This is a genomic window from Halorubrum halodurans, from assembly GCF_002252985.1.
Lineage (GTDB): Archaea > Halobacteriota > Halobacteria > Halobacteriales > Haloferacaceae > Halorubrum > Halorubrum halodurans.
The window spans coordinates 1-55,627 of sequence record NZ_NHPJ01000104.1; the positions used below are offsets into that span (position 1 = coordinate 1).

Here is a 55,627-nt window from a genome sequence, read left to right on the forward strand (position 1 = left end):
GAGCGTGAGTCTTAACAACACCCGTTGTGAATTCCGGGACATGACCAGCGCCAACGACGTCCCCGTCGGGATCGTCGGCCTCGGCGGGATCGGAACCCACCACGCGAGACAGTTCCTCGAGCGGGGTGCGAACCTCGTCGGCGGCATGGACATCGACGCCGACGCGCGGCGCCGCTTTCACGAGGAGTTCGGCCTCCACGCCTACGAGGAGGCCGAGGACCTCTACGACGACTGCGAAGCCGTCCTGATCACCACGCCGAACCGGTTCCACGAGGAGTACGCGACGGCGGCGCTCGAGGCGGGCCTCGACGTGCTCTTGGAGAAGCCGCTGGCACACACCCTGGAGAGCGCGGAGCGGATCGCCGACGCGGCGGCCGACGCCGAGGGCTTCTGTATGGTTGGGTTCAACAACCGCTTCCGGAAGCCGGTCCGGGTGATCAAACACTACCAGGACGAGGGGCGGTTCGGCGAGACGACCCACGTCGAGGCGAACTACGTCCGGCGCCGGGGCGTTCCCGGCCGCGGCTCCTGGTTCACCTCGAAGGGGGTCGCCGGCGGCGGCGCGCTCATCGACATCGGCGTCCACGCGATCGACCTGGCGCTGTACTTCCTCGATCACCCCGAGATCGTCGAGGTCACCGGCGAGACGCGCTCCGAGTTCGGCGGCCGCGAGGACTACGCCTACATCGACACGTGGGGCGAGGACGAGGGGCCGGAGGGGTTCGACGTCGACGACTCCGCCTCGGCGTTCGTCCGGGGAGCCGACGGCAGCACCGTGTCGCTGGAGGTCGCGTGGGCGACGAACCGGCCGGCGACCGACGAGTTCGTGATCCGCGGCACGGAGGCGGGCGCGACGTTCGACCGTGGCCGGGACGAACTCACGATCCACGAGGCGAGCGTCGGCGGCGACCACCACCTCTCGGACACGGAGATCGAGACCCGCGACGACAACAGCCACGGGGCCGAACAGGACGTCTTCCTCGAGGCGGTCGCGGCGGGCGAGCCGCCCGCGATCAACACCGTCGAGGAGGGGTTGGCCGTCCAGCGCGTGATCGACGCGATCTATCGGTCCTCCGAGACCGGCCGCGCGGTCCGGGTGGACTGATACGGGGGACGGGTCGACGACCGGCCGGATCGCGATCCGTTTCGCGCCGGATCACGAACCTATTCGTCGCTGTAGTCCGTGGACCCGCGTACCGTGAGCGACTCTCCCGGCCCCACGCCGCCCTCCGAACGCATCGTGAGCCTCGACGCGCTCCGCGGCGTGGCCGTCCTCGGCATCCTCGTGATCAACGTCCGGGTGTTCTCGATGCCCGAGACGACCCTTCTCAACCCGACCGTCTTCGGCGACTTCTCCGGCGTGAACTACTGGGCGTGGCTCGTCGGACACGTCCTCGCCGAGCTGAAGTTCATCACCCTCTTCTCGGCGCTGTTCGGGGCGGGCATCGTTCTCTTCATCGAGAGCAAGGAGCGGAAGGGCCAGCCGGCGATGACGCTCCACTACCGCCGGACGATCTGGCTGATCGTCATCGGCCTGGCGCACGCGTACCTGCTCTGGTACGGCGACATCCTCGTCGCCTACGGCCTCTGCGGGCTGGCGCTCGTCTTCGCGCACGACTGGGACCCGCGGGCGCTCGCCGGGCTGGCGCTCGTCTTCCTGCTCGTCACGCCCTTACTGGAGGTGTTCGCGGGACTCACCGTCGGCGGGGAGGCGATCGCGAGCCAGTGGCAACCCGCCGAGTCCGTCCTCCGCGCGGAGGTCGAGACCTACCGGAGCGGCTGGGTCGCCCAGCTCGATCACCGCGTTCCCACCGCCTTCGAGCGCCAGACCGTCGGCTTCCTCGGCGGGACGTTCTGGCGGGTCGGCGGGACCGTCCTGCTCGGGATGGCGCTGTACAAGTGGGGCGTGTTGACCGGGGAGCGCTCCGCGGCGTTCTACCGTCGGCTCGTCGTCGGGGGACTCCTCGGCGTCGTCGTCGTCCTCGCCGGCGTCCGGTACGTCGAGGCCAACGACTGGAGCGCGGGCGCGGCGCTGTTCTGGCGACAGTTCAACTACGTCGGGAGCCTCCTCGTCGCCGGCGGCTACGTCGGCGTCGTCACCCTCTACGCGCGGTGGCGGCCGGACGGCCCCGCGACCCGCGCGTTCGCGGCGGTCGGCCGGACCGCGTTCACGAACTACCTGCTCCAGACGGTCGTCGCGACGACCGTCTTCTACGGGCACGGCCTCGGGCTGTTCGGCTCGGTGAGCCGGATCGAGGCGCTGGGGATGGTCGTCGCCTTCTGGGCGATACAGGTGCCGCTGTCGGTGCTGTGGCTCCGGCGGTACCGGTTCGGCCCGGTCGAGTGGCTCTGGCGGACGCTCACCTACGGCGAGCGCCAGCCGATGCGGACCTCGGGATCGGAGTGAGCCGCTATCCCTCGTCGCCCGCGACCACCCGGTTCGAGAGCGTCCCGACGCCCTCGTAGGTGATCTCCACGCGCTCGCCCGGCTCGACGAGTCCGGGGTTCGCGGGGCTCCCGAACGCGACGCAGTCGCCCGGCCGGAGGGTGAACCGCCGGGAGAGGTACGAGACGATCTCGCGGGGCGGGAACAGCATCAGGTCCGTGTTCGCCTCCTGCCGGCGCTCGCCGCCGACCGTCGTCGACATCGCCATCCCCGCGGGGTCGACGTCGGTCTCGATCCAGGGACCGAGCGGGCCGGAGCCGTCGAACGCCTTCCGCGCGGTCCGTCCCCCCTGGTCGAGCGCGTCGAGGTCGTTCATGACCGTGTAGCCGCGGACCGCGTCCGGCACGGCCTCGGGCGCGAGGTCGCGACAGCGCTCGTCGATCACGGCGACGAGCTCGCCGGCGTACGTCAGCTCGTCGGTCCACTCCGGATAGCGGACGGGCTGCCCGTGCGCGAGGAGGCTCGCCGGCGGCTTGATGAAGAAGTCCGGCTCCTCGGGCCGCTCGTACTCCATCTGGTCGAGCGTCTCCGCGTAGTTGCGGCCGACGCAGTAGAGCGCGCTGGGCTCGCACGGCGGGAGGAGCCGGCCGTCGCGGCCGACCTCGTACCGGCCGTCGTCGGCGACGACGGCTCCGTCCTCGTATCGGCCGGCGACCGGTCCCTCGGGCGTCAGCAGGCGGGCGAGTCGCATGCCGAACGCCTCTCGAGCGGACGAGAAAGGTCCGTCGGTACGGGCGGTCTCACTCCCCGCTCCCGTCGACGCCGATCACGACCGCCGACCGGATCTCCAGGGCGGTCTCGAACTCCGCGCGGCGGCCGGTGGTCGACCCCCAGCGCTCGACCGCGGTCTCGTGTGCGCGGGCGACCGCGTCGCGCTCGCGGTCGGCGAGGTCGAGCCGCCTCCCGATCGCCTCCCAGTGGTCGGGCTCGACGAGGAACGTCTCGCGGTCCGGCGCGGCCTCGATCCGCTCGTACCGGCGGCGGTACTCGTCGAGCCGCGGGGCGAGGTCGGCCTGAACGCGGGCGAGAAGCGACGGCAGCCGGTCGGCCGGGACGCTCGCGAGCGCCGCGGTCTTCACGAGCGCGGTCCCGTCGATCGGGTGGTTCGCCTCCCCCTCCCCGCCGGATCCCGCGCCCATCAGCCGCCCGCGCGCATGGCCTTTCGCTTGAACTTCGGGAGGAGGTCCTCGAGGACCGCCTCCTCGCCCGCGAACGACACGGTCACCTCGGTGAGCGTGATCGACGCGGCCGCCGTCACCTCCGCCGCGGCCAGCGTCGCCCGCCACCCCTCGCCGTCGACGCGCGTCGCGTCCGCGGGGTCGTCCGTCCCGACGAGGTCGCCGCCGAGGTTCTCCAGGTAGTGTGCGGCGAGCCGCCGGGAGATGCCCCGATAGGACACCTCGCGGCGGACCCATCCGGGTTCGGCGGGCGGTTCGTCTGCGGGGGAGTCGGCGTCCGCGTCGCCGTTGTCGCCGTTCCCGTCGCCGTCGCCGTCGGCGGCGGCCCCCGCGTCGGCGGCGTCCGCGTCGGTCGCTCCGCCGGCGACGGGCGGGAAGACCGAGAGCCTGTCGCCGTCGGCGAGGTCGGTGTCGAGCCCCCGGAGGTGTAACACCTCGCGTCCGTTCTTCAGGACGTTGATCTGCGGGGCCAACTCGCCGTCCACGATCAGTCGGCCGTCCATCCCGTCGTACTCGTCCTCCAGGGCGCGAAGCACGTCCCCGACGTCGGAGCCGTCCGCGAACTCGCGGACGACCGTCTTTCCGCCGGCGGCCTCCCGAAACGTCGCGAAGAACCGCAACTCAAGTTCCATGTCGACCCGGTCGGTCCGCGGCGGCTTAAAAACGGGCGTCGCCGGCGGTACCGGCGGGCGCGATCGCGGTTCCTCCGCGGGGGACGAGCCGGGACCCCCTCGTCGATCGGCGTCCGCGCTGCTCGCGGCGGCGTGGAAGTGGTGGCTCGGTGGAAACCCGTCGTCACAAGGGGCTCAGTGGGGGTAACACGTCGTCACGGCCACCGTGTCGGGTTTGTGGAGAGGGCGTGATAAACCTCTCGCGGCCGCGCCGGGGCAAGGTTCAAGATCCTCGTCCGTGAGCGTGACGTATGGTATCATTGCCCGAGTACGGCGTGACGGTCCGCCACGACGTGACGGTGGAGACGCGCGACGGAACCGCCCTCGCGACCGACGTGTATCGTCCGACCGACCCGGAGACCGGCGAGCCGATCGACGAGCCGAAGCCGGCGCTGCTCGTCCGCACCCCCTACGACAAGCGCGCCCGCGAGCGCGTCGAGCAGGCGGGCAACTGGTACGCCGAGCGCGGCTACGTGGTCGCGCTACAGGACGTGCGCGGCCGGTACGCGAGCGACGGCGAGTTCTACCTCCTCGTCAACGAGGCCGAGGACGGCGCGGACACGGTCGAGTGGCTGGCCGACCGCCCGTACTGCGACGGCCAGGTCGGGACGATGGGCACCTCCTACATGGCGTGGGTCCAGAACGCGCTGGCGACCCAGCGGCCGCGGGGGCTGGCGGCGATGTTCGTCAACCAGGGCGCGGCGAACGCGTGGAAGGCGACGCTGCGACACCACGGGGCCTTCGAGCTGCGCTGGCTCACGTGGTCGTTGACGATCGGCGGCGGCTTCGCGAAGCGCGTCCTCGAGGACGAGGACCTCCGCCGGCGGATCGCCGACGTCGACACGCGCGACATGCTCGCGAACGAGCCGGTGCTCCCCGGCCAGTCGCCCCTCTCACACCTCCCGAACTACGAGGAGTACGTCTTCGACTTCGCGCGGACGCCCGGCGACGACGCGTTCTGGGAGGACCCGAGCATCAACTTCGAGGCGCACTACGAGGAGAGCGCCGACGTGCCGACCGTCTACGCCGGCTCGTGGTACGACTCCTACGCGAAGGCGACGTGTGACAACTTCGAGGCGCTCTCGGACCGCAAGGCGAGCGACCACTTCCTGCTCATGGGCGCGTGGACTCACGGCGGCCAGTCGACCTGGACGAAACCGTACTCGGGCGAGACCGCCTTCGGCGACGCGATGACCCGCGACTACCGCGAGACGAAGCTGCGCTTCTTCGATCGCTACCTCAAGGGGCGGGACACGTGGGACGAACCGCGGGTCCAGTACTTCCGGATGGGTGCCGGCGACGGCACCGCGACCGGGGACGGGAAGCTCCGCCACGGCGGCGAGTGGAAGGCGGGGAGCGACTGGCCGCTGCCGGACGCCGACGTCACCGCCTACTACGCGCACGGCGACGGCACGCTCGCGACCGACCCGCCGGAGGCCGTCGGCGCGTCGACGACCTACGAGTTCGACCCGCGGGACCCGGTGCCGACGCTCGGCGGGAACTGCTCGTCGTACTACACCTTCGAGCCCCGCGAGGAGCGGATCGAGGACCTCCCGCTCGCGGACCGGCCGACGGTGAGCATCACGGGCCGCGGCGGCTACGACCAGCGGACGCGCCCGGAGACGTTCGGGGCCGACCCGCCCTACGGCCCGCTGGAGGAGCGGAACGACGTCGTGGTCTTCCGGACGCCGCCGCTCGAGGAGGCCGTCGAGGTCGCGGGGCCGATCCGCGTTCGCCTCCACGCGTCGACCGACGGCCCGGACACGGACTTCACCGCGAAGCTGATCGACGAGTACCCGGCGAGCGAGGCGTTCCCCTCCGGCTTCGCGCTCAACCTCACCGACGCGATCTGTCGGGGGCGTTACCGGAACTACCGGAGGGAGCCGGACCTGCTCGAGCCCGGCGAGACGTACGAGTTCGAGCTGGAGCTGTATCCGACCGCGAACGTGTTCGAGCCGGGCCACCGGATCCGGCTCGACGTCTCCTCGTCGAACTACCCGCGGTACGACGTCAACCACAACACGGGCGGCGACCTCTACGGCGACCGCGAGTACCGGACCGCCACGAACACGATCCACCACAGCGCGGAGCGACCGACGCACGTGGAACTGCCGGTCCGGTCGGGGTGATCGGATGGCCGCCGACGGCGACGGCGATCGAGGCGGCGGGGAGCGACGCGACGTCGACCGACGCACTGACCAACGCGCGGACCGGGACGGCGAGATGACGCTCGTCTTCACGCTCTCGGCCGCCCGGTCGCTCGCGGACCCGGCCGCCGCGTTCGCGGACGCGCGCCGGTGGAGCGCGCACGTGGGGATCGTCGCCAACGACGCGGGCGCGGTCGAGGCCTTCTGTGAGCGCCACGACCTCGAGAACGACTACGCGCTCCGCGACTGGGACAAGTGGGGGACGCTGGCCGACGTCCGGGAGGCGACCGACACCCCCCGGCACGTCTTCGTCGGGACCGGGCCGGAGGACCGTCGACTGGCCGACACCGTCGGGCTGGAGTTCCGTTCCGTCGACGAGGCGGCCGGGAAGGCCGGGTGGCCGCTCGGCGACCCCGACTCGTCCGCCCGCGAGGCCGACGCGGGCCTCGTCGCGCGGCTCCGGCGGACCGTGACCGACGGGCCGTGGTGGCCGTTCTGATCGCCGACACATATCAGATCGGAAATTATAGTTGGCTACCACGAGATCCGTCGCGCATGTCCCTCCCGCTCCGCCGCCGTGGCGTCCGCATCGTCGTCGCTCTCCTGGTCGTCGGGCTCCTCCTCCCGCCCGCGACGNNGGTGCCGGATCGTTCGAGCTGACCGACAGCGGGCGCGTCGACGGGTCGATCGACGTCGGCGCGGGATCGATCGTCGTCGACGGCGCGGTCGGGGGCGACGTCCGCGCGGCCGGCGACTCGGTCGTCGTCGGGCCGAACGCGGACGTCGGCGGCGAGTTCCGGTACGACGCCGGGGAGTTCGCGCGGAGCCCCGACGCGAGCGTCGCGGGCGGCGTCGTCGAGGACGCGAGCCTCGGCGGCGACGCCGGCGTCGGGTTCGGCATGGACGTCGTTCCCTCCTGGGTCGGCGCCGCCTACGCCGTCGCGGCCAACCTCGTTCTCGGCGCGGTGTTGCTCCTCGCGTTTCCCCGCTTCTCGCGTGACGTGGCGGCCCGCGTCGAGGCCGACCCGCTCGCGAGCGGCGGCATCGGGCTCGCGCTCCTCGTCGGAGTCCCGCTCGCGCTCCTCCTCGTGACGGCCACGGTCGTCGGGATCCCGCTCGCGCTCCTCGGGGTCGCCGCCTACGTCGCCGCGGTCTGGATCGCGACCGTGTACGGACGGTACGCGGCGGGCGCGTGGCTCCTGGGGCGGCTGGGCCGCGAGAGCCGGTGGCTCGCGCTCGTCGTCGGTCTCCTCGGGTTCGCGGTCCTCGGCGCGCTCCCACTCATCGGCGGGCTCGTCGAGCTCCTCGCGCTGCTGGTCGGGCTCGGCGCGCTCGCCGCCGGGCTCCGCGACCGGTATCGCGGCGGGGAGCGGGCGGTTCCCGCGGCGGACCGTTCCGATTCGGCGTAGCCGACCGGGCGGGAGAAACTCGTTTCGGTTTCGTCAGTTCCGAGCGTGACGCGTTCCGATTACCGACAACGCTCAAGTCCGTCTACCGGATTGGTCGGATCGGATGGGGTATTTCCGCGGAACGTCGGCTCGTCGACGGCTCGATCTCGACCGGGGAGAGCTCACCGGCGCGATAGGGGATTCGGTTACGGTCGTCCCGCTGGTCGTCGCCTTGGCGCTGTTGACGGAGGTGTCGCTTCCGCACGTGCTCGTCGGATTCGGCGTCTTCCAGGTGGTCTGGGGGGTCGCCTACGGGCTCCCGGTGTCGGTGGAGCCGATGAAGGCGCTCGCGGCGCTCGCGATCGCCGGGGCGCTCACCTACGCGGAGCTGGCGCTCGCCGGACTCGCGCTGGCCGTCGTCCTGCTCGCGATCGGCCTCTCGGGCACGCTCGCGGCCGTCGAACGCTGGATCGGCGACCCGGTGATCCGGGGGATCCAGTTCGCCGTCGGGCTGATACTGCTCGAGACGGGGATCCGGCTCGCGCTCGAGGACCCGCTGTTCGGCGCCGCGGGGGTCGCGATCGCGGGGCTCGCCGTCGCCGCCGGGCGACCGAGGGCCAGCGGGATCGCCGTCGTCGCCGCCTGCGTGGCGGTGGCGGCGTGGACCGCCGGGGTGCCGACGCCGACGCTTCCGGGGACGCCGCCCCTGCCGGACCTCGGGGCCGCGGTCGGCTGGAACGTCGCGGAGGGCGCGTTCGCCCAGCTCGCGATGACGGTCGGCAACGCCGCGCTCGCGACCTCGCTGCTGTTCGCCGACCGCTTCGACGCGGAGGTCCCCGCGGACGACCTCTCGACGAGCATGGGCGTGACGAACCTGCTCGCCGTCCCCATGGGCGCGATCCCGATGTGTCACGGCTGTGACGGCGTCGCGGGCAAACACGCCTTCGGCGCGCGGACCGGCGGCGCGAACGTCCTGATCGGCGCCGGCTACCTGGGGGCCGCGCTCGTCGCCACGCCGGCGCTGCTCGCGGCGTTCCCGCTCTCGATGGTCGGCGCGGTGCTCGCGGTCGTCGCCGTCTCGCTCGGCCGTGCCGTCGAGGCGTCCTCGAACCTCCCGCTCTCGGTCGGCATCGGCGCTCTCGCGCTGGTCACGAACCTCGGCGTCGCCTTCCTCCTCGGGGTCGCCGCCGACCTCGCGTGGGAGCGAACGGGACGCTGACCGGGACGGGGGGAGCCGGGTGCCGACCGGGACGGGGCGCGGGGTCGGCCGGGACGGGGGAGCGACGGATCGGCCGAGGCCGGCGACCCCGTGGTTTTTCCCATCTCGCCCGATCGATGATGATCGTATGAGTCGCGAGATCGCTCCCGGCATCCACTGGATCTACGAGGCCGGGCCGGACCGAACCGAGTCGTGGGACCTCGCCGACCGGAACCCGGAGTGGTACGAGGCCGGACGGGAGGCGTACGTCCCGCAGTGTGCGTACCTGGTCGACGGCGGCGAGGAGACGCTGCTCTTCGACACGCTGTCGCCGGCGAGCACCGACGAGATACTGGCCGCGATCGACGAGCTGGTGGGCGATCGCGGGCTCGACTACCTCGTCGTCTCGCATCCGGACGTGCCCCACGCCGGGAACACGCTCGCGATCCTGGAGGCGCACCCGGAGACGACGCTCGTCGCCCCCGGCTACGGCAACGACCACGAGCTGTACCACCTCGACGACGGGATCCACGTCACCGAGGGCGACGAGATCGACCTGGGCGACCGGGTCGTCGAGTTCCACGAGGCGACGTTCCTCGACGCGCCCGTCTCCGTGTGGATGACCGAACGGGAGACGGAGACGTTGTTCCCGGTCGACTGGATGGGCTTCATCCACCTCGACGAGGAGAAGCTGGCCTTCGTCGACGAGCTGGACGGCGAGTTCGACCCCAGCCGCCTCGTCGAGTTCCACGGGCGGGTGCTGTTCTGGTACCAGTACATTGACGTCGAGAAGACCAACGCCGAGATCGACAGGCTCGTCGAGAAGTTCGACCCCGAGATCGTCGCGCCCGCACACGGGCTCGTGATACGCGAGGACGCCACCGACTACATGGAGACGATGAAGGACGTGACCCGCACCATCGACGGCCAGGATCGGATCGGGACGCTCGGGTGAGCCATGGCGGGAACACACGCCGCAGCCGGGCCGACGACCGGAACGCGCGCCGAAGACGGGCCGACGACCGGGACACGGGCTCGCGGGGCGGACCGATGACGGTCCCCGTCACGCCGACCGTCGAGTGGATCAACCAGTGTTACGACCACGAGGGGCGACACGAGCACGTCTCGCTGTACCTGCTCCGCGCGCCGGAGGGGACGGTGCTCGTCGACTCCGGCTCCTTCTACCACCGCGAGGAGATCACCGCCGCCGTCGACGAGGCGACCGGCGGCGACGGCCCAGACGCGATCGTGCTCTCGCACTCCGATTACCCCCACGCCGCGAACGTCTCGCCGCTCGGCGGGGACACGGAGGACGTCGAGCTCGTCGCCTCCTCGGCGTCGCCGGCCCAGCAGGGGCTCCCGGACGCCCGCAAGTGCGACATCGGCGGCTCGCTCACGATCCGGGGCCGGGAGTTCAGCTTCATCGACCCGCCGTTAGCGGATCGATCACACACGACGTGGATCTACGACCACGGCGACGGGGTGTTGTTCACGGCCGACGGCTTCGGGAACTATCACGACCCCGGACAGTGTGACCATCTCTCGGGGGACTTCCCCGACGGCACGCCCGCCGAGGCCGTCTACGAGTACCACCGCGACAACCTGGTGTGGCTGCGGTACGTCGCGCCCGAGAAGGTCGAGCGCACGCTCGACGACATCTTCGCCGAGTTCGACGTGCGCGCCGTCGCGCCGATCCACGGCAACCCGATCGAGGCCGCGGACCTGGACGGCTATCGCGACAGACTCGGCGAGGCGATGCGCCGGATCGCGGACGAGTACGCCGTGGCCTGATCACCGGATCCCGGCCGCCTCGGCGCGCTCGACCAGCGTCCGGGCGCGCTCGACCAGCGGCGGGTCGATCATCTGCCCGTCGACGGTGAACGCGCCCGCGCCCTCCTCGCTCGCGCGTTCCTGCCCGGCGAGCACCCTCTCCGCCCACTCGAGCTCCTCCTCGTCCGGCGTGAACGCCCCGTGTATCACCGGGACCTGGTCGGGGTGGATCGCGAGCTTCCCGTCGAAGCCGAGCTCGCCCACGAACTCGGCCTGCTCGCGGAGCCCGTCGAGGTCCCGGACGTCGGTGTGGACGGTGTCGAACGCGTCGACGCCGGCCGCGGCCGCCGCGACGACCACCCGCTCGCGTGCGTACAGCGACTCGGTCTTCTCGTCGGTCACCGTCGCGCCGACGTCGGCGGTGAAGTCCTGGTCGCCGAACGCCACCGCGTCGACGCCGGCCGCCGCCGCGATCGCCTCGGCCGCCACGACGCCCGCGGCCGTCTCGATCAGGGGTACGACGCCGACCGGCTCGCCCGCGAGTCGCTCCAGATCCTCGACCAGCGCGTCGACGGTTTCGGGCGACTCCACCTTCGGGAGCACGACGCTCTCGGGCGGGGCGTCGGCCTCGCCGACGACGGCCTCGACGTCCGCCTCGCCGGACCGGCCGTACGGGTTGATCCGGACGCTGACGTGCGGATCCGGCTCCTCGAGCGCGTCGAGCATCGCTCGGACGGTCCCGCGGGCTCCGGCCGTCTCGTCGGGGGCGACGGCGTCCTCGAGGTCGAAGATCACCGCGTCCGCTCCCGTCTCCACGGCCGTCTCCATCATCTCCCGGTCGTCGCCGGGACAGTACAGAAGCGATCGACGGACCATGCGGGCCACACGATCCCGCTCGTGGAAAAACCAGGGGCCGAGGGGACGTCCCCGCCCGGACCGACCGGAACGGCTTTGCTCGGGGCGCCGGACGGAGTGGACATGCCCGACGCGAGCGACCGGAAGCGCTCCGCGGCGTCGCACTTCGGCGAGCACGCCGCCGCGTACCTCGACAGCGACGTCCACCGCGCCGGCGAGGACCTGGACCGGCTCGCGGACTGGTGTGCGTCGGCCGAGCGCGCGCTCGACGTCGCCACCGGCGCGGGCCACGCCGCGGGCGCGCTCCTCGACGCCGGCGTCGATCGGGTCGTCGCGACCGACGCGGCGCCCGCCATGGTGGCCACGGCGACGGCCGCGTTTCCCGGCCTCGAGGGCGCGGTCTGTGACGCCGAGCGGCTCCCGTTCGCCGCCGCGAGCTTCGACGCGGCGACCTGTCGCATCGCCGCCCACCACTTCCCGGAGCCGACCGCGTTCATCGACGAGGTCGCGCGCGTCCTCGAGCCGGGCGGGACGTTCGCCTTCGAGGACAACGTCGCGCCCGCGGACGACGCCCTCGACGACTTCCTCAACCGGATCGAGCGGCTCCGCGACCCGACCCACGTCCGGTCACACGCCGTCGCCGACTGGGTCGGGTGGCTCGGGGCGGCCGGCTTCGACGTCGAGACGACCCGCGTGATCACCAAACGTCTCGACTACGACGAGTGGATCGCGAACGTCGACGCGCCGGCCGACCGCCGCGATCGGGTCGCCGCCGCGTTCGCGGACGCGCCGCCGGCGGCGGCGGAGGCGTTCGATCTGACCCACGAGGACGGGACGATCGCCTCGTTCGTCAACCACAAACTGCTGGTCCGGGCGACCCGGTGATCCCCCGCGGAACGGACCGCCCCCGAGCGGCCGGCTCCGGGATCAGTCGTCGTCGGCCGTCTCGCCGATCCGGGCGGGCTCGCCGACCGCCGACTCCTCCGTCGGGTGGAAACACGCCGCCGAGTGGCCGGGTTCCGTCCAGGCGTCGAGCTCCGGCTCCGACTCGCGACAGCGGTCGGTCGCCTTCGGACATCGGGGCGCGAACCGACATCCCTCGGACGGCCCCTCCGGGTCGGCCGGCTCCCCCGCGAGCACGACCCGTTTCCGGTCCCCGCGCGGGTCGGTCTCCGGGACCGCCGCGAGCAACGCCTCCGTGTAGGGGTGTTTGGGGTCGGTCACGACCCGCTCCGTCGGTCCCGTCTCCACGAACCGGCCGAGGTACATGATGGCGATCCGGTCGGCGATCTGCGTGAGGCTCGCGAGGTCGTGGGAGATGTACAACACGCCGATCTCCTCCGTATTGGCCAGCGACCGGAGGAGGTTGAGCACCTCCGCCTGGAGCGAGACGTCGAGCATCGACGCCGGCTCGTCACAGATGAGGAACTCCGGGTCGATGACGAGCGCCCGCGCGATCGCGACCCGCTGTCGCTGGCCGCCGGAGAGCTCGTTCGGGTACTTGTCCAGATAGCGCTCGGCGGGAGCCATTCCGACCCGTTCGAGCGTCTCCCGTACCGCCGCGTCGCGCTCGTCGATCCGGTAGCCGTGGATCGTGAGCGGCTCCTTCACGAGCGTCTCGACGGTCAGCCGCGGGTTCAGCGACTCGTAGGGGTTCTGAAAGACGATCTGGAGGTTCTGTCTGAGCGACTGAAGGTTGCCGTCGAGGTAGTGTTCGTGTGACCGTCCGTCGAAGGCGAAGCCGCCGGCCGTCGGCTCCTCGAGCAGCGCGAGCGTCTGTCCGAGCGTGGACTTCCCGCAGCCGGACTCCCCGACGACGCCCAGGATCTCGCCGCGCGAGACCGACAGGGACACCCCGTCGACGGCGCGGACGTGCGACCCGCCGCCGCCGATCGCCTCCCGGAGGATCTCGCCGCGGCGCTCGTACCACCGCCTGAGGCTGTTCGTGAAGCCGGTCACCGTCGGCGAGACGCCGCCCACGGGAAGCCGACCGAGGAGCGACTCCGAGCGCTCGTACCACGTGTGCAACCCCTCGGCCTCGAGGACGACGTCGTCCGAGACGGCGCGTGACCCCTCCGCGCCGCCGCCCCACGTGGCGGCGGCCTCGGCCTCCCGGCGCATTCGAACCGCCCGGTCCGCGTTGTGACACGCGACGTGCTGGTCCCGGTAGGGGAGCTCCCGGAGCTCGGGCGTCGTCGTCGCGCACTCCTCCGTCGCGAACGGGCAGCGGGGTTCGAAGACGCAGCCCGTCGGCTTCTCGTCCAGTCGCGGCGGCTTTCCGGGGACCGACACCAGCCCGTCGGGGTCGTCGTCCAGCGCGGGAAACGCGTTCTTCAGCCCCATCGTGTAGGGGTTCGACGGGTTGAGAAGCAGGTTGTCGACGCGCCCCTGTTCCATCACCGTGCCGCCGTACAGCACCGACATCTCGTCGCAGGTCTCGGCGATGACGCTCAGGTCGTGGGTGATCAGGAGCAGCGAGCTGTCGGTCTCCTCCTGGATCTGGAGGATGTTGTCGATGATCTTGTCCTGGACGATGACGTCCAGTCCCGTCGTGGGCTCGTCCGCGATGACGAGCTTCGGATCGAGCGCGAGCGCCATCGCGATGACGACCCGCTGGCGCATCCCGTCCGAGAACTGGTGCGGGTAGTCGCCGACGCGGCCGGGATCGAGCCCGACGGTCTCGAACAGCTCGCGGGCGCGCCGGCGGGCGTTCCGCTCCGAGATCTCCCGGTGCGTCTGGATCGCCTGCCGGATCTGTGCCCCGACGGACATCACCGGATCGAGCGCGTCGATCGCCGTCTGGGGGATGAACGCGATCTCCTCCCAGAGCAGGTCCTGCCGCTCCGACGGCGTCAGCGCCAGCAGGTCCCGTCCCTCGAACTCGACCTCCCCCGACTCGATCTCCGCGTGGTCGGGGAGCAACCCGAGGATCGCCTTCGCCGTCGTCGACTTCCCGGAGGCCGACTCCCCCGACAGCGCGTAGTTGATCCCGTCGTCGATGTCGAACGACACGCCGTTCACGCTGTGGAGCGCCCCGTCGCGCGCGTCGTACCGAACCCGCAGGTCGTCCACGTCGAGAAGCGTCATTCGGCCGCCCCTCCGGACGGGTCGACGGCGTTCACGCTCGGCCGGGCGACGTCGTCGATCGGGGCGTCGGCGCCCCCGCGCTCGTGCCGAACCATCACGGACTATCATCGGTCATCACCGTTATGAACCCTGGGGTCATACCGCTCGCCACGATGGTAGACGACCGAGCGCCGTCCGTTCGTCCGATCGCTTCGCGGAGCGGCCGTCGTTCGATCGGCCGCTCGGGGGCCGACGCCGCGCCCGGCGGTCGGGAGCGGGGGTGGTGACGCGGCGTGGGACGGTCGCCGGTCGGTCGGCTGGGGCGGTTCGACGCGATCGTCCTCACGTCGACGCTGTGGTTCCTGGGGAAGTTCGTCCGCTTCGCGTTCCCGCCGCTCTTCGAGCGGATCGCCGGCGTGTACGAGGTGTCGACGGCGGTGCTCGGCACCGCGTTCAGCGGACTTCTCCTGGTGTACGCCGTGCTCCAGTTCCCGTCCGGGCTGCTCGCGGACCGGTTCAGCTCGGTGGCCGTCATCGGCTCCGGAGCGGCGCTCGCGGCGCTCGGCGCGCTCGCGCTGGCCGTCGACGGCCCCTTCGTCGTCCTCGTCGGAGCCATGCTGACGATCGGGGCCGGAACGGGCACGCTCAAGACGGTCGGCGTCCGGCTGCTCTCGCGGGCGTATCCGCACCGAACCGGGCGGACGCTCGGCGTGTTCGACACGTTCGGCACCTTCGGCGGCGTCGCGGCCCCCGCGGCGGTGGTCGCCTTCTCGGGGCTTCCCGGCGTTCTCGGGGCCGGCTGGCGAACGACGTACCTCGCGGCCGGGATCGTCGGGATCGCCGTGACCGCCGCGTTCGTCGCTCGGGTCCCCGACCGGGTCTCGGACGTCGACGTCGGCGGGACCGGCACCGGGGAGGGCGTGCCGGTCCGGGAGTACGCCGCGCTGTTTCGGAACCCGCGGTTCTCGGCGTTCGTCTCGGTGACGGTCCTGTTCTCGTTCGCGTACAACGCCGCGATCGCCTTCCTCCCGCTGTACCTCACGCGGGAGGCCGGGCTCGGCTCGGCCACGGCGAGCCTGCTCTTCAGCGCGCTGTTCGCGGTGAGCCTCGTCCAACTGTTCACCGGCGAGATGAGCGACCGGACGGGAGAGCTCCCCGTGATCGCGGTCACGCTCGGGCTCGCGACGGTCGGCCTCGGCTCCGTCGTCCTGTTGACCGGCGTCGGCGGGGCGCTCCCGATCGGCGCGGCGATCGTCTGTCTCGGCCTCGGCTCCCACGGCTACCGGCCGGTCCGCAGCGCGTACCTGATGTCCGTCATCCCCGCGTCCGTCGCGGGCGGGAGTCTCGGGGCGGTGCGGACGCTTCTGATGATCGCCGGAGCCTCCTCTCCCGCCCTCGTCGGGTACCTCTCGGAGACGGCGGGGTTCAAGCCGGCGTTCTGGCTCCTCACCGCGGCGCTGGCTCTCGGAACCGTCGTCTCGGTCGCCCTCTGGCTGTTCGAGTGACGCCCGAGCGGCCGCCCCCCCGTAGCGGCGCCCCGGTTCGGCCGGTTCCGCGGACCGACCCGACGGTGTCACTTGGCTGACCTCTTTTCAAAGGGTTCAACACCGCCCGGTCGGATGCGTGGGCCATGGACGCCTACGAGATCGCCGTGATCCCTGGCGACGGTATCGGGCCGGAAGTCGTCGACGCGGCGCTCCCGATCGTCGCGGACGCGGCCGAGAACGCCGGATTCTCCTTCGAGACGACGCGGTTCGACTGGGGGACGGAACGCTACCTCGACCGGGATGAGATGATGCCCGACGACGGCCTCGACCGGCTCTCGGGGTTCGACTCGATCTTCCTCGGCGCCGTCGGCCACCCGGAGGTCCCCGACCACGTGACGCTCCACGGGCTCCTGTTGCCGATCCGCAAGGGGTTCGACCAGTACGTCTGTAAGCGCCCGAACGTCCTCTTCGAGGGGATCGAGAGCCCGCTCCGCGGGTACGGGGCCGGCGACGTCGACTTCGTGGTGTACCGCGAGAACACGGAAGGCGAGTACGCCAGCGTCGGCGGGCGCGAACACCGCGGGTTCGACCACGAGACGGCGGTCCAGTCGGCGCTCTTCACCCGCCGCGGCACGGAGCGGATCGTCCGCGCCGCGTTCGAGGCGGCGGCGGAACGGGAGGGGCGTCTCACCAGCATCACGAAGTCGAACGCGCAGGCCCACAGCATGGTGTTCTGGGACGACGTGGTCGAGGACGTGGCGGCGGAGTTCCCGTCGGTGGAGGTCGAGCGGCTCCTCGTCGACGCGGCGGCGATGGACCTCATCCGACGGCCACACGAGTTCGACGTGCTGGTCGCCTCGAACCTCTTCGGCGACATCCTCACCGACGTCGGCGCGCAGATCACCGGGAGCATGGGGCTCGCGCCCTCCGGCAACGTCCACCCCGGCGAGTCGTACCCCTCGATGTTTGAGCCGGTCCACGGGAGCGCGCCCGACATCGTCGGCGAGGGCGTCGCGAACCCGCTCGCGACGGTGCTCTCCTGGTCGATGCTGTTCGAGGAGCTCGGAGAGATCGGAGCCGCGGACGCGCTCTGGAACGCCGTCACGGACCAGCTCGCCGACGAGGACGCCCCGCGGACGCCCGACATCGGGGGGACCGCGGGCACCGGGGCCGTCGTCGCCGACCTCCGCTCGCGGCTGTGACGGCGGTCGGGACCGCGTCGGGTCGCCGGACCGTCCGCCCCGGAGGGTCGGGAACCGCCCCGCCCGTCCCGGAGACGTGATAAAAGCCGATGAGCATTGGTCGCGTTCGGGGGTACGTTGAGGCGGGTTCCGCCGGAACGAGCCCGCATGTCAGGACACGACGCCTCGGTCGTCCCGTCCGAAGCCGACGCGACCGCCGCCGTCCCGGAGCTGGATCCGCTCTTCGATCCGACGTCGGTCGCGGTCGTGGGGGCGAGCCCCGACTCCTTCTACTCGGGGAACCTCGTGAACAACCTCCTCGAGTACGGCTTCGACGGGACGCTCTACCCCGTCAACCCGAACCGGGAGGAGGTGTGGGGGCGCCGCTGTTACGACGACGTCGACGAGGTTCCCGAAACCGTCGACCTCGTCGTCGTGAGCGTCCCGCGGGAGTACGTCGTCGACGTCGTCGCCGCGGCCGGCGACCGGGGGGTGCCGGTCGCGCTCGTGCTCACCGCCGGCTTCTCCGAGGCCGACGACGAGGGCGCCGAACTCGAGACGCGGCTGGCCGAGACCGCCGCGGACGCCGGGATCCGCGTCGTCGGGCCGAACTGTATCGGCGTGATGGCCGCCCGCGGCGCGACGCTCACCTCGACGTGCTCGCGGAACCCCGAGCCGGGCCGGATCGGGCTCGTCAGCCAGTCCGGCGCGCTGGCGTTCACGACGTTCTTCGAGCGGGCGGCCGACCGGGACCTCCACTTCAGCCACGTCGTCTCGACGGGCAACGAGGCGGACCTGACGCTCACGGACTACGTCGCGTACCTGGCGGAGCGGGAGACCGTCGACGTGGTGTGTACCTACGTCGAGGGCATCGAGGAGCCGGGGCGGTTCATGCGCGTCGCGGAGCGGGCGACGGGGAACGGGACGCCGGTGTTGACGGTGAAGATCGGCCGGTCCGACCTCGCGGAGGAGGCGACGCTCTCGCACACGGGGTCGCTCACCGGCAGCGACGCGGCCTGGGAGGCGGCGTTCGACCAGACCGGCGTCCAGCGGGTGCCGGACATCCCGGACCTGCTCTCGCGGGCGACCGCCCACACCGCGTACGGGACGCCCGACGGCGACCGGGTCTGTATCGCCTCGACCAGCGGCGGCCTCGCGAGTCTGCTCGCGGACATGGCCGCCGAGCGCGACCTGTCGCTGCCCGACGTCGACGGGGAGACCGAGGAGACGCTGCTCGGGATCGACGAACTGCTCACCTACGGCGGGTTCAACAACCCCGCCGACATCCGGGGGTACGGCGCCGAGGTGCTCCCCGAGATCGCCGACGCGGTCCTCGCCGACGACGCCTTCGATGCCTACGTGTTCGCGATCGGGCTGCCGGGCGTCGACGACCGCGCGGCGACGATCGCGGCGGACCTCGAGGCGATCGCCGCCGACGCCGACGACCCGGTGTACGTCCTCTGGACGGGGCGAAAGGAGCCGGACGACCCGACCGAGACGCCGCCGTACGCCCGCCTCCGGGAGTCGGTCCCGGTGTACGAGGACCCCGGACGCTGTCTGGACGCGGTCGCCTCGACCGTCGCGTACGCCGCCGACCGCGACCGCGCCGTCGGCGAGCCCTCGCGGGCCGATCTCGCGAGCGCGCTCGACGCATCGGACGGCGACGCCGACCGCGTCGACGCGGCCGCCCTCGACCTCCCGCAGGGCCGCGTCCTGACGTGGACGGAGGCCGAACCGCTGCTCGACGCGTACGACGTCCCCGTCGTCGAAACGCGGGTCGCGACCGACGCCGACGAGGCGGTCGCCGCCGCCCGCGAGGTCGGGTTCCCGGTCGTCTGTAAGGTGGACTCGCCGGCGCTTCCCCACCGGAGCGACGCCGGCGCGGTCGAACTCGGCCTCGACTCGCCCGCGGCCGTCCGCGAGGCGTACGAGGCCGTGACCGACGCCGCGCTGGACCGGGTCGACGCCGACGCGATCGCGGGCGTGCTCGTCCAGCCGATGGCCGACGACGGCGTCGAGGCCATCCTCGGCGTCGCGCCCGGCGACGTCTTCGGCTCGCTGGTCACGGTCGGTCCCGGCGGGGTGCTGGTGGAGGCGCTCGACGAGACCGCGACGCTCGTCCCGCCGTTCTCGCGGGCCGACGCGCGCCGCGCCGTCGAGAGGACGGCGCTCGCGGACCTGCTGACCGACCGGCGCGGGGACGAGCCGCTTCCGGTTGAGCCCCTCGTCGACCTGCTCGTGAACGTCGGGAGCCTGGCGGCCGCCGATGCGGTGGCCGAACTCGACCTCAACCCGGTCGTCGTCACCGCGGACGGTCCCCTGGCCGTCGACGCGCTGGTACGGACGCGCGACTGACGGACGGCTAGGCGCGAAACACGGCGGAAACGGCGGGTCGTCGGCGGGCGAGCCGACGGACTACAGCGTCAGTTCGCTCTCGACGATCTCCCCGACCTCCTCCTCGCGCGCCGCCGCGTACCGCTCCAACAGCTCGCTTTCGACGTCCTCCACGGGGTGGTAGCAGGCGGCCTCGTGGTCGTCGTCCGCGAACGTCGCCCGCGCCGGCTCCTCGCCGCGGCACGTCTCGTCGGCCTTCGGACACCGCGGGGCGAAGTTACACCCCTCGGGGAGGTTGACCGGGTTCGGCGGCTCGCCCGGCAACAGCACCCGCTGTCTGTCGACGTCGGGGTCGGTCTTCGGGGAAGCCGACAGAAGCGACGCCGTGTACGGGTGTTTCGGCGCCGTGACCACGTCCTCCGTCGCCCCGATCTCGGCGATCCGACCGAGGTACATCACGGCCAGCCGGTCGGCGATCTGCGTGAGGCTCGCGAGGTCGTGGGAGATGTAGACGATCCCGATGTCGCGCTCGTCGGCCTTCTCCCGGAGGATGTTGAGGATGTTGGCCTTGAGCGAGACGTCGAGCATCGACGCCGGCTCGTCACAGATCAGGAGCGTCGGCTCGAGCACGAGCGCCTGCGCGATCGCGACGCGCTGGCGCTCCCCGCCCGACAGCTGGGTCGGGAGCTGGTCGAGGTACTTCTCCGCCGGCTTCAGCCCGACGTCCTCGATCGTCTCCCTGACGCGCCGGTCGATCGTCTCCGGGTCGTGCCCCTGGATCTTCAGCGGCTCGCCCACCGCCGCGCGGACCCGCTGGCGGGGGTTCAACGAGTCGAACGGGTCCTGGAAGATGAACTGGACCCGCGAGCGGAACTCCTTCGTGCTCTCGCCGAGGAGGTCGTCGACGGGCGTGCCCTCGATCAGGATCTCGCCGCCGGTGCGCTCCTGGAGCGCCGCGATCACCTCCGCGAGGGTCGACTTCCCGCAGCCGGACTCGCCGGCGACGCCGACGATCTCCCCCTCGTGGACGGAGAGGTCGACGCTGTTGACCGCCTTGACGTAGTCGGGCTCCGCCCCGCGCAGGTCCTCGAGGATGCCCTGGGGCTGTTTGAACCACTTCTCGAGGCCCCTGGTCTCGAGGATCGTGTCGCCGACGCCGCCCGACCGGTCGCGCTCGTCGCGGACGTCGATCCCCCACGTCGCGGGGTCCGCGGCCTCCTCGCGCAGCTCGTCCGCCCGGTCGGTGTAGTAGCAGGCGGACAGCTGTCCGCCCGCCTCGTCGAGCGGCGGGTGGCCGTCCTCGCACCGCTCCGTCGCGAACGGACAGCGGTTGCGGAACACACAGCCCGTCGGCTCCTCGGTGAGGTCCGGGAGCGACCCTGGAATCGAGATGGCCTGCTCGTCGAACTCGTCCACCTCCGGGAAGGCGTTCTTCAGTCCGATCGTGTACGGGTTCGTCGGCGACCGGAAGATGCGGTCCGTCTCGCCCTGTTCCATCACCTTCCCGCCGTACAGCACCGACATCTCGTCGCAGGTCTCGGCGACGACGCCCACGTCGTGGGTGATCATGAGAAGCGAGCTGTCGATCTCCTCCTGGATCTCGATGAGCTTGTCCATGATCTTGTCCTGGACGATGACGTCCAGTCCCGTCGTGGGCTCGTCCGCGATGAGGAGGTCGGGATCGAGCGCGAGCGCCATCGCGATGGTGACGCGCTGGCGCATCCCGCCGGAGAACTGGTGGGGGTAATCCCCCGTCCGGTCGGGGTCGAGCCCGACCATCTCGAACACCTCGGCGACGCGCTCGTTCGCCGCCGCCTTCGAGACGTCCCGGTGTTTGCGGATCGCCTGGCGGATCTGCGCGCCGACGGTCATCACCGGGTCGAGCGAGTCCATCGCGCTCTGTGGTATGTAGGCGATGTCCTCCCAGCGGACCGACTGCCAGTCCCGCTCTGACAGCTCGAGCAGCTCCCGGCCGTCGAACTCGATGCTCCCCTCGCGGACCTCGCCGTTGTCGTCGAGCAGCCCGAGGACGGACTTCGCCAGGGTCGACTTGCCGCAGCCGGACTCGCCGACGAGCCCGTAGTTGTCCCCCTCGTCGATCGAGAAGGAGACGTCGTTGACGGCGTGGACGTCGTCGCCCGGCATCCGATACGCGATCTTCACGTCGTTGACTTCGAGTAGACTCATTCTTGCTCCGTCTGTAGGTCGGGGTTGACTATCTCCTCGAACGCGCGTCCGACCAGGAAGACGCCCGTCGTGACGGCGCCGATGCCGACCGCCGGCGGGAGCACCCACCACCACGCGGTGCGGATCGCGCCGGAGCGGAACACCTGCTGGAGCATCCGCCCCCACGACGTCGTCGTCGGGTCGCCGAAGCCGAGGAACGCGAGCGACGCCCCGGCGACGATCGACCAGCCGACGGCGTAGGCGGTGTAGAGGAAGCCGATCCCGAGGACGTTCGGCGCGACGTGGAGGAACATCGTCCGGGTGTGGCCGGCCCCCCTGGCGCGGGCCGACTTGACGAAGGTTCGCTCCTTGACGGTCATCACCTCCGAGCGGATGACGCGCGCCGGCATCTTCCATAGGAAGACGACGAGGACGGCGGTGATGAGCCAGACGTTCGGCGTCACGAACGAGAGGATCACGAGCGCCATCGGCAGGAACGGCAGCGCGAACGTGAGGTCGGTCAGCCGCATCAGGAACTCGTCGACGCGGCCGCCGAAGTAGCCGCTCGTGAGCCCGACGAGGAAGCCGAGGATCCCGGTCCCGACGCCGCCGAACAGGCCGACGATCAGGGTCGGCCGCGCGCCGGCGAGGAACTGGCTCAACACGTCCTTGCCGAACGACGTGGTGCCGAGCAGCGCCTTCCCGCCGGGCGACTGGAGTCGCATCATCGATCCGCCCTGCTGGAGCGTGTCCTCGATCGGATGATACGGGGCGAGGTACGGACCGAAGACGCCCAGGAACCCGAACGTGACGATGACCGCGAATCCGGCCTTCGCCGCGTTGTCCTTCAGCACGAACCGCAGCGTGCGTCCCGCCCGACCGAGTTCGGAGCGGAGCCGTTCCTTCGCCGTCTCGGTGTCGAAGCTGTATCCTGACATTAGACGTCACCTGCCTCGACCGTCGGGTCCAGTTTCGCGTACGCCAGGTCGGCGGTGAGGTTCATCACGATGACCGCGAGCGCCATGATGAACACCGCCGCCTGGACGGTCGGGTAGTCCTGATTGAGGATCGCCTGGACGAGCGCGCGGCCGATCCCCGGCCACGCGAAGACGACCTCCAGGGTGATCACTCCCTGGAACAGCATCCCCGTCCGGAGCGCGAAGTAGGTGACGAGCGGCAGCAGCGAGTTGCGCCCGGCGCGCCCGAGCTGTTCCATCTCCGAGAGCCCCTTCGCGCGGTGGAGCATGAGGAACTCCGACCCCTTCCGCTCGACGACCGAGTTGCGCGCGAGCATCAGGAAGTCGCCGCTGTAGAACAGCACCGTCGCGGTGAACGGGAGGATGTAGTGTTTCAGGAAGTCCACGGAGGCGAACGTCGCGACGTAGCCCTGCGGGTTCGCGAGCGGACTGCGCATCCCGAACGCGGGCAGCCACCCCAGCCCGTACGAGAAGATGATGAGGAGGAAGATCCCGGTCACGAAGATCGGGACCGCACGGAAGACGGTGGTCACCACGATGCTCGACTGCTCGAACCACGACCCCCGGTTCCAGCCGGCGTACATCCCGGCGAGCGAGCTGACGATCGCCGTCACGACGAGCGCCGGCAACAGGAGCACGAGCGTGTTGACCAACGCGGGAACGATGATCTCGCCGACCGGGCGCTGCTGGGTGAGCGAGATCCCGAACTCGAAGGTGAACAGGTTCTGGATGTACCTGAAGTACTGGACGTATATCGGGTCGTCGAGCCCGTACATCGCCCGTATCTGTTCGACCTCCGCGGGCGTCAACGACCCCGACGCCACGAGCGCGCTGAACGGGTCGGCGGGGAGCAGCCGCAGCGTGGCGAAGATGACGCTGACGGCGATGAGCGTCAGCAACGCCGCGATGGCGGTCCGTTTTATCAAAAATCGGCGAAAGCTCATGTGGCTGGATGCTCTCTATGAGAAGTCGGCCTGATCGAGATCGGTGCGAGAGGCGTGGCCGTTCTCGACGCGCTCGGCGAAGGCCTCCCAGGCGTCACCCTCGGGCCAGACGAGGTTGTCGTTGCCGTCGAAGGTGTACCCCGCCTGCTGGAGCATCGTTCGCGCGCCCTCGACGTCGTACTCGTACGGCTCGGTCTCGCCGTGATAGGGCGTCAGCAGCGGCGTGATCAGGTTCTGTCCCTCGATCGCCTCGCCGCGGCCGCCGAGCGTGTTCTCGACGAACCCCTGCTTGTCGAAGGCGTGCGAGAGCGCGACGCGGAACGTCTTGTCCCGGAACAGCGGGACGAGGTGGCTGAGGTGGACGTCCGTGGGGACGTAGTTCCGCGCCGTCTGTTTCTCGACCCCGCTGGCGTTCGCCGCGCGGTCGGCCTGCTGGTTCGAGACCGTCGTCCCGATGGCGTCGATGTCGCCGGACTGCATCGCCCCGATGAGCGTGGAGACGTTCCCGACGTTGGCGTGGACCATCTCGTCGATCCCGTCGCCGGGGACGAAGTACTCCCCGAGCAGCTCCTCGCGGACGTCGTCGTCCCACATCCAGTTGTTCTCGTGTTTCTCCAAGCGGAGCTCGGACCCCTGCTCCCAGTTGACGAACGAGAACGGCCCGGTGCCGACCGGGTTGTCGGGGTTGTACTCGCTGGGGCTGTCGACGTCCGACCAGCGGTGCTCCGGGATGATGGCGCTGCGGACGACCCGCTGGGTGAGGAACGCGGCGTCCGGCTCCGTGAGGTTGAAGCGAACCCGGCCGCCGCCGCTCTCCGAGAGCACCTCCACGGTGTCGATCGTCCGGATGAACGCGGCCTGCTGGGGCGCGTTGTTCTCCTGGTAGAACTCGACGCTGAACTTGACGTCGCTCGGGCCGAACGACTCGCCGTCGTGCCACTCGACGCCCTCGCGGAGGTCCATCTCGACGGTGGTGTCGTCGACCACGTCGGCGTTCGTCGCCAGCGCGGGCACGATCTCGAGCTGCGGCGAGGCGTCGAAGAGCCCGTCGTAGACGTTGAGGAGACGTTTCTCCTCCTGTCCGCCGCTGGAGAACGGGAGGTTCGTCCCCTGCATCCCGGACGTGACGCCCTTCACCCACGTCGACGAGTCGCCCTGCGGCTGGAGGTTCACCTGCGACCAGATGAACGAGTCGCGGGTCGTCCCGTTGCCGGGCGTGGGGACGTACCCCTCCCAGTCGGCGGTGTTGGCCACCGTGATGACCTCCGGGAAGTTCGCCGCGATGAGGTAGGCGTCCTCGTTGAGCAGCTGGGCGATCTCGTGACAGATCTCGGCGCGCGCCTCGGGATCCCCGATCGTCTGTGCCTGCTCGTCGAGCAGCTCAGTGATCTCGTCGTTCTTGTAGTTGTAGTAGTTCCCGCCCGTCTCCGGATGCGCGCGCATCAGGAACGGGTTCGGGTCGAGCCCGCGCTGCGGGTCCGGCCCGTGGAGGTTCATCGTGATCGGCACCGGGTGGCCGATGTCGGCCCGCCAGAACTCGCCGTACCGGGTGCTCGGCTGGACGTTGATGAGGTTCACCGGGACGCCGATGTCGTTCAGCGACTGTTGGACGTGGAGCGCGAACTCGCGCATCCACGGCGTCTCCGCCTGCGCGAAGTGGGTGTCCACCTCGGGGACGTTCTCGCCCTCGACGGCGGTGTACTCGAACTGGATCGCCTCGTCGTTGACGTCGACGCCCTTCGTCTCGACCGGCCACTCCTCCCAGAACCGCGTCTCGATCGAGGCGGCGTCGCCGCCACCGCCGCCGTCACCGCCGCTGCCCCCGTCGCCGCCGTCGCCACCACCGCCGCCGTCGCCGCCGCTGCCCCCGTCGCCGCTCTGTCCCCCACAACCGGCCAGCCCCGCGATCCCGGTCGCGCCCGCGATCTGGATGAACCGTCGTCGTGGTGTGCTTCCCCGTTCGATGTCGAAGCCGTTGTCTTGCGACATTCCATCCGTACATACCCCCGTAATCGGATTGTAGCTACCCCCGATACCCCTCAATAGTCATCATTCTTTATTAGGGATCGCCGATCCGCCGCCGATCGCGCCGGGTCCGACGCAATCGCGTGCGGTTGTGCGTCCGCCGTCCGTAATTCGCTCGTCGTTTCGCTCGGCGACCGCGCGGTGCCGACGTTCAGCCGTCGGCCGCGTCCTCGGACGAGGCCCCGTCGGGGGTCGAGAAGACGAGGTCGAACAGCCGTTTCTCTGCGACCCGCAGGCGCTCGCTGAGCGTCGACTGGGCGATGTCGAGTTCCGTCGCGATGTCGTCGGCCGACGCCCGCCGCGGGACGTCGAAGTACCCCATCCGGTGAGCGGTCCGCAGGACGGTCAGCTGCTCGGCGGACAGCTCGTTACGGAGGACCCGTCCGAGCTGTCCGCTCCCGAGCGGCTCCCCGGTCGTCTCGACCTGGTTCACGCTCAGGAGTTCGAACCGCCCGAACTGCTCCTGGATCCGGTCCGCGAGCGTCCGGAACGTCTCCCACTCGTCGACGGTGACGACCCCGTGTAGGTGGTCGGTTCGGAGTTCCAGACGGTTGGGGATCGCGTTCTCACGCAGGATGACGCCGAGGAGGAACGGATACGGCTCGTGAGCGACGATCGTTAGCCGGTAGGTCGGCGCGGTCGACCCGTCCACCACCTGCTCCTGGTGGAACAGCTCGACCCGAGAGAGCGTCGACAGCACCGATTCGGGGTCGAACGGCGACCGCGACGTGACGAGAAGCGACTCGATCCAGTTGCCCTCGTCCGCGTAGAACGCGTTCTCGAACTCGATCGTTCGCGCCTCCGGAACCCGGTCGGCTATCTCGCTTACGACCCCCGAGAGGGCGGTCTGGAACTCGATACGAAGGATGCTGGATCACCTATGCGGCCATCGCTTCCGTTTCCGGGTAGTATATATAACGCTTTGCTTGTCGGCTCGACCGTCCGATCCGGCCGCGCGGACGGCGGCGTTCCGGACTCAGCTGCCGTTCGCGATCCGGCGCGCGACGCGGTCGCGGTCCTCGCGGATCCGGTCGACGAGCGTCGCGATCGACGCCAACACCGGGTGGTCGGGACCGTCCATCGACCCGTAGAGGTACTCGTAGAACCCCGTCCCGCCCCCGCCGGCGACCCGATCCGACGACAGCGGCGGGTCCCGAAGCCTCGACTGTCTGTCGGCCGCGGCCGTCTCACACTCCGACTCGAGGTCGCCGAGCCGCTCCCAGACGTCGATCGCGGCGTCGGCCCGGCCGCCGGCCGGGATCCCGTCGAGGTGCTGGTTCAGCCGAACGCGGCGCCGGTCGATCCGCTCCGCGGTCGCGCCGGCCTCGTCGAGCGCGTCTATCTCGACGTCGATGGCGTCCGCGAGCGACCGCCTCGCCGCGGCCGCCCGTCTGCTCCGGTCGACGAGCGCCGACTGTAACCCCGGCGAGAGCGTCCCGTTCGACGCCAGCGAGACGGTCGTGTCCGGCCCCAACTCCGCCGCGAGGCTCTCGGCGACGCTCTCGTCGTACTCCTCCGTGTAGTGTGGAAGCGACATCACCGTGTCCTGGTAGGTGTCGAGAACGCGCCTGAGACGCACGTCGCCGACCGCGCCGTCGCCCCGACGCGTGCCGACCAGCTGGGCGGCGGTCGTGGAGGGCTCCGTCGTCGCCGCCGGACACGGATCGAGCGCGGCGACGCGGTCGGCGAACTCCTCGAAGGCGTCGTGTTCGTCCGTGACGCGGCGGCGCTCGCGGCGACAGGCCGTCCGGGCGTCGCGGACGTACGCGAACGTGAGCAGCGCGAGCAGTCCCGCGATCGCGACGGCGGTGACGACGCCGGGCTCGGTCGCCGCCGCCGACAGCTCACACGAGAGGCTCGTACACTCGGGTTCCAGGGCGGGCTCGCTGGGGATCCGAAAGGCGACGTCGCCGCCCCGGTTCACGCTCATAATTTCGGTAACACATCGCACACTCAAAACCGTTTTGGCAGGTGTCACGCCGCGAACACCGGACCTCCGGCGGGGATCGAACCGTCCGCGCCGTCACGCGGCCGCGGCGTGTGAGCGACGGCGACATCGGTGAACGACGGCCGACACCGATTTGATCCCTCGCGTCGAACCGTCGAGCGTGACCACCCAGACGCCCGGCGTCCACCACGTGACGGGGATCGTCGGCGACGCCCAGGCCAGCGTCGACTTCTACGCGGGGACGCTCGGACTCCGGCTGCTCCGGACGACGGTGAACTACGAGGACCGTCTCCAACACCACCTCTACTTCGGGGCCGGCGACGGTCGTCCCGGCTCGGTCCTCACGGTCTTTCCCGACCCGATGGGCGCGCCGGGGCGACCCGGCAAGCCGGGATACGAGTCGATCTCGCTCGCCGTCCCGCCCGGCTCGCTCGACCACTGGCGAGACCGCCTGGCGGAGCGCGGGGTCGACGCGGACCGACTCCGCCCCGGCGAGCGCTTCGGCGACCGCGGACTCCACGTTTCCGACCCCGCGGGAACCGCGGTGGAACTCGTCGCGACCGACGACGCGGGCGACCCGTGGACCGGGGGGCCGGTCCCCGAGCGGGCCGCTATCCGGGGGTTGTACGGCGCGACGGCGACGCCGACGGACCCGTACGGCGCCGCGAGCGTCCTCGAGACGCTCGGCTTCGAGTACGAGGCCGAGACGGGAGACGAAGCCGCCGCGGGCGACCGGATCCGGTACCGCGCGCCGGGCGAGCGGGCGACCGCCGTCGACCTCCTCGTCCGGGACGCGCCCTACCTCCGCGAGGGTCCCGGAACGATCCACCACGTCGCGGTGCGGATGCCGGACCGCGAGGCGCTCCTCGACTGGCACGACCTGTTCCGCGAGCGCGGATACGAGGTCTCCCGCGTGAAGGATCGACACTTCTTCCACTCGCTGTACGTCCGCGGGCCCGGCGGGCTCCTCGTGGAGCTCGCGACGGAGGCCCCGACCCCTGACGGCCCGCGGGGACCGGGCCTCGCCGACCCCGACGCGGCCGGCCACGCGACCGACCTCTCCCTCCCGGACCGGTTCGCTGACGACCGGGACCTGATCGAGGGGCAGCTGCCGCGGATCGAGCCGCCGAGTCGACGATGACCCGAGGGCCGTCGGCATGACCCGGACGCTCCCCGACGTGGAGGGCCCGCACGCCGACGCCCGGCTCGTCGTCGGGGGCGCGCCGGCCGCGGCCGCCGAGGTCGCGGTCGTCCTCCTCCACGGGCGCGGCGGGACCGCGGAGGGGATCGTCCGGCTGGCGGACGGGTTCTACCGGCCGGGCGTGACGCTTCTCGCCCCCGCGGCACGGCGGTCGACCTGGTTCCCGGCGGGCCACGACGCGCCGCTCGCGGCCAACGAGCCCGCGCTGTCCTCGGCGGTCGACTGCGTCGCCGGCGCGGTCGCGGCCGCGGGCGACGTGGGGATCTCCCCGGAGCGGACGCTCCTCGTCGGGGTCTCACAGGGCGGCTGCGTCCTCGCGGAGTTCCTGTGTCGTCGCCCGCGGCGGTTCGGCGGGGCGGTCGTCGCCTCGGCGTCGCTGCCGGGCGAGGACCTCGGAACGCGGCGGGTCGCGGGCGTCGACGACGAGAGCGACGCCGCCACCCCGCTCGCCGAAACGCCGGTGTCGCTCGACTCGAGCGAGGCGGACCCGCACGTCCCGGCCGATCGAGTGCGCGAGACGGGTCGGCTCCTCGAGGCGGGCGGCGCGGCCGTCGACGTCCGGATCGACCCCGGATCGGCTCACGGGCTCTCGGACGCGACGATCGGGCGGATCCGCGACCGGATCGACGCGTTCACTCCCTGACGCCGTCGTCCGTGATCACGGTGTCGATCATCCCGACGGGGGTCGCGTCGTAGCTCGGGTTCTCGATCGTCACGCCCTCGACCGGCTCGCGCATCACCTCCACCGCGTCGCGGAACTCGTTCTCGAACCGGAACTCCTCGATGGTCTTCGCGCCGGAGCCGACCGCGGTGACGGGGACGCCGAGCTCGCGGGCGGTCACGACGAGCGGGAAGGTGCCGACGCGGTTGTAGTAGGTGCCGCCGGTGATACACGTGATACCGAGCAGGACGCGGTCGCAGTCGCGGAGGGCGTACCCCATCGCGCCGTCGACGACCATGTGGGCGTCGACGCGGTCCATCCCGGCGAGCGCCCGCGCCGTCTTCCGGCCGAGCGTCCGCGGGCGCGCCTCGGTCACGTACACCGTCAGATGTGCCCCCTCCCTGGCGGCGGTCTCGATTGACTCGAGGACGGTCGTGGAGTAGTCGTGGACGAGAAGCGTGTCGCCGTCGACGATCCGCTCCGCCGCGTTGGCCGCGGCGGCCGCCTTCGAGGTCTCGATGTCCTCGACGACGCGGTCGATCACGTCCTCTAAGAGCTGTTTCGCCCCCTCGACCGTGGTCGGCTCGCCGACGATCGACCGCTCGACCTCGCGCATCGCGTTGTGGAGCGCGGCGTGGGAGGGGTTCGACCGGCGCAACACGCCCGCGTTGTGCTCGAGGTCGCGCTCGAACTCGTCGACGGTGACGTACTCGCGGTCGAGCAGCTCCGCGAGCGACTCGGTCGCCTTCACGGCCACCGCGGAGGTGCTGTGGGTCCGCATCGCCCGGATCTCGGCGACCGTCTCGTCGATCATGTCCGGAGAGTCGACGCCGCGGTTAAAAGGGGTTGCGGGGTTTCGTTCCCCCGCCAGCAGGCTTATATCGGTGAACGATCGTGTGATATACGAGATGAGTGAGAGCGACGGATCCGACGGGTACGCTCGGCTCTTCGCCGATCCCGTCCGAGAAACGATGGACGGTGCTACCTACGGAACGTGGCGGGCGATCACGGCCCCCGACGCGGTGTCGCTCGCGTTCGGGTTCCCGTACCCCGACGCGCTCCCCAACGGAAAGATAGACGAGGCGGTCGACACCCTGCTGGAGGTCGACCACGACGACGCGCTCCAGTACGCCGGCGGCGACTACGCGGACGCGATCACGGAGACCGTGGTCGAGCGCACTCGCGCCCGCGGGATCGAGTGTACTCCCGAGGAGGTTCACGTGACCAACGGCGCGACGCACGCGCTCGACACGGTCGCCCAGACCTTCCTCGACCCCGACGACACCATCGCGGTCGAGGCGCCGACCTACATGGGCGCGCTGCGGCTGTTCCGCAACTACGGCGTCGACATCGAGGGGTACGCCATGGACGAGGACGGTCTCGACGTCGACGCGTTCGCCGACGACCTCGCGGCCCGCGAGGAGGCGGGCGACCCGCTGCCGAAGTTCCTGTACACGGTTCCCGACTTCCAGAACCCGACGGGCGTGACGCTGTCGACCGACCGCCGGGAGCGACTCCTCGAGCTGGCGGAGACGTACGACTTCCTGATCGTCGAGGACGACCCGTACGGTCAGCTCCGGTACGACGGCACCACGCCGCCGTCGCTCAAGTCGCTCGACGAGACGGGCCGCGTCGTCCGTGTCGACACGTTCTCGAAGACGATCGCGCCCGGCATCCGGACGGGGTGGGTCGTCGCCGACGAGGCGATCGTCCGGGAGCTCGACCGGATCAACGCGGGCGGCGAGAACGTGTTCACGCTCGGACTCATCGCCCGCTACTGTGAGGCGACCGACTTCGAGGCGGACCTCGACGATCTGCGCGCGGGCTACCGCGAGCGCCGCGACCACATGCTCGAGGCGCTCGAGTCGCGGATGCCGGAGGGCGTGGAGTGGAGCGAGCCCGAGGGCGGCTTCTTCGTCTGGGTCGAGTTCCCCGACGGGATCGACGCCGAGGAGCTGCTCGAGACCGCGGCCGACGAGGGCGTGACGTACCTCCCCGGCTCGTACTTCTTCCACGACGACCGCGGAAGCCGGTACGCCCGGCTCTCGTTCAGCTACGTCACTCCCGAGGAGATCGACGACGGGGTCGCGGCGCTCGCGCGGGCGACGCACGCGAAACTGCCGACGGTCGAGGCGTCCGACGACTGAGGCCGCGCTCCGCTCGCCCCGCCGTCGCCCCGCCGACGAGCGTATGGTCGTCGCCCCCGTATCGAACCCATGGGCTATCCCGTCACCTACCACTGTCCACGCTGTGAGACGATCGTCGAGATCGAACGCGAGGGCTACCTCGCGGACAAGGCGGTGCGGCCGTACCCCTTCGAGGGGTGGACGTACGCCGCCCCCGACGAGCCGTTCGAGGGCGACGCCGCCGACGGCGTCCGGTTCGTCTGCGGGGAGAGCGACGGCGTCGTCTGGGACCCACACGGGAACGAGGACGGAGGCGGGACCGGCGACGCGGGTGGCGACGAGGTCGACGCCGCGGGTGGCGACGGGGTCGACGACGGATCCGATGACGCGAACGGGGACGGCGGCGACGATCCCTCGTCGCCGCCGGACCGCGGCTGCGGAGAGCCCTTCTACCTCTCGTTCGTCCGCTACGAGGAAGGTCGGGAGGTCGACCCGCGTGCGGAAAGCGAGTTCGTGACGATCGACCCGAGCGCGCGGCCGTCCGGACCGAGGGGGCCGGGCGGTCCGGGCGGGGTCCGATGACGGATCGCGGCGGGAGCGGGCCGGTCCCGTCGGCGCGGCTCCGGTCTCGCGGCCGCGACCGGCAAGCCCCTTAGGTGGGGACGCGAAAGGGGGCGTATGGAGAGCATCAACCGGACCGCGATCGAGCTCGTCGACGAGGCGCTCGACTTCGCGGGCGAGCTCGACGTGGCGGGGTACGAGTTGGAGAACGGGGCGACGGTCGTCGACTTCGGCGTCGACGCCACCGGCGGCGTCGAGGCCGGGCTACTTCTGGCCGAGATCCAGACCGCCGGGCTGGCGAGCGTGAACACCCGGATGGGCGAGGTCGCCGGCGCGCCCCGCGGGTACGTCGAGCTGTCGACTGACCACCCCGCGGTCGCGTTGTTGTGCTCACAGAAGGCGGGCTGGGAGTTGGCGTTCGAGAGCGGCTTCGAGGGGCTCGGCTCCGGCCCCGCTCGCGCGCTCGTGGGCCAGGAGACGGAGTTCGAGCGCGTCGGCTACTACGACTCCTCCGAGTTCGCCACCCTCGCGGTCGAGTCGACGACGCTTCCCGACGAGGAGGTCGCCGAGCACGTCGCCGACCTCGCCGAGGTCGACCCCGAGGGCGTCTTCCTCCCGACGTACGCCACCGGCTCGACGGCCGGCTCGGTCGCGACCGCGGCCCGCGCGGCCGAGCTCGCCGTCTTCCGGCTGCTCGAGATCGGCTACGAGCCGACCGACGTGCTCCACGCCTCGGGGACCGCGCCGATCGCGCCCGTCACCCGCGACGAGGACCGCGCGATGGGCCGGACGAACGACGCGTTGGCGTACGGCGGGGAGGTCCACCTCCAGGTCGCGCGCGACGACGACCGGTTCGACGAGATCGTCTCCACCGTGCGCGACGACTACGGCACCCCGTTCCTCGAGGTGTTCGAGGACGCCGACTGGGACTTCTACGAGGTGCCGGAGAGCGTGTTCGCCCCCGCGCAGGTCACCGTCGACGTGGTCGACGGCCCCGTCTACACGGTCGGCGAGACCGACGAGGCGCTGCTCGCGGAGTCGTTCGGCTACCGCTGATGCGTATCAAGCCGGTCCCCGAGCCGCCAGCGGACCTCGCGGAACTCGCCGCGTTCCAGCGGGCGGTCCCGCTCGTGCCGGGCAGCACGGACGACTGCTGTGCACGCCTGCGCGACCGCCGTGACCTCCCGAACCGCCAGCGCGCGAACGACTGGCTCGCGTTCCTCCGGACGCTCGGACTCGTCCGGGAGACGCCGCGGGGGTTCGTTCGCGCCGACGCGGAGCCGACGCCGGAGTCGGTTCGGAGCGGGCTCCGCGAGGGCGTGCTGTTCGTCCCCGAGGCGCTCTCGCTGCTGCGCGCGGCGTCGCCGGCGGAGCCGGTGACCCCGGCGACGCTCCTCGCCGCCACCCGCGAGTCGGTCCCGCGCCACGACCGCGCGCGCGACCCGGAGTGGGAACGGTCCTGGCGCGACCGGGCCGACCGGCTCCTCCGGTGGCTCGCGCTCGTGGATCTGGCCGCGCCGGTCGAGCGTGACGGCGACGGTCCCGCGGACGGGGGACGCGAGCGAGGCTACGTCGCCGGCGACGCCCTCTCGGACGCGTAACAAACCTTTTGCCCGGAGCCGGAGACGGTCCGGTATGGGACGATTCGACGGGCGGCGGTCGCGGGAGGCGGTGTCCTACGAGCCCGCGAGCGTCAAGGAGCTCCTCGTGGAGATGAAGGACACGGCGGAGCTCCTCATCGACCTGTCGTACTCGGCGGTGCTTCACGCCAGCCCCTCCGTCGCCCGCGAGGTCGTCGAACTCGAACACCGGATGGACGTGCTCCAGATGCGCGCCCGGATGAGCCTCATGCTTGCGGCGCGCAAGCCGAGCGAGGCGGAGACGCTCGCGCCCGTGCTCGGCGTCGTCGCCGCCGCCGACAAGGTGTCCGACGCCGCGGGCGACATCGCGAAGATCGTGGTCGAGGAGATCGGGCTCCCGGAGGCGATGCGCGGCGCGCTCACCGAGGGCGTCGAGACGCTCGTCCGCGGCACCGTCGCCGACGACTCGCCGTACGACGGCCGGACCCTGAAGGAGATCGACTTGGAGTCCGAGACCGGGGTTCGGGTCATCGCCATCCGCCGCGAGGACGACTGGATCCTCAACCCCGGAGCCGAAACCCGAGTGGAGCGCGGGGACGTGACGCTGCTCCGGGGCCCGGAGAACGGCGTCGGGGAGGCGTATCCGAGGCTGACCGGCGAGCCGTTCGAGGCGGACGAACCCGTCGAACCCGCGATCGACGACCTCGAGCGCGCGGTCGACTCGATCGTGTTGATGAAGAACCTCTCCGAGCTCGCCGTCGATCTGGCGTACGGCTCCGTCCTCTTCGACAACGAGGAGCTGGCAGAGGAGGTGTACAACCTGGAGATCGAGGTCGACGCGCTCCAGTCGCGGTTCGAGGCGTGGACGCTGCGGGCGGCGAAGGAAGCCGAGGACCCGGTCTCGCTCCGCGGGCTCATCCACCTGGGCGTCGCGACCGAGGAGATCTCCGACGCCGCCCTCGAGATCACCGAGGGCGTGATGCGCGACATCGGCGTCCACCCCGTCGTCGAGATGGCCGTCAAGGAGTCCGACGAGATCATCACCCGGACCCAGGTTCGTCGGGGAAGCGATCTCGCCGGCACGCGGATCGCCGCCGGCATTCCCGCGACCGAGATCGCCACGAGCGTGCTCGCGATCCGCCGCCCGGAGGAGGGGTGGCTCGTCGGTCCCGACCTCGACACGACCGTCCGCGCCGGCGACGTGATCATCGCGAAGGGGACGCGGACCTCCGCCGGGGAGTTCGCGGAGCTGGCGACGTGACCCGGACGACCCGGCCCGTCCACGCCTACTACGAGGCGATAGACGCCGGCGACTACGACCGGCTCGCCGACCTCCTCGATCCGGGGTTCGTCCACGAGCGCCCCGACCGCACGCTCGAGGGACGCGACCGCTTCGTCGCGTTCATGCGCGACGAGCGGCCCCTGACCGACACCGAACACGTCGTCGACGCGGTCTACGAGTCGGACCCCGGCGGGGATGACAGTTCGGGCCCCGCCGAGTCTACCGGCGTGGCCGTCCGGGGGCGGCTCCTCGACGCCGACGGCGACGAGCTGTTCGCGTTCGTCGACGTCTTCGACGTCGCGGACGGCCGACTGACCGAGCTGCGGACGTACGTCCGGACGGACGGGTAGCGCCCGCGATCGACCGCGGAGCGACCGCCGGAGTGCCGGGGTGCCGTCCGCCTACTTCTCCTCGACGTGTCGCACCGCGCCGGCGACGCCGCGGGTCGACTCGACCATCTCCGGGCCGGACATCTCCGCGCGGCCGACCGCGAACGCCCTCGGCCCCTCGACGACCACCTCGTCGCCGACGCGGATCCCGTCGTCGGCGTCGATCACCCCCGGCGCGAGCACGGAACCGTGCGGCACGAACCCGTCGATCGCGACGCGCTTCGTCGGGGCGTCGCTCTCGACCCAGCGCCGCGCGCCGGCGAGGGTAAACGAGAGGGTGCCGTACTGGGGGACCATCGTCGCGAGCTGTTCGCCCGGCTCGCCCTCGCGGCCGGCGTCGGGGTCGTCGCCCCACACCTGGAGCTTGGGATAGCGGCCCGTGGTCCGGATCGCGTCGCCGGCGTCGCTCGCGCCGCCCCCGGAGCCGTCGAAGAGGTCGTCGCCCGCGCCGTCGCCGAACAGGTAGTCGGCGATCGCCTTCACCGTGTTGTGCTCGCGCTCGCGCTTACTGTAGGCGGGCTCGCCGGAGAGCGCGGCGTTCAACTCCCCGAGCGACTCGTCGGTCGTCGGATGGTCGACGCAGGTGTACTCGAAGGGGACGTCGATATCGGGGTCGGCCTTGACGCGCTCGCATACCTCGCGGTAGCCGTGATCCGGGACGTGCGCGATCACGCGGGAGTACTCGTTACGCGTCAGGTACCGCCGGAGCACCTCGGCGACGAACCCGATCTCGTCCTCGCTCCAGTCGCCGGTGACCACCGAATCGTAGTGTTGGGCCGGGTACGTCGTCTCCAGCTCCTGGGGCACGACGCCGATCGGCGAGGTCATCGAGACGGTGTGGCCGCGCCACTTCACCGCGTCGTGGAACTGCCGGTGGCTCTGGGAGTCGCTGTACGGCTTCGTCGCCGAGCAGGGGACCAGAACCAGCGGCTGGTCCGTGAATCGATTGCGGTAGCGGCTCGTGACGCGGTCCGCGAAGCGCCGGATCTCGACGCGGTCGAGCGTCTCGGCGGTCGCGGCCGTCACCTCGGCGTCGCGCATCAGGGGCGTCCGTTCCTCGAGGTAGCCCCACTGGTCGTCGAACTCGCGGAAGGCGGCGGTGAGCCACTGCTCGTGGCGAGCCTGCCCCTCGACGTAGTCCCGCAGGCGACCGGCCCGGATCCGCTCGCGGACGCGGCGGAGTTCGGCCTCGAGCGCGTTCACGTTGTGCTCGGCGCAGTCGGCACGGGAGAACTCCGCGCGCGGCGTCGCGCAGGCCGGACAGGCGCAGGGCAGCTCCTCGAGGTCCTCGAGGAAGTGCTCGGCGTCGGCGGTGAGGTACCGGCCCTGCGTCCCCTTCGTCCGCGCGAGCGAGGCGTCGACGAGGTCGACGCCGGCGTACGCGAGGAGGGCGACGTTCAGGGGCGTGGCGACGCCCGAGAGGTACAGCGCGGTGTCGGCCGGCAGCGCCGATTTCGCGGACAGGATCGCGTCGCGGAACGCCTCGCCGTGGCCGACGAACCCCGAGGCGTCCGCGAGGAGGTACGCGTCGGCTCCCACGTCACGCGGCGTCTCGGCGTCGACCACCGCGGCGGTCGGCGCGTCGATCGCGGGGTGATCCACCCGGAACGACTCCCGGACCTCCTCGCGGGTGCCCGCCGGGAACGATCGGTGCGGCAACACGGTGAGCGCCGCCTCGTCGCCGTCGGGCACCTCGCGGTCCGCGGTCCAGAGGCTGCCGGCGTCGGCGAGGAAGGGGTCCGCGAGCGCCGGCGTAGTCACCGGGTCGGCGAGCCGGAGCTCCCCGATCCGGGCCGCGCCGTCGCGTTCGTGGACCTCGAAGTGGTCGGTCATACGTCCCCTCGCCGGGGGACGCTCAACTCTCTTGTGTTCCGCGTTCGGACGCCGCCCTCGCCGTCGACGCCGTCCGTCCCGGTCGGGTCCCGGCGATCGGGAGGGGTCGTGAACCGCTCTGTTCGGTCCCGCGGGACCGCTATCCGCGCCAGTCGCTCGGGACGTACTGCCCGAACGCCGGGTCGGGCGAGCGCGCGAGCGGACGGAACGCGCGTTCGCCGGCCAGCCGGAAGGTCTCGATCCGTGACTGTCCCGGTCCGGTGAGGTATCCGACGTAGGACATCGCGAGCGGGTAGGTGACGTCGTGGCGGGCGGGGTTGACCGGAATGACGGCGTACTCGTTCCGGAGCAGCGGCGGCGGGTCGTCGATCCCCGAGTCGACGTGTCGAGCGAGATCGCCGTCGGTGGCCACGGCGAGGAAGGTTCCACGGTCGGTAAGGGTGTAGGCGTTCGACCGTCCGGCGACGACCAGCGTATCGCCCATTCCCTGCCCGGTTTCGAGATACCACTCGCCGGACGGACTGATGCCCGCCTTCTTCCAGATGCGCCGCTCCCGAACGTGTGTTCCCGACCGGTCACCCCGCGACACGAACGTCGCCTCCGCCTCCGCGATCGCCCGGAACGCCGGGACGGGGTCCGTTCCAGCCACGCCTGCCGGGTCGGCCGACGGCCCGACGAGCAGGAAGTCGTTGACCATCAGCCTCCGTCGGTTGACACCGTACCCGTCCGCGAGGAACTCGTCCTCCAGCGGACGGGCGTGGACGAGCACCACGTCGCAGTCGCCGTCCCTGGCGATGCGGAGCGAGGCACCCGTCCCGCGAACGACCGTCTCGACGGCCGTCCCGAACCGCGCGGCAAACTGACGGTTCAGGACGTCCAGCAGGCCGCTGTCGTACGCCGTCGTGGCCGTGGCAAGCGTTATCGTGTCGGGGGCGGACCGGCTCTCCTCGGTTCGACCCGTGCAGCCGGCCGTCGAGCCGGCACCGCCGAGGCCGAACACCTGTATGTACCGTCGACGGCGCATACCGGACGTTGTCGAATACGGCTACATAATCCTAGCGAGTAATTTATACTAATTACGTCACGGGGCGTTCTCCCCCCGTCGATCCCGTGACGACCCTCCGATCGCTCGGGACGAGATCGGACGAGCAGGAAGCGGTCGACATCGAAGGGTGGTTCGCCGACCGTTCGTCGGCGACCGACCGGAGCGGGGAGGGGCCGGCCGGTACGCGGGCGACGGAACGACGCCGATCCGGACCGTCTCAGTACCCGCGCGTGATGAGGTAGTCCGCGAGGTCCTCCAACAGCGCCCGCGAGTCGCTCTCGGGTAACACCTGGAGATGCTCCTTCGAACGGGCGGTGAGTTCCTCGGCCGTCTCGCGGGCGTACTCGATCGAGCCCGCCTCCTCGAGGACGGCCACCGCCTCGTCGACCTCGTCCTCCGTCACCTCGGCGGGCGTCTCGGCGTCGACGAGGCCGTCGACGTCGACGCCCTCCCGGCGGGCGTGAAGCGTGATCAGCGTCTCCTTGCCCTCGACGAGGTCCGACCCGCGCTGTTTGCCCAGGTCCTCGGAGGGAACGGTGAGATCGAGCACGTCGTCCTGGATCTGGAACGCGCGACCGGAGTCGATCCCGTACTGATACAGGGCGTCGGAGACCTCGTCGCCGGCGCCGAGCAGGACCGCCGCGGTCGAGGCGGCGGCCCCGTACAACACGGCGGTCTTCAACTCGACCATCTCGAGGTACTCCTCGGGGAGGATGTCGTCGCGGGACTCGAAGGCGACGTCGAGCGCCTGCCCCTCGCAGATCTCCGTACAGGTCGACGCGAGCAGCCGCATCGCCTCGAGCCCGTCGGCCGGGTCCGCGCCGGTCTCGCTCATGATCTCGAACGCCTTCGAGTAGAGCGTGTCGCCGGCGAGGATCGCCGTCGACACGTCGTACTGCTCGTGGACTGCGGGGACGCCGCGCCGCAGGTCGTCCTCGTCCATGATGTCGTCGTGGATCAGCGTGAACGACTGGATCACCTCGATCGAGACCGCCGCACGCATGACGTCGACGGGGTCGCCGGAGTGCGCGTCGAACTCGCGGAAGTCGACGCTCATCGGGTCGACCCCGGCCACGGCCTCCGCCGCCAGCGTCGTGACCGTCGGTCGGAGTCGTTTGCCGCCCGCCTCGAGGATGTATCGAGACGCCTCGTAGAGCCGCTCGGGGCGCTGTACGGGTAACTCCTCGTCGATAGCGGCGTTAACCAGGTCGCGCCGCTCGCGGATGGCGTCGAGCACCCGCGCCTCCGTCGTCTCGGTCGTCATTCGACGAGCTGGATGGTGTTGCCGTTCTGCGTGACGTGGAGGTCACGACCGAGCTTGTACCCCTGCGACTTCGCGAGGTCGACGTACGGCGAGCGACCCTTGAGGTCCTGGTGTGCCGGGAGGAGGTGTTGCGGCTGGAGCGTGTCCAGCATCTCGTAGTGCCCCTCCTCGCGGAGGTGGCCGGAGACGTGGATGTCGTCGAAGATGCGCGCGCCCTGCATCCGGAGCAGCTGCTCGGACTGGTAGCGCTGGCCCTCGTTGGTCGGCTCCGGGATGATGCCCGCGCTGAAGACGACCTTGTCGCCGTTCTCCAGCTCGTAGGGGGTCTCGCCGCGACCCATCCGGGTCAACATCGCGCGCGGCTCGCCCTGGTGGCCCGTCACGATGGGGAGGAAGTTGCCCTTCCCCTCCTTCATGATGCGCTTGAACGCGCGGTCGACGGACTTCCGGTGGCCGTACATGCCGACGTCGCCCTGGAAGTCGACGAAGTCGAGCCGTTCGGCGGTGCCCGAGTACTTCTCCATCGAGCGGCCGAGCAGCACGGGCTGGCGGCCGATCTCGCGGGCGAACTCGACGAGCGACTTCACGCGGGCGATGTGCGAGGAGAACGTCGTGGCGACGATCCCGCCGGAGTAGTCCTCGACCGACTTGAGGGTGTCGTGGAGGTGCTTCCGCGCGACCGACTCGGAGGGCGTGCGGCCCTTCCGGCCCGCGTTCGTACAGTCCTCGATGTAACAGAGGACGCCCTCGTCCTGGCGGCCGATCTCCGCGAACCGGTCCATGTCGATCGGGTCGCCGATGACCGGCGTGTGGTCCATCCGCTTGTCGAGCCCGTAGACGATCGCGCCCTCGGGCGTGTGGAGGACCGGGTTGATCGCGTCGATGATCGAGTGGGTGACGTTGACGAACTCCATCTCGACCTGCTCGGAGTCGCCGATGGCCATCGTGCCGCCGGCCTCCATCTTCACGAGGTCGTTGTCGACCTGGAACTTGCCCTCGTCGGAGATCTGCTGTTTGACTAACTCGATCGTGTACGGCGAGGCGACCACCGGCGCGTCGTACCGGTGGGCGAGCTTCGGGATCGCCGCGATGTGGTCGAGGTGACCGTGCGTCGGGACGATCGCCTGGACGTCGCCCTCCAGGTCGCTCATGATCCGGTCGTCCGGGATCGCGCCCATGTCGATCAAATCGAGGCTGTGCATCTTCTCGGTCTCCACGTTGTCGTGGATGAGGACCTTACTGAGGTTCAGGCCCATGTCGAAGATGACGATGTCCTCGCCCGCACGGACCGCCGTCATCTGTCGACCGACCTCTTCGTATCCGCCGATTGTCGCGATTTCGATTTCCATGGTGTGTGTCTTCGAGCGCCAGTTTCCCGGCGCTCCGTCACTGATTCCCCGCAAAGGAGCCGTCAGCCCCGGCGTCTAACCGCGTGTCGGTGAAGGCCCCGCTACGGCCGAGCCGGCGTCGGCTCACCGTGTCCCGCGGGAGTGTGGTGTTCGCCGATACACCGTGGCGTGTTAAAAACGTCCGGGTTCGGCGGCGCGGCGCGGGAACGGATCCGCCGGGAGCGTGAGAGAGACCCCCCTCGCGTTCCGCCGGAGGCGCCCGCCTCCCGGTATTTTTAATAGTACGACGGGAGGCGTACGAACGATGAGTGGACGACCCCTCGACGTGCTCGAAGCGTCGCTCGAGGACCCCGTGACGGTACACCTCAAGGACGGTACGACCTACTACGGCGTCCTTGCCGGCTACGACCAGCACATGAACGTCGTCATCGAACCCGAGGCGGGCGTGAGCGACCGCGTCGAGGACGATCTCGACGGCGAGTTCGCCGTCGCGATCGAAGACACAACGATTATACGCGGCGATAACGTCGTTTCCATCAAAGCATGACCGGCTCCGGTACGCCCTCTCAAGGGAAGAAGAACAAGACGGTTCACGTGAAGTGCCGCCGCTGTGGCGAGAAGTCCTACCACCTCACGAAGGAGCGGTGCTCCTCGTGCGGCTTCGGGGAGTCCGCGAAGCGACGCGACTACGCCTGGCAGTCGAAGGCCGGCGACAACTGAGCTTCCTCGTTTCTCCGTCTCGACCCGCGTTCCGGCAGCCGCCGGCCCGCTCTCAGCCGTCGGTCGGGGGGTTCACGAAGAGCCCCTCGAGCAGCGGCGGGACGCAGGCGACCGAGGCGCTCGCGGTGGCCCCGGTCCAGGTGTCGAACGTCAGGGCGCCGACGGCGTAGCCGCCGAGAAACAGGAGCGGCATACAGACGAGTACCAGGTCGGCTCGCGAGAGCGTCGTCGGTCCGTGGGAGCGTCCCTCCGCCATCGGCGTCACTCCATGTACCCCAGCTCCCGGAGCTTCCGGGCGATCCGTTTCGCCTCCGCGTCGCCGATCTCGTCGTCGGCCTCCATCTCTCGAACGACGACGTGTTTCACGAACTCCTTGACGGAGCCGAACGGCTCGTCCTCGATGTACGCCTCGACGTCGGCGACGAACTCCTTGCGCAGCGAGATCGTCGTGTACTCGCTCATGTGCCGGGAAGGGTCGCCCGGCCACAAAAGTCTAATTACATCTAATTACCGGCGATCGGGCCCTCCTGAGTCCTCCTGCTCCACGCGCTCGCGGGCGGCGGCGACCAGCAGCGGGAGCATCACCGTCGCGTCGCCGTAGACGGAGGCGTTGCGGGCGTCGGTCTCGAGTTTCCCCCACGAGCGCGCCTCCTCCAGGGTCGCCCCCGAGAGCCCGCCCGTCGCCTCCGGATCCATCGTGACTTGAACCGCGTAGTCGTACGCCCGCGGCGTGACGAGCATCGTCTGGAGCGTGAAGTTCTTGGGCACGCCGCCGCCGACGAGCAGACAGCCCGCGTCATCGGCGTCGAAGGCGACGTCCGTCAGCCCGGTCATGTCCGCCAGCGCGTCGAGCGTGAAGTCGGCCGTCTGGGCGTACATCCACGCCTGGAGGCCCAACACGGAGTCTTGGACGGCCGGACAGTAGACGGGGACGTCCGCCTCGTAGGCGGCGGCGGCGACGCCGGCGTCCTCGGCGACGTCCTCGCGCTCGTTCACCTCGGCGTTCGCCCGGCCGAGTTCGGCACACAGCTCCGCTATCGACACCGACCCCTCCCCGTCGAGCGCCGGAAACACCTCCTCGCGGAGGTGTCCCTCGAACTCGGCGAAGTGCTCCTGGGGCAGATAGACGTTGTAGATGCGGTCGACGCCCTCCTCGCGGAGCCCCTCGTCGTGTTCGCGCAGGCTCTTCTCTGGGTCGTGCGTGCGGCCGTGGTGGTGTTTTCCGCCGATCGCCTCGATCGTGTCGTGGGTGAGGTTCGCGCCCGTCGTCACCAGCACGTCGACGTAGCCGTCGGCGATCAGATCCGAGACGATCCGACGCATCCCGGCGGGCACCATCGCGCCCGCGAGCGAGAGGAAGACCGTACAGTCGTCGTTTCCGAACATCTCCGCAAGCACGTCGCCCGCCTCGTGGACGGCGGCCGCGCCGATCCCGGCCTCGCCGTACGTCTCGAGGAGGTCCCCGACGGTCATCCCCGAGCCGACGTGCGCGTGGCCGACCGGGTCCTCGTCGAACTCCTCGCGGTGGGGGTGGCCGTCGCCGTCCGCCTCGTGGTCGTCGCTCATGCTCGCCACTGCGACGCGGGACCGTTTGAAACGCCCGATCGGTTCGCCCGGCGGCGTCGTCGGATCGTCGGACGCCCGACTCGATCCCGTTATCCCCCGCTCACGGGCGGGAACAGCGCGAGCTCGTCGCCGGCCTCGAGGGCCGTCTCCATCCCCTCCTCGTGGTGGACGTTGCTCCCGTTGCGGAGCACGTTGATGTGGTCCGCCACCTCGCCGTCCTCGAGCACGCGGTCGCGAAGGTCCGGGTGCGCCTCGAGGAGGGCCTCGAACGCGTCTCCGACCGTGTCGCCCGGTTCGGCGTCGACCGCGACGACGCGGTCGCCGGCGATCTCCGCGAGGTCCGCGAACAGCTTCCACTCCATACCCGATCCCCGCGGGGGCGCGTCATTAGCGTTGTGTCCCGTCCCCGCCCGCCGGATCGCCCTCGGACTCCACGACGGCGCCGGCGTCGGCCGTGGAGTCCGCCCCGCCGGCATCGTGGCGTTCCTTCGCGCCTCCGCCGCGGGATTCCTCCGCGCCTCCGCCGCCCTCGACGGGCGACGCGCCCGCCTCGAACCGCCGGATCGCGTCCGGCCGCCCGACGAGGAACGCGGTGTCGCCGGCCGCGAACGCGTACGCCCGCCGCGGGATCGGCTGGACCGCCCCCTCGAGAGGACGGACCGCGGCGACGACCGCGCTCACCTCGCCGACGGTCGTGCCGACGAGGTCGGCACCGTCCTCGACGGTCACCGTCGCCATCGTCTCGTCGGCGTTCCGGAGCAGCGAGGCGAACTCCCGGTCGGCCTGCGGCTCCGTCGGCAGCGTCACCAGTCGATACCCCCCCTCGGGGGAGAGCGCCTCCGCGTCGGACTCGTCGAGCGCGACCGTGGCGACGTCCCCGGCGACGCCCCGCAGCTCGCCGGTCGCGACGCGCGCCGACGCCGGCTCCGTCCGCCAGATCTGGACCATGTCGCCGGCGGTCGCGTTGTTCGGCGGGTCCGCGGAGAGCGCGACCGCGACTCGACCGGGCGCGAGCGTCGGGCCGAGCCCGGTCACCCGCGACCCGACCGCGAAGTACTCGAGCGTCCCGTCCTCGGCGACGTCGACGTCGACGTAGCCGACCCCGTAGTCCGTCTTCACCCGCTCGACGAGGCGCTCGCGGAGCTGTTCGACCGTGAGCCCGCGACCGAATATCAGCGTCCGGTCGGCCATCTCGGCCTTCTTTTCGGGCGAGACCGGCTCGTAGGTGTCCACGTCCTCGATCTCGTCGGCGGCCGGCAGCGTGACGGGCGTCATCCGCCCCACCGTCCTGACGAACCGGCTCATCTCCCCCTCGATCCCCTTGACTCCCGACAGCGCGAAGACGTCGACGGCGAGCCGGTCGCCCGCGTACCTGCCGGCCGGCGAGACGACCGCCGCGAGCGCGAGCGCGGCCACGTTGAACACGACGGTCTCGACGGTGAGCAGCTCGGCCGTCTCCGCGCTGACGAGCGTCCCCAGCGACGTGGTGTTGAGGTACAGCGCGACGATCGAGACGCCGAGCAGGACCGCGACGCCCTCCGGGATCGCCGCCCGGAAGTACCACCGGTAGACGAGCGCGCCCGACGCCGAGACGACCGCGGCGAGGAGCGCGAACGTGACGAGCGTGATCGCCGCCGCGCGCGGGTCGCCGAAGTCGACCGCGGTCGCGGTCGCCGCGGCTCCCGCGAGGACGGCCGCCGTCACGTCGCCACCTCCCCGAACCGGTCGAGCGCCTCGCGGGTGCCGACGACGAACAGCTCGTCGCCCGCCGAGAGCGGCTGGCCGCCGCCCGGCGCGACGGTCCACTTCGCGTCGTGACGCGCCGCCAGCACCGCGACGTCGTACGCCTCCCGAACGCCGACCTCGCCGATGGTGTGGCCGTCGAGCGCCCCGCCGGCGACGACGCTCACCTTCCGGAACCGCTTGCCGGCCCGGCGGAGAAGCGTCGTCAGCTCGAACTCCCGGCGCGTTCCCCGCGAGCACACGAGGACCCGCCCGCGACCGGCCCGCAACAGCGGGCCGGCCTCCGAGCGGTCGACCGCGACGGTCACGCGACCCTCGCCCCCCGTCGTCGTCCCCGTCGTCGGAGCCGGCGCGGGGGCGGCCCCCGGTTCGCCGCCGTCGGTTCGAGGATCCCCCGCCGGCCCGCCCTCCGGACGCGACCCCGTCTCCGGGTCGTCGCCCCCCGTCGTGGCCGCGGTCGACCCGCCGGCGTCGGCGGCGGGCTTCCCGCCCGACTTCGCCGCCAGGAGCGTCCCCTCGACCGTGAGGTCCGGCGTGACGACCCGGACGACGTCCCCGCGGGCGAGCCCGGTCGGCACGAGCGCGGGAATCGACACGGCTCGTTTGCCCTTCGGGACGCGCTTCGAGAGGCCGCCCGTCGGCGGGGCCGCGGTCACCGTCGCCCGCGCCTCCTCGTCGATCCGCACGCTCACGTCGACGAGCTCGAGCTCCGTCTTCAGCCGCTCGGCGAACCGCGTCTCCAGCTCCGCGAGCGGCACGTCCGCGGGGAACGTCCACTCCCCCTCGGCGATCGCCCGCCGGGTCTCGGCGGGCAGCGGCGGGTACCCCTCCATGTCGCCGACCTCGCCCGCGACGGTGACGCGGACCTGTCCGCGCCCGCCGACGAGTTCGACCACATCGGTCGAGAGGGTACGCTCGCGGAGCTTCCGGAAGGAGACGCGCTTGGGGACGTTCGCGCCGAGCTTGTCGCCCTGGGCGTGCGCGTACAGCGAGAGCATCAACACGACGAGGATCGCCGTGAGGATCGCCGGCGCGCGGTCGGAGCTGCGGATCGTCTGGTCGTTCAACGCGAGCAGTCCGCCGTTCACGCCCGCGATCGCCAGCGCGAGCGCCACGACCCCGAGTCCGGGGATCGTCACCCCCGTGAAGTACTTGAAGATGAACCCTAACACGCCGGCGATCAGCGCGGGGATGATCCCCGTGAGGACTCCCAGGTAGATGCCGAACAGGATCTCGACGGGCAGCGCCATACTCGGACGATCCCCGGAGCGGTTAAACCAGTACCGCCGCCGGCGGGTCGTCCCGGACGCGTCCGATCGGCGCCGTCCCCGCCTCGTCACGGGGGGTTTAAGTCCCGTGTCGGCCACCGGCCGGACATGGAGCGGACTCGCGAGTGGGTCTCGGTGCGAGCCTCGGTGGCGCTGACGTTCGCCGTGGCGCTGCTCTCCATCGTCGTCGGGCTGCTCCACATCAGCGGGTTCAGCGTTCAGGGGCCGCTCTCGCCGTACATTCCCGAGATCGTTCGCCGAACCGTCGGGTTCACCGGGACGATCACCGGCTTCACGATGCTCGGGAGCGGGTTCGCGCTCAGGCGCGGCTACCGCGTCGGCTGGCGCTCCGCGGCGGTCCTGCTCCCCCTGACCGCGATACAGGGACTCCTCCAGGTGTCCGTCTTCTCCCTGCCGCTGGTCGTGCTCTCGCTCGTCTCCGCCCCCGCGCTCGTGATCAACCGGGGGCGGTTCGACCGACAGTTCAGTCCGTCCCCGACGCAGCTCGCCGCCGCGGCGGCGCTCGCGGCCGCGATCTCGTACGGCACCCTGGGATCGTACGCGCTCCGCGACGAGTTCGGCAGCGTCGACACGCTCGTCGACGCGTTCTACTTCACCGTCGTCACGGCCTCGACGGTCGGCTACGGCGACGTGACGCCGGGCACACAGATCGCCAAGCTGTTCGTGCTCTCCTCGCTCGTGATGAACGTCGCCGCCTTCGCGGTCGCGCTCGGGGTCCTCCTCACGCCCGCCATCGAGGCGCAGCTCTCCAAAGCGCTCGGAAAGATGACAGAGAAACAGTTCGACCTCCTCGACGGCCACGTCCTCGTGTTGGGAACCGGGGACCTGACGGAACCGATCCTCGAAGAACTCGCGAAACGGGACGGCGTCGAACACGCCGTCGTGACGACCGACGAGACCGCCGCACGGCGGCTCGACGAGCGGTCGGTGCCCGTGCTCACCGCCGACCCGAGCGACGTGGAGCCGCTCCATCGCGCCCACATCGAGGACGCCCGCGCCGTCGTGGTCGCGACCGACGACGACGCCCGCGACGCCCTCGCGATCCTCACCGCCCGCCAGCTCAACCCCGACGTCCGGATCGTCGCCGCCGTGACCCAACGCGAGAACATCGACAAGCTCCGCCGGGCCGGCGCGGACCAGGTGATCTCGCCGGCGACGCTCGGCGGCCACATCCTCATCGACTGTGCGTTCGGCGATAACGGCGACTCGATCGGGGAGATCGCCGACGACGCGTTCGACTCCGGGAGCGAGTAGCGGCTCAGCGGCTCCGCCGACCCTTCGTCTGCCGGTAGTCCCGGCTCAACACGTTCTCGCGCATGTGGTCCACGAACGCGTCCGCCTCCCCGTCCGACATCGCGTCCGGCTCGCGCATCGGGACGATCTCGAAGCCGCGGCCCCGGATCGTCGTCGCGTGTTCGGCCTCGACGTCGAAGGAGTCGGGCCGCCGCGTCGTGTACGCCACCGCGAGCTCGCGGAGCGCTCGCCCGCCGACGGGGACGATTATCTGGGGGTTGATCATCCGTATCTCCGCGTTGAGGAACGGCTCGCAGGTCGTCACCTCCTCGTCGCTCGGCTCCCGATCGGGATGCCGACAGCGTGTCAGGTTCGTGAAGAAGACGTTCTGAACGTCCGGTTCGGCCGCGTCCGGCGACGACCTGACGAAGCCGAGGTCGGCGAAGACCGACTGGACGAGCTCGCCGCCGCCCTCGCCGGTGAAGGGGATCCCGTTCCGCTCGGCGGCCGCCGTGGGGCGCTCGCCGACGACGAGGAACTCGGCGCCCACGTCGCCGTAGCCGTGAACCACCCGATCGCGGCGGTCACACAGCTCGGGACAGTTCTCGCAGTCGGGGTCCATCCCGAACGGGTTCGCGAACTCCTCCTGGGTTGCGTCCACGGCCGTACTGGGCGCCCGGCGACCTAAAGTCTCGGGGGATCGAGGGGGAGGGGACGCGGCCGCCGGGGGAACGGCGCGGCGGCGTCAGGTCGGCGCGTAGGCGTCGCCGTCGCGGAGAACCAGGTCCTGTTTCCGCAGGGTCTTCAGGATGCTGTACAGCGACATCTTCTTCATCCCGAGCGAGTCGCCCATCTCCCCGACCGTCGCGTGCTCGTTGGTCGTCAGATAGAGGTACACCAGCTTCGCGCGCGGCGACTGTAGCTCCGGCGGGAGCGCGGGTGCCGCCGCGTACGCCGTCTCGGCTTCCATCATCCTGATCGACACCACGCATTCGACGATAATAAACCCCTATTTCAACGATCGTCGAACCAACGCGGATCGACGGTACGGGCCCCACCGAGCCGGTTCGCGTCGGATCGCGTCGACGTCGGTGTCCTCCGGGCGCGGCCGGATCGGCTGGACCCGGCCGACGCTTTCGACCGTCGACGCATGGAAAACCGTGAACGACCCGCGACGCGGCGGGAGCTCCGCCGCCGGCTCAGTACGAGCGAACCTTCGGCTCGTACGTCTTGGCCTCGCCCTCGAGGATGGCCGGCTTGTACCAGAGCTCGGGCTCGCCGTCGTTCCAGGAGACGAGCGTGTGTTTCAGCCAGTTCTCGTCGTCGCGCTCCTGGCGCTCCTTGCGCCAGTGTGCGCCGCGGAACTCCCGGCGCGCGAGCGCGCCCATCGCGAGCGCCTCCGCGATGTCGAGGATGTTCCGCGTCTCCATCGTGTGGATGAGGTCCGTGTTGAACGTCCGGGACGGGTCAGACACCGCGACCTCCGTGTACGCCTCGCGCGCCTCACGGAGGTCCTCGAGCGACCGTTTGAGGCCCTCCTCCTCGCGGAAGACGTTGACGTTGGCCGTCATCGTCTCCTGGACCTTCGAGCGGATCTCCGCGTGGTTGCGACCCTTGCGCGCGAGCAGGTCCTCGACGCGCTCGCGGGCACGCTCGATCGCCGCCTCGAGCAGCCCCTCGGCGTCCGCCGTCACGGCGCCGCCGTCGGCCGCCGCCGGGCCGCGGCCGCCGACCGCGCCCACGTCGACCTCGAACTCGTACTCCGCGGGCTCCCAGTCGCCGGTCCGGCCGGTCGGGATCTCCGCCTCGCCCATCTCCCTGCCGGCCGCGTGGTGGCCGGCGCGCTTGCCGAAGACGATGAGCTCCGGCAGGGCGTTCCCGCCGAGGCGGTTCGCGCCGTGGACCGACGCGCAGGCGCACTCGCCGGCGGCGTACAGTCCCTCGATGACGGTCTCGCCGTGCTCGTTCGTCTCGATGCCGCCCATCGCGTAGTGCTGGCCGGGCTTGACCGGCATCGGCTCCGTGAGCCCGTCGGCACCCTCGAAGTCCTCCGCGAGGTGGAGGATGTTCTCGAGCCGGTCGAGGATGCGCTCCTCGCCCAGGTGTCGCATGTCGAGGTGGACGTACTCGTCCTCGATGCCGCGGCCCTCGTTGACCTCGGTCAGCTCCGCCCGCGAGACCACGTCGCGGGAGGCGAGCTCGCCGTCGTTGTTGGCGTAGCCGTGCTCGAACATGAACCGCTCGCCCTCGCTGTTGTAGAGGATGCCGCCCTCGCCGCGAACCCCCTCCGAGATCAACACGCCCGTCGAGGGGAGCGTCGTCGGGTGGAACTGGATGAACTCCATGTCCTCCATCGGGACGCCGGCGCGGTAGGCCATCGCGACCCCGTCGCCCGTGTTCGCGACCGCGTTCGTGGTGTGGTCGAACACCTGCCCCATCCCGCCGGTGGCCAGGATGACGCCGCCGTTCGCGCGGAACCCGTCGACCTCGCCGCGCTGGATGTCGTAGGCGACGACGCCGTGACAGGTCCGGTCGGCGGGGTCGTCCTCGTCGGTGACGACCAGATCCATCACGTGCCACTCGTCGTACACCGTGATCCCGCGTTTGACCACCTGCTCGTACATCGTGTGGAGCATCTGGTGGCCCGTCTCAGCGCCCGCGTACGTCGTGCGCGGGAACGAGAGCCCGCCGAACGGGCGCTGGGAGACGCGTCCGTCGTCCTCGCGCGAGAACGGCATCCCCCAGTGTTCGAGCTGGATCACTTCCTCGGGGCTCTCCTTACAGAGCGCCTCGACCGCCGGGGCGTCCCCGAGGTAGTCGGATCCCTTCATCGTGTCGTACGCGTGGTCCTCCCAGGAGTCCGCGTCCCGGAGCGCCGCGTTGATTCCGCCCTCCGCCGCGCCGGTGTGTGACCGCACCGGGTGTAGCTTCGAGACGATCGCCACGTCGGCTCCCTCCTCCTGTGCCGCTATCGCCGCGCGGAGGCCCGCCCCGCCCGCGCCGACGACGACGACGTCGTGTTCGTACATGGTGTGTGATATGGTAGTTCGTTAGTGTTGGTCCGTCTTGATACTGTCTCCGACCGTCACCAGAACTTGAGGTTGTTCTTGACGGCCTCGCGTTTCAGCTCCTGGATGTGCTCGGTGAGCGGGATGTCCTTCGGACACACCTCCGTACAGGAGAACTGGGTCTGACACCGCCAGACGCCGTGCTCCTGCTCGATGATCTCCAGGCGCTTCTGTTTGACGTCCTCGCCCTCCCGCTCGTCCATCGCGAACCGGTACGCCTTGTTGATCGCGGCGGGGCCGAGGTACTCGTTGTCGCCGGCGGCGATGTTACACGAGGACATACACGCGCTACACCAGATACACCGGGTGGACATCTTGATCTTCTCGCGGTTCTCCCTGCTCTGGCGCTGCTCCTCCAGCTCGCCGTCGGGATACTCGTTCGTCTGGAAGTACGGCTCGACCGCCTCCATCTGGTCGTAGAAGTGCTCCATGTCGACGACGAGGTCCTTCGTCACCTCGGCGTGCGGCAGGGGTTCCACGCGGATCGGCTCCTCGAGCTCGTCGATCTGCGTCTTACACGCGAGCTTCTGGCCGCCGTTGACGAACATCGCGTCCGACCCGCACACCGCCTGCCGGCAGGAGTGACGGAACGTGAGCGAGGAGTCGTACGTGTCGCGCGCGTACATCAGCGCGTCGAGGACGGTCATCCCCTTCGTGAACGGGACGTGGAAGGTGTCGAAGCGCGGCTCCTGTTTCCCCTCGACGTCGGGGTCGTACCGGAACACGCGCAACTCGACGGTGTTCTCGTCGGCCGCCGCCTTCTCGGCCTCCTCGGCCTCGCGCTGGCGGCGCCGCTCGTCGGCCCGTCGACGCTTCTCCGCGCGGCGCTCGTCCCCCTTCGAGGGGACCTCCGACTCGGTTTCGGCAGCCGTCTCCTCCGTTTTCTCGGTCTGTTTGGGTATCTGCGTGCTCATGGTTCGATCAGTAGAGCGGGATCCCCGCCCACGCGTTCGCGGTCCGGATCCCCTGGACGATCAGGACGACGCTCGCGGCGACGAGCGTCCACTTGATGACGGTGCGTTTCGTTCCCGTGAGGCCCTGGTTGACGAGCGCGTTGTAGACGCCGTTGACGCCGTGGAACGTCGCCGTCAGGAGGAACAACACCATGAGCGAGTAGTAGCTCATGGTCTCCATCCGGCCGGCGCTCATCAGGAAGGACACCTCGTCCGCGTGGTGGACGAAGTGTAACAGGAAGAAGTGGAACGCCAACACGACGAGCAGGAACGCGGCCGTGATCCGCTGGAGCAGCCACATCCGTCCGCCCTTGTCGAACGAGGAGTAGCGCTGTGCCATCTCAGAACGCCCCCGCGATGAACGTCGGCACCGACGCGACCGTGATGGCCCCCGTCAGGATCAGCGACGCGTAGAAGCTCTTGTCCTGTGACTCCAGTCCGACCCCGAGGTCGACCAACAGCAGGCGCGCCCCGTTGAGCATGTGGAACACGGCGACGGAGAGCAGCCCGACCTCGAGGACTCGAACCAGAAGCAGGCCCTCGAGCGAGACGATCGTCTGGGTGTACACGTCGTTGCCCGCCTGGAGCACGGCCGTCTCCGCACCCGACGCGGGGATCGCCGTGCTCAGGACGGCGATGTGGGTGAAGAGATACCCGATGAGCACCCATCCCGTAAACTTATGAAATATCCACGCCCACATGCCGGCCTCGAACTCCCGCCACCGGCTGAAGTCCTCGATGAGGCCTCGATTGTACGACTGACTCATACGTGGGACCTCGGTACCGCGGTCGTATAGTAGTTACTACCACGGCCGATCGCTGCCGCCGACCCTCGCGGGATCGGGGTTCGCGTCCCACGCGCCGGCCGGCCGCGACGGGACCGTGTGACAGCCGTTGACGCGCACGGATCGCTCGCGGAAGCCTTTTATGTGCCCCTCTCGCCAGTACGGACGCAATGGCGAAAGGCGAAGTTGATTTCTTCAACGACACTGGCGGCTACGGATTCATCGAGACTGACGACGCGGACGAGGACGTGTTCTTCCACATGGAGGACGTCGGCGGCCCGGACCTGGAGGAGGGTCAGGAAGTCGAGTTCGACATCGAGGAGGCGGACAAGGGTCCGCGCGCGACGAACGTCACCCGTCTGTAAGGCGCCAGGACGTTCTGTTGTATCGGCTTTTCGACCGTTCCACGTCCGCTAGCGGCCGGACCGTGCCGGGGTTCGCCGGTCGCGGCGACCCGTCGAACCCGTCCGTCCGCGGCGGTTTCCGGCGATATCCGCCGATCACCGACAGGGCTTTGAGCCTCGCTGACTGACCGGTCAGTCAATGAGCGAGCAGCCGGGCGCGGCCGACGAGATCATGAACGGCGTCTATCGGGCGCTGTGTAAACACGGCTACGCGGCGCTCACGATGCAGGACATCGCCGACGAGTGCTCGAAGAGCAAGTCGCTTCTCCACTACCACTACGACACGAAGGAGGACCTCCTCGTGGCGTTCCTCTCGCGGGTCATCTCCGACTTCGAGCGCCGCATGTCCCGCGGCGCGGACGCGCCCCCGGTGGAGCGGCTCGTCGCGTTCGTCGGCTGGTTCGTCTTCGAGCCCGCCGAGACCGATCGCGAGTCGTTCCACATCGGGCTCCTCGAGATGCGCTCGCAGGGGCCGTTCAACGACCGGATCCGCGAACAGCTGCTCCGGAGCGACCGGCTCCTGCGTGAGACGGCCGCGGACGTCCTCTCCGACGGGATCGACGCCGGCGTCTTCCGCGAGGTCGACGTCGACGAGACGGCCGCGCTCCTCGTGGCGACGCTCGACGGCGCACGGACCAGACAGATCACGCTCGGAACCGGCCTCGGCGGCGCGGCGGCCGAGGGGACGACGGGCGCGGGACTCGACGGGACGGAGGTCGACTTCGCGTACACGCGGACGGTCGCGGAGGCGACGCTTCGCCGGATCGTCGAGCCGCTGCTCGCCGAGGGGGTGACGCTCCCCTCGCTCGACGACACGCTCGAGCGACTCACGGCCCGGACCGGCGAGAACCCCGCCGACGGGCCCGACCCGGAAAGCGAGGGACGCGAATGACGCGGGCGCGTTCGTCGCGCCCGCCACGTTCCGCGGGTCCGTGACCGATGAGCCGGATCCCCTCGATCGGCCTCCCACGGCTCCCGCCGGTGCTGCTCGCGGTGATCGCCAGCACGTTCTTCGTCGGGTTCGGCGGCGGCGTCGTCTTCCCCATCCTCCCGAACCTCGGCGCGGTCCTCGGCATCTCCGCGTTCATGGTCGGCGTGATCCTCTCCGCGAACCGCTGGGTTCGTCTCGTCGCCAACGCGCCCGCCGGCGCGCTCGTCGACCGCTACGGAACCCGAAAACCCTTCGTCGCCGGACTGTTCATCGAGGGGGTCGCCACCCTCGGCTACGTCGTCGCCATCGCGCTGCCGTCGGCGGAGTCGCTTCGACCGCTCGCGACGGGGCTGCCGACGGGATCGATCGGCCCGCTCGTCGTCGGCCCGAGCGAGTGGTTCGCGGCCCTCTCGGTCGCGGTCGCGCCCGAGGCGTGGTTCCTGCTGGCGCGCGTCCTCTGGGGCGTCGGGTCGGCCGCGGTGTTCGCGACCGCCTACACCATCGCCGCGGACGTCTCCGACAGCGGCTCGCGGGGGACGAACATGGGCGTCGTTCGCGGCGGCATCACGATGGGCTTTCCCGCGGGGCTCGTCCTCGGGGGGATCGTCTCCTCGCTCGCGGGCAACGTCGCGGCGTTCGTCGTCGCCGCCGCGTTCGCGCTGCTCGCGAGCGTCGTCGCCTACCGGCTCGTCCCCGAGACGCACGTGACGACGGACGGCGAGAAGCAGTCGGTCAGGCCGTGGGACATCGACACCTCGACGCCCGCGGTGACGGTCGGCCTCGTGAACTTCGGGCTGATGTTCGCGTACATCGGCGCGCTGTTCGCCACCCTCGTGTTGTTCCTCGCCGAGACGGACGTCTCGCTCCTCGGGCTCGCCCCGCAGGGCACCTCCGGGCTGTTCATGGCCGGCACCGTGGTCTCGGCGGCGGTGTTCATGTTCGCCGGCGGGCGGTTCTCCGACACCCGCGAGTCACGGACGCCGATCCTCCTCGGGTTCCTCGTCGTCTCGTTCGCCGGCTTCCTGCTTCTGGCGCGGGCCGACTCGTCGCTCGACCTCGGGCTCGCCTGCGTCGCCATCGGCGCCGGACAGGGCGGGACGAGCGGCCCCATGATGGCGCTTTTAGCCGATCTGACTCCGGACGAGCGCATGGGGCGTGCCTCCGGCACCAACAACGTCTTCGGCGACGTCGGGGGCGGGCTGGGACCGATGGTGTCGCTCCCGCTCGTCGAGAGCGTGGGCTTCGCGCCGGTCTACGCGGCGTGTGCGATGGTACCGCTCGTCGCCGGGATCGCGCTGCTCGTCGGCGTCCGGCGCGAGACGGGGACGTTCGTTCCGGGGCGCGACGCCGGGGAGTCGACCGCGGAGGAGGACGAGCCGAGCGGCGGGGAGGTCGCGCCGACCGACGCCTGACCCGCGCGGCGCGGAGCCGCGGGAGCGTGACCCACCGCCCGACCGGCGCGTCGTTCGCGTCGCCGTCAGCGAGTGGTCCGCGTCGCGGTCAGCGCGTCGTCCGCGTCGCCGTCGGACCGCCGTATGCGAACCGCTCGCGCCCGCTGGCTCAAAGAACAACCGTTAAAAGTCATCGGCGGGTTCGTACGGACATGGCTGGAACCATCGAAGCGCTCGTCCCCGGCGGGCAGGCCAACCCCGGTCCGCCGCTCGGCCCGGAGCTCGGCCCGACGCCGGTGGACGTGCAGGACGTCGTGAGCCGGATCAACGAGGAGACCGCCGCGTTCGACGGGATGGAGGTTCCCGTCACCGTCGAGTACGAGGACGACGGCACCTTCACGATCGACGTCGGCGTCCCGCCGACGGCGGAGCTGATCAAGGACGAGGCCGGCTTCGAGACGGGCTCCGGCGA

Annotated in this window: 53 protein-coding genes and 3 pseudogenes (1 of these 56 cut by a window edge); 27 read left to right on the plus strand and 29 right to left on the minus strand. The window is 70.7% G+C overall.

Features of this window, described 5'->3' with window-relative positions; translation table 11 throughout:
• Positions 1-40 precede the first annotated feature (40 nt).
• Both DJ70_RS12005 and DJ70_RS12010 read left to right on the plus strand, forming a co-directional pair.
• A complete protein-coding gene (locus DJ70_RS12005) occupies positions 41-1,105 on the plus strand; it encodes a Gfo/Idh/MocA family protein (protein WP_094533323.1) in 1,065 nt (354 codons plus the stop codon).
• Positions 1,106-1,198: 93 nt separating this feature from the next.
• Complete coding sequence (locus DJ70_RS12010) at positions 1,199-2,407, plus strand: DUF418 domain-containing protein (protein WP_094533325.1); 1,209 nt, start codon at positions 1,199-1,201, stop codon at positions 2,405-2,407.
• Positions 2,408-2,411: 4 nt separating this feature from the next.
• Here the strand turns inward: DJ70_RS12010 and DJ70_RS12015 are convergent, their stop codons facing one another.
• The 4 genes and pseudogenes from DJ70_RS12015 to DJ70_RS17470 form a co-directional block, all read right to left on the minus strand.
• A complete protein-coding gene (locus DJ70_RS12015) occupies positions 2,412-3,137 on the minus strand; it encodes a fumarylacetoacetate hydrolase family protein (RefSeq protein WP_094533326.1) in 726 nt (241 codons plus the stop codon).
• 49 nt (positions 3,138-3,186) lie between these two features.
• Positions 3,187-3,585 (minus strand): hypothetical protein, encoded by a 399-nt coding sequence (locus DJ70_RS12020; protein WP_094533328.1) that lies wholly within the window; start codon positions 3,583-3,585, stop codon positions 3,187-3,189.
• A pseudogene (locus DJ70_RS17465) lies at positions 3,585-3,908 on the minus strand (hypothetical protein); the annotation flags it as partial. The pseudogene DJ70_RS17465 and the gene DJ70_RS12020, both read right to left, overlap by 1 nt.
• Positions 3,909-3,977: 69 nt before the next feature.
• A pseudogene (locus tag DJ70_RS17470) lies at positions 3,978-4,256 on the minus strand (ubiquitin-like small modifier protein 1); the annotation flags it as partial.
• Between the two features lie 290 nt (positions 4,257-4,546).
• Between DJ70_RS17470 and DJ70_RS12030 the strand changes: the two are divergent.
• The 6 genes and pseudogenes from DJ70_RS12030 to DJ70_RS12055 all read left to right on the plus strand — a co-directional run bounded on the left by DJ70_RS12030 (position 4,547) and on the right by DJ70_RS12055 (position 10,819).
• The gene (locus tag DJ70_RS12030) at positions 4,547-6,424 is read left to right on the plus strand and encodes a CocE/NonD family hydrolase (protein ID WP_094533332.1); all 1,878 of its coding nucleotides are present in this window, start codon (positions 4,547-4,549) and stop codon (positions 6,422-6,424) included.
• A gap of 94 nt (positions 6,425-6,518) precedes the next feature.
• On the plus strand, positions 6,519-6,941 hold the full coding sequence (locus DJ70_RS12035) for a DUF7124 domain-containing protein (RefSeq protein ID WP_094533438.1): 423 nt from the start codon (positions 6,519-6,521) through the stop codon (positions 6,939-6,941).
• Between the two features lie 133 nt (positions 6,942-7,074).
• A pseudogene (locus DJ70_RS17815) lies at positions 7,075-7,851 on the plus strand (cell shape determination protein CcmA); the annotation flags it as partial.
• Between the two features lie 103 nt (positions 7,852-7,954).
• Complete coding sequence (locus DJ70_RS12045; RefSeq protein WP_094533334.1) at positions 7,955-9,049, plus strand: putative sulfate/molybdate transporter; 1,095 nt, start codon at positions 7,955-7,957, stop codon at positions 9,047-9,049.
• Between the two features lie 127 nt (positions 9,050-9,176).
• Entirely contained in the window at positions 9,177-9,983 is an 807-nt protein-coding gene (locus tag DJ70_RS12050; protein ID WP_094533336.1) for an MBL fold metallo-hydrolase, read from the plus strand.
• Positions 9,984-10,078: 95 nt separating this feature from the next.
• The gene (locus DJ70_RS12055) at positions 10,079-10,819 is read left to right on the plus strand and encodes an MBL fold metallo-hydrolase (RefSeq protein WP_094533338.1); all 741 of its coding nucleotides are present in this window, start codon (positions 10,079-10,081) and stop codon (positions 10,817-10,819) included.
• On the opposite strand, the gene DJ70_RS12060 is transcribed toward DJ70_RS12055, so the two are convergent.
• Complete coding sequence (locus tag DJ70_RS12060; RefSeq protein WP_094533340.1) at positions 10,820-11,674, minus strand: HpcH/HpaI aldolase/citrate lyase family protein; 855 nt, start codon at positions 11,672-11,674, stop codon at positions 10,820-10,822. It lies immediately after the preceding gene.
• A 102-nt stretch (positions 11,675-11,776) separates the two neighbouring features.
• Between DJ70_RS12060 and DJ70_RS12065 the strand changes: the two genes are divergently transcribed.
• Positions 11,777-12,538, plus strand: coding sequence for a class I SAM-dependent methyltransferase (locus DJ70_RS12065; protein WP_094533342.1), 762 nt, complete (start codon positions 11,777-11,779; stop codon positions 12,536-12,538).
• A gap of 42 nt (positions 12,539-12,580) precedes the next feature.
• Here DJ70_RS12065 and DJ70_RS12070 read toward each other — a convergent pair whose 3' ends face one another.
• On the minus strand, positions 12,581-14,740 hold the full coding sequence (locus tag DJ70_RS12070) for a dipeptide ABC transporter ATP-binding protein (RefSeq protein WP_094533344.1): 2,160 nt from the start codon (positions 14,738-14,740) through the stop codon (positions 12,581-12,583).
• Positions 14,741-15,012: 272 nt separating this feature from the next.
• On the opposite strand from DJ70_RS12070, the gene DJ70_RS12075 reads away from it, so the two are divergent.
• From DJ70_RS12075 to DJ70_RS12085, 3 genes are all read left to right on the plus strand, one after another.
• Positions 15,013-16,224, plus strand: a complete 1,212-nt coding sequence (locus DJ70_RS12075; protein ID WP_094533346.1) for an MFS transporter — start codon at positions 15,013-15,015, stop codon at positions 16,222-16,224.
• A gap of 125 nt (positions 16,225-16,349) precedes the next feature.
• Positions 16,350-17,408: an isocitrate/isopropylmalate dehydrogenase family protein gene (locus tag DJ70_RS12080; RefSeq protein WP_094533348.1), complete on the plus strand. Its 1,059-nt coding sequence runs from the start codon at positions 16,350-16,352 to the stop codon at positions 17,406-17,408.
• Positions 17,409-17,555: 147 nt separating this feature from the next.
• Entirely contained in the window at positions 17,556-19,742 is a 2,187-nt protein-coding gene (locus DJ70_RS12085) for an acetate--CoA ligase family protein (RefSeq protein WP_094533350.1), read from the plus strand.
• Positions 19,743-19,802: 60 nt separating this feature from the next.
• Here DJ70_RS12085 and DJ70_RS12090 read toward each other — a convergent pair whose 3' ends face one another.
• The 6 genes from DJ70_RS12090 to DJ70_RS12115 form a co-directional block, all read right to left on the minus strand.
• Complete coding sequence (locus tag DJ70_RS12090) at positions 19,803-21,908, minus strand: dipeptide ABC transporter ATP-binding protein (RefSeq protein WP_094533352.1); 2,106 nt, start codon at positions 21,906-21,908, stop codon at positions 19,803-19,805.
• Positions 21,905-22,825 (minus strand): ABC transporter permease, encoded by a 921-nt coding sequence (locus DJ70_RS12095; RefSeq protein WP_094533354.1) that lies wholly within the window; start codon positions 22,823-22,825, stop codon positions 21,905-21,907. Before DJ70_RS12095 ends, DJ70_RS12090 begins: the two co-directional genes overlap by 4 nt.
• Positions 22,825-23,808: an ABC transporter permease gene (locus tag DJ70_RS12100; RefSeq protein WP_094533356.1), complete on the minus strand. Its 984-nt coding sequence runs from the start codon at positions 23,806-23,808 to the stop codon at positions 22,825-22,827. The genes DJ70_RS12095 and DJ70_RS12100 overlap by 1 nt, the downstream gene beginning before the upstream one ends.
• Before the next feature lie 15 nt (positions 23,809-23,823).
• Positions 23,824-25,797, minus strand: coding sequence for an ABC transporter substrate-binding protein (locus tag DJ70_RS12105; RefSeq protein WP_179234051.1), 1,974 nt, complete (start codon positions 25,795-25,797; stop codon positions 23,824-23,826).
• Positions 25,798-25,984: 187 nt separating this feature from the next.
• Entirely contained in the window at positions 25,985-26,533 is a 549-nt protein-coding gene (locus DJ70_RS12110; protein ID WP_394338457.1) for a helix-turn-helix domain-containing protein, read from the minus strand.
• A 276-nt stretch (positions 26,534-26,809) separates the two neighbouring features.
• Positions 26,810-27,763: a DUF7260 family protein gene (locus tag DJ70_RS12115; RefSeq protein WP_094533360.1), complete on the minus strand. Its 954-nt coding sequence runs from the start codon at positions 27,761-27,763 to the stop codon at positions 26,810-26,812.
• A gap of 178 nt (positions 27,764-27,941) precedes the next feature.
• Between DJ70_RS12115 and DJ70_RS12120 the strand changes: the two genes are divergently transcribed.
• The gene (locus DJ70_RS12120) at positions 27,942-28,922 is read left to right on the plus strand and encodes a VOC family protein (protein ID WP_094533362.1); all 981 of its coding nucleotides are present in this window, start codon (positions 27,942-27,944) and stop codon (positions 28,920-28,922) included.
• 16 nt (positions 28,923-28,938) lie between these two features.
• Positions 28,939-29,625 carry an alpha/beta hydrolase gene (locus tag DJ70_RS12125; protein ID WP_094533364.1) on the plus strand — a complete coding sequence of 229 codons (687 nt, stop codon included), beginning with the start codon at positions 28,939-28,941 and terminating at the stop codon, positions 29,623-29,625.
• Here the strand turns inward: DJ70_RS12125 and DJ70_RS12130 are convergent.
• The gene (locus tag DJ70_RS12130; protein ID WP_094533367.1) at positions 29,615-30,457 is read right to left on the minus strand and encodes a translation initiation factor eIF-2B; all 843 of its coding nucleotides are present in this window, start codon (positions 30,455-30,457) and stop codon (positions 29,615-29,617) included. The two genes, DJ70_RS12125 and DJ70_RS12130, sit on opposite strands and share 11 nt — an antisense overlap.
• Before the next feature lie 94 nt (positions 30,458-30,551).
• Here DJ70_RS12130 and DJ70_RS12135 point away from each other — a divergent pair, with 94 nt between their 5' ends.
• From DJ70_RS12135 to DJ70_RS12160, 6 genes are all read left to right on the plus strand, one after another.
• Positions 30,552-31,790 (plus strand): aminotransferase-like domain-containing protein, encoded by a 1,239-nt coding sequence (locus tag DJ70_RS12135; protein WP_094533369.1) that lies wholly within the window; start codon positions 30,552-30,554, stop codon positions 31,788-31,790.
• A gap of 69 nt (positions 31,791-31,859) precedes the next feature.
• Positions 31,860-32,351 carry a hypothetical protein gene (locus DJ70_RS12140; RefSeq protein ID WP_094533371.1) on the plus strand — a complete coding sequence of 164 codons (492 nt, stop codon included), beginning with the start codon at positions 31,860-31,862 and terminating at the stop codon, positions 32,349-32,351.
• Positions 32,352-32,447: 96 nt separating this feature from the next.
• Positions 32,448-33,386, plus strand: a complete 939-nt coding sequence (gene mch / locus DJ70_RS12145; RefSeq protein ID WP_094533373.1) for a methenyltetrahydromethanopterin cyclohydrolase — start codon at positions 32,448-32,450, stop codon at positions 33,384-33,386.
• Positions 33,386-33,931, plus strand: a complete 546-nt coding sequence (locus tag DJ70_RS12150) for a hypothetical protein (RefSeq protein WP_094533375.1) — start codon at positions 33,386-33,388, stop codon at positions 33,929-33,931. Before mch ends, DJ70_RS12150 begins: the two co-directional genes overlap by 1 nt.
• Positions 33,932-33,965: 34 nt before the next feature.
• A complete protein-coding gene (locus DJ70_RS12155) occupies positions 33,966-35,171 on the plus strand; it encodes a potassium channel family protein (RefSeq protein WP_094533377.1) in 1,206 nt (401 codons plus the stop codon).
• Complete coding sequence (locus tag DJ70_RS12160) at positions 35,168-35,542, plus strand: nuclear transport factor 2 family protein (protein ID WP_094533379.1); 375 nt, start codon at positions 35,168-35,170, stop codon at positions 35,540-35,542. The genes DJ70_RS12155 and DJ70_RS12160 overlap by 4 nt, the downstream gene beginning before the upstream one ends.
• Before the next feature lie 51 nt (positions 35,543-35,593).
• On the opposite strand, the gene arcS is transcribed toward DJ70_RS12160, so the two are convergent.
• The 4 genes from arcS to DJ70_RS12180 all read right to left on the minus strand — a co-directional run bounded on the left by arcS (position 35,594) and on the right by DJ70_RS12180 (position 41,072).
• Positions 35,594-37,414, minus strand: coding sequence for an archaeosine synthase subunit alpha (gene arcS, locus DJ70_RS12165; protein WP_094533381.1), 1,821 nt, complete (start codon positions 37,412-37,414; stop codon positions 35,594-35,596).
• A gap of 139 nt (positions 37,415-37,553) precedes the next feature.
• Positions 37,554-38,438, minus strand: coding sequence for a substrate-binding domain-containing protein (locus DJ70_RS12170; RefSeq protein WP_094533383.1), 885 nt, complete (start codon positions 38,436-38,438; stop codon positions 37,554-37,556).
• Between the two features lie 238 nt (positions 38,439-38,676).
• Positions 38,677-39,723 (minus strand): geranylfarnesyl diphosphate synthase, encoded by a 1,047-nt coding sequence (gene idsA3 / locus DJ70_RS12175; protein WP_094533385.1) that lies wholly within the window; start codon positions 39,721-39,723, stop codon positions 38,677-38,679.
• Positions 39,720-41,072 carry a ribonuclease J gene (locus tag DJ70_RS12180; protein WP_094533387.1) on the minus strand — a complete coding sequence of 451 codons (1,353 nt, stop codon included), beginning with the start codon at positions 41,070-41,072 and terminating at the stop codon, positions 39,720-39,722. Before DJ70_RS12180 ends, idsA3 begins: the two co-directional genes overlap by 4 nt.
• A gap of 304 nt (positions 41,073-41,376) precedes the next feature.
• On the opposite strand from DJ70_RS12180, the gene DJ70_RS12185 reads away from it, so the two are divergent.
• The gene (locus DJ70_RS12185) at positions 41,377-41,619 is read left to right on the plus strand and encodes an LSM domain-containing protein (RefSeq protein ID WP_094533389.1); all 243 of its coding nucleotides are present in this window, start codon (positions 41,377-41,379) and stop codon (positions 41,617-41,619) included.
• Complete coding sequence (locus DJ70_RS12190; RefSeq protein WP_094533391.1) at positions 41,616-41,792, plus strand: 50S ribosomal protein L37e; 177 nt, start codon at positions 41,616-41,618, stop codon at positions 41,790-41,792. The genes DJ70_RS12185 and DJ70_RS12190 overlap by 4 nt, the downstream gene beginning before the upstream one ends.
• Positions 41,793-41,844: 52 nt before the next feature.
• On the opposite strand, the gene DJ70_RS12195 is transcribed toward DJ70_RS12190, so the two are convergent.
• From DJ70_RS12195 to DJ70_RS12220, 6 genes are all read right to left on the minus strand, one after another.
• Positions 41,845-42,048, minus strand: coding sequence for a hypothetical protein (locus DJ70_RS12195; RefSeq protein ID WP_094533393.1), 204 nt, complete (start codon positions 42,046-42,048; stop codon positions 41,845-41,847).
• A 5-nt stretch (positions 42,049-42,053) separates the two neighbouring features.
• Positions 42,054-42,254, minus strand: coding sequence for a hypothetical protein (locus DJ70_RS12200; protein ID WP_094533395.1), 201 nt, complete (start codon positions 42,252-42,254; stop codon positions 42,054-42,056).
• A gap of 45 nt (positions 42,255-42,299) precedes the next feature.
• Positions 42,300-43,358, minus strand: coding sequence for a deoxyhypusine synthase (locus tag DJ70_RS12205; protein ID WP_094533397.1), 1,059 nt, complete (start codon positions 43,356-43,358; stop codon positions 42,300-42,302).
• A gap of 89 nt (positions 43,359-43,447) precedes the next feature.
• On the minus strand, positions 43,448-43,720 hold the full coding sequence (locus tag DJ70_RS12210) for a ubiquitin-like small modifier protein 1 (protein ID WP_094533399.1): 273 nt from the start codon (positions 43,718-43,720) through the stop codon (positions 43,448-43,450).
• 25 nt (positions 43,721-43,745) lie between these two features.
• Positions 43,746-45,062, minus strand: coding sequence for a cation:proton antiporter regulatory subunit (locus DJ70_RS12215; RefSeq protein WP_094533401.1), 1,317 nt, complete (start codon positions 45,060-45,062; stop codon positions 43,746-43,748).
• Positions 45,059-46,351: a potassium channel family protein gene (locus tag DJ70_RS12220; RefSeq protein ID WP_094533403.1), complete on the minus strand. Its 1,293-nt coding sequence runs from the start codon at positions 46,349-46,351 to the stop codon at positions 45,059-45,061. Before DJ70_RS12220 ends, DJ70_RS12215 begins: the two co-directional genes overlap by 4 nt.
• A gap of 126 nt (positions 46,352-46,477) precedes the next feature.
• Between DJ70_RS12220 and DJ70_RS12225 the strand changes: the two genes are divergently transcribed.
• A complete protein-coding gene (locus DJ70_RS12225) occupies positions 46,478-47,644 on the plus strand; it encodes an NAD-binding protein (RefSeq protein WP_094533405.1) in 1,167 nt (388 codons plus the stop codon).
• 4 nt (positions 47,645-47,648) lie between these two features.
• Here the strand turns inward: DJ70_RS12225 and DJ70_RS12230 are convergent, their stop codons facing one another.
• The 6 genes from DJ70_RS12230 to sdhC all read right to left on the minus strand — a co-directional run bounded on the left by DJ70_RS12230 (position 47,649) and on the right by sdhC (position 52,411).
• The gene (locus DJ70_RS12230) at positions 47,649-48,284 is read right to left on the minus strand and encodes a uracil-DNA glycosylase (protein WP_094533407.1); all 636 of its coding nucleotides are present in this window, start codon (positions 48,282-48,284) and stop codon (positions 47,649-47,651) included.
• A gap of 84 nt (positions 48,285-48,368) precedes the next feature.
• Positions 48,369-48,596 carry a MarR family transcriptional regulator gene (locus DJ70_RS12235; protein ID WP_094533409.1) on the minus strand — a complete coding sequence of 76 codons (228 nt, stop codon included), beginning with the start codon at positions 48,594-48,596 and terminating at the stop codon, positions 48,369-48,371.
• Positions 48,597-48,822: 226 nt separating this feature from the next.
• Positions 48,823-50,652, minus strand: a complete 1,830-nt coding sequence (locus DJ70_RS12240; RefSeq protein WP_094533411.1) for an FAD-binding protein — start codon at positions 50,650-50,652, stop codon at positions 48,823-48,825.
• A 56-nt stretch (positions 50,653-50,708) separates the two neighbouring features.
• The gene (locus tag DJ70_RS12245) at positions 50,709-51,605 is read right to left on the minus strand and encodes a succinate dehydrogenase/fumarate reductase iron-sulfur subunit (protein ID WP_094533413.1); all 897 of its coding nucleotides are present in this window, start codon (positions 51,603-51,605) and stop codon (positions 50,709-50,711) included.
• 7 nt (positions 51,606-51,612) lie between these two features.
• Positions 51,613-51,984: a succinate dehydrogenase gene (locus DJ70_RS12250; RefSeq protein WP_094533415.1), complete on the minus strand. Its 372-nt coding sequence runs from the start codon at positions 51,982-51,984 to the stop codon at positions 51,613-51,615.
• A 1-nt stretch (position 51,985) separates the two neighbouring features.
• Positions 51,986-52,411 carry a succinate dehydrogenase, cytochrome b556 subunit gene (sdhC, locus tag DJ70_RS12255; RefSeq protein WP_094533417.1) on the minus strand — a complete coding sequence of 142 codons (426 nt, stop codon included), beginning with the start codon at positions 52,409-52,411 and terminating at the stop codon, positions 51,986-51,988.
• 188 nt (positions 52,412-52,599) lie between these two features.
• On the opposite strand from sdhC, the gene DJ70_RS12260 reads away from it, so the two are divergent.
• The 4 genes from DJ70_RS12260 to DJ70_RS12275 form a co-directional block, all read left to right on the plus strand.
• Positions 52,600-52,794: a cold-shock protein gene (locus DJ70_RS12260; protein WP_004046659.1), complete on the plus strand. Its 195-nt coding sequence runs from the start codon at positions 52,600-52,602 to the stop codon at positions 52,792-52,794.
• A gap of 178 nt (positions 52,795-52,972) precedes the next feature.
• Complete coding sequence (locus DJ70_RS12265; RefSeq protein ID WP_094533419.1) at positions 52,973-53,725, plus strand: TetR/AcrR family transcriptional regulator; 753 nt, start codon at positions 52,973-52,975, stop codon at positions 53,723-53,725.
• A gap of 47 nt (positions 53,726-53,772) precedes the next feature.
• A complete protein-coding gene (locus tag DJ70_RS12270; protein WP_094533421.1) occupies positions 53,773-55,176 on the plus strand; it encodes an MFS transporter in 1,404 nt (467 codons plus the stop codon).
• 191 nt (positions 55,177-55,367) lie between these two features.
• Positions 55,368-55,627, plus strand: partial view of a 50S ribosomal protein L11 gene (locus tag DJ70_RS12275; RefSeq protein WP_094533423.1) — the 5' portion only. It continues 217 nt past the right edge of the window; only the first 260 of its 477 coding nucleotides appear in the window; the start codon lies at positions 55,368-55,370; its stop codon lies off the right edge, out of view.

Bases quoted from the DNA above. Each gene is read 5' to 3' on its own strand.
- DJ70_RS12005 (WP_094533323.1), top strand. From the start codon at position 41: ATGACCAGCGCCAACGACGTCCCCGTCGGGATCGTCGGCCTCGGCGGG.
- DJ70_RS12015 (WP_094533326.1), bottom strand. From the start codon at position 3,137: ATGCGACTCGCCCGCCTGCTGACGCCCGAGGGACCGGTCGCCGGCCGA.
- DJ70_RS12020 (WP_094533328.1), bottom strand. From the start codon at position 3,585: ATGGGCGCGGGATCCGGCGGGGAGGGGGAGGCGAACCACCCGATCGAC.
- DJ70_RS12030 (WP_094533332.1), top strand. From the start codon at position 4,547: ATGGTATCATTGCCCGAGTACGGCGTGACGGTCCGCCACGACGTGACG.
- DJ70_RS12035 (WP_094533438.1), top strand. From the start codon at position 6,519: ATGACGCTCGTCTTCACGCTCTCGGCCGCCCGGTCGCTCGCGGACCCG.
- DJ70_RS12045 (WP_094533334.1), top strand. From the start codon at position 7,955: ATGGGGTATTTCCGCGGAACGTCGGCTCGTCGACGGCTCGATCTCGAC.
- DJ70_RS12050 (WP_094533336.1), top strand. From the start codon at position 9,177: ATGAGTCGCGAGATCGCTCCCGGCATCCACTGGATCTACGAGGCCGGG.
- DJ70_RS12055 (WP_094533338.1), top strand. From the start codon at position 10,079: ATGACGGTCCCCGTCACGCCGACCGTCGAGTGGATCAACCAGTGTTAC.
- DJ70_RS12060 (WP_094533340.1), bottom strand. From the start codon at position 11,674: ATGGTCCGTCGATCGCTTCTGTACTGTCCCGGCGACGACCGGGAGATG.
- DJ70_RS12065 (WP_094533342.1), top strand. From the start codon at position 11,777: ATGCCCGACGCGAGCGACCGGAAGCGCTCCGCGGCGTCGCACTTCGGC.
- DJ70_RS12070 (WP_094533344.1), bottom strand. From the start codon at position 14,740: ATGACGCTTCTCGACGTGGACGACCTGCGGGTTCGGTACGACGCGCGC.
- DJ70_RS12080 (WP_094533348.1), top strand. From the start codon at position 16,350: ATGGACGCCTACGAGATCGCCGTGATCCCTGGCGACGGTATCGGGCCG.
- DJ70_RS12085 (WP_094533350.1), top strand. From the start codon at position 17,556: ATGTCAGGACACGACGCCTCGGTCGTCCCGTCCGAAGCCGACGCGACC.
- DJ70_RS12090 (WP_094533352.1), bottom strand. From the start codon at position 21,908: ATGAGTCTACTCGAAGTCAACGACGTGAAGATCGCGTATCGGATGCCG.
- DJ70_RS12095 (WP_094533354.1), bottom strand. From the start codon at position 22,825: ATGTCAGGATACAGCTTCGACACCGAGACGGCGAAGGAACGGCTCCGC.
- DJ70_RS12100 (WP_094533356.1), bottom strand. From the start codon at position 23,808: ATGAGCTTTCGCCGATTTTTGATAAAACGGACCGCCATCGCGGCGTTG.
- DJ70_RS12105 (WP_179234051.1), bottom strand. From the start codon at position 25,797: ATGTCGCAAGACAACGGCTTCGACATCGAACGGGGAAGCACACCACGA.
- DJ70_RS12115 (WP_094533360.1), bottom strand. From the start codon at position 27,763: ATGAGCGTGAACCGGGGCGGCGACGTCGCCTTTCGGATCCCCAGCGAG.
- DJ70_RS12125 (WP_094533364.1), top strand. From the start codon at position 28,939: ATGACCCGGACGCTCCCCGACGTGGAGGGCCCGCACGCCGACGCCCGG.
- DJ70_RS12130 (WP_094533367.1), bottom strand. From the start codon at position 30,457: ATGATCGACGAGACGGTCGCCGAGATCCGGGCGATGCGGACCCACAGC.
- DJ70_RS12135 (WP_094533369.1), top strand. From the start codon at position 30,552: ATGAGTGAGAGCGACGGATCCGACGGGTACGCTCGGCTCTTCGCCGAT.
- DJ70_RS12140 (WP_094533371.1), top strand. From the start codon at position 31,860: ATGGGCTATCCCGTCACCTACCACTGTCCACGCTGTGAGACGATCGTC.
- mch (WP_094533373.1), top strand. From the start codon at position 32,448: ATGGAGAGCATCAACCGGACCGCGATCGAGCTCGTCGACGAGGCGCTC.
- DJ70_RS12150 (WP_094533375.1), top strand. From the start codon at position 33,386: ATGCGTATCAAGCCGGTCCCCGAGCCGCCAGCGGACCTCGCGGAACTC.
- DJ70_RS12155 (WP_094533377.1), top strand. From the start codon at position 33,966: ATGGGACGATTCGACGGGCGGCGGTCGCGGGAGGCGGTGTCCTACGAG.
- arcS (WP_094533381.1), bottom strand. From the start codon at position 37,414: ATGACCGACCACTTCGAGGTCCACGAACGCGACGGCGCGGCCCGGATC.
- DJ70_RS12170 (WP_094533383.1), bottom strand. From the start codon at position 38,438: ATGCGCCGTCGACGGTACATACAGGTGTTCGGCCTCGGCGGTGCCGGC.
- idsA3 (WP_094533385.1), bottom strand. From the start codon at position 39,723: ATGACGACCGAGACGACGGAGGCGCGGGTGCTCGACGCCATCCGCGAG.
- DJ70_RS12180 (WP_094533387.1), bottom strand. From the start codon at position 41,072: ATGGAAATCGAAATCGCGACAATCGGCGGATACGAAGAGGTCGGTCGA.
- DJ70_RS12185 (WP_094533389.1), top strand. From the start codon at position 41,377: ATGAGTGGACGACCCCTCGACGTGCTCGAAGCGTCGCTCGAGGACCCC.
- DJ70_RS12190 (WP_094533391.1), top strand. From the start codon at position 41,616: ATGACCGGCTCCGGTACGCCCTCTCAAGGGAAGAAGAACAAGACGGTT.
- DJ70_RS12195 (WP_094533393.1), bottom strand. From the start codon at position 42,048: ATGGCGGAGGGACGCTCCCACGGACCGACGACGCTCTCGCGAGCCGAC.
- DJ70_RS12200 (WP_094533395.1), bottom strand. From the start codon at position 42,254: ATGAGCGAGTACACGACGATCTCGCTGCGCAAGGAGTTCGTCGCCGAC.
- DJ70_RS12205 (WP_094533397.1), bottom strand. From the start codon at position 43,358: ATGAGCGACGACCACGAGGCGGACGGCGACGGCCACCCCCACCGCGAG.
- DJ70_RS12210 (WP_094533399.1), bottom strand. From the start codon at position 43,720: ATGGAGTGGAAGCTGTTCGCGGACCTCGCGGAGATCGCCGGCGACCGC.
- DJ70_RS12220 (WP_094533403.1), bottom strand. From the start codon at position 46,351: ATGGCGCTGCCCGTCGAGATCCTGTTCGGCATCTACCTGGGAGTCCTC.
- DJ70_RS12225 (WP_094533405.1), top strand. From the start codon at position 46,478: ATGGAGCGGACTCGCGAGTGGGTCTCGGTGCGAGCCTCGGTGGCGCTG.
- DJ70_RS12235 (WP_094533409.1), bottom strand. From the start codon at position 48,596: ATGATGGAAGCCGAGACGGCGTACGCGGCGGCACCCGCGCTCCCGCCG.
- DJ70_RS12240 (WP_094533411.1), bottom strand. From the start codon at position 50,652: ATGTACGAACACGACGTCGTCGTCGTCGGCGCGGGCGGGGCGGGCCTC.
- DJ70_RS12245 (WP_094533413.1), bottom strand. From the start codon at position 51,605: ATGAGCACGCAGATACCCAAACAGACCGAGAAAACGGAGGAGACGGCT.
- DJ70_RS12250 (WP_094533415.1), bottom strand. From the start codon at position 51,984: ATGGCACAGCGCTACTCCTCGTTCGACAAGGGCGGACGGATGTGGCTG.
- sdhC (WP_094533417.1), bottom strand. From the start codon at position 52,411: ATGAGTCAGTCGTACAATCGAGGCCTCATCGAGGACTTCAGCCGGTGG.
- DJ70_RS12260 (WP_004046659.1), top strand. From the start codon at position 52,600: ATGGCGAAAGGCGAAGTTGATTTCTTCAACGACACTGGCGGCTACGGA.
- DJ70_RS12265 (WP_094533419.1), top strand. From the start codon at position 52,973: ATGAGCGAGCAGCCGGGCGCGGCCGACGAGATCATGAACGGCGTCTAT.
- DJ70_RS12270 (WP_094533421.1), top strand. From the start codon at position 53,773: ATGAGCCGGATCCCCTCGATCGGCCTCCCACGGCTCCCGCCGGTGCTG.